Consider the following 57671-nt stretch of genomic DNA (forward strand, 5'->3'; position numbering starts at 1 on the left):
TGTCCCGGCTGTGCCGGGGCACGCGCGCATCCGCGCCGGCGCCGACGCCACGCCTCCCTCGCCGTCCGGGTGGACGAGGGCCGCTGGTACCTCGTGAACGCCACCCCCGACATCGGCGACCAGATCGAGGACACCCCCGCGCTCTGGCCCGGCCCCGCCCCGCGCCGGACCCCCGTCGCCGGGGTGATCCTCACCGACGCCGAACTCGACCACACCCTCGGTATCGCCCGGCTGCGCGAAGCCGACGGCTTCGAGGTGCTCGCCACCCGGCCGGTGCGCGACGCCCTGCTGCACCGGCTGCGGCTCGGTGAGACCCTCGCCCCCTACACCCGGATCGACTGGCGGGAGACCGGCCCCGACCCCGTACCGCTGGACGAGGACGGCACGATCGAGATGGCCGCGCTACCGGTTTCGGCCAAACGGCCCCGATACGCCGTGGGCGAGCCCGACGGGAGGACCACCGGAGCGGTACGGGCGCCCGAGGACGACCCCTGGGTCACCGCCCTGTGGCTGCGCTCGACCCTCAGCGGGCGCTCCCTCCTCTACGCGCCCGCCCTCGCCCGCTGGAGCGACACCTTCCAGCGCGCCGCCGAAGAGGCCGACTGCGTCCTCGTCGACGGCACGTTCTGGGATGACGACGAACCCGTACGGGCGGGCTTCTCCACCAGGACCGCCACCGCGATGGGGCATCTGCCGATCGCCGGGCCCGACGGCACCGCCTACCGGCTCGCCGCACTCGGCGCGCGCTGTCTCTACACCCATCTCAACAACACCAACCCTCTCGGGGACCCCGACGCGCCCGAGCACCGGCTGCTCGCGGACCGGGGCCTCGAAGTCGCCACCGACCGAATGGTGATCGAGCTGTGAGCACCCTCGTCCCGCCCCGGGCGGACACCGCGAGTACCGCGGACCCGGCAGGCACCACGAGTACCGCGGACACCGTCAGCGCCGCTGACACCGCGAGTACCGCCGCGCCGCTGAGCCCGGAGGAGTTCACCACCGCGCTGCGCGCCGTGCCCGCCGAGCGCTACCACGACCGGCACCCCTTCAACCAGCGGATGCACGACGGCGGCCTCACCCCCGCCGAACTGCGCCGATGGATCGTCAACCGGTTCCACTACCAGCGCCATATCCCCGTCAAGGACGCGCTGATCCTCGCCAAGTTCGACGACAGCGAGTCGCGGCGGTCCTGGCTGCGGCGGATCCGCGACCACGACGGTGACGCGCCGGGCGAGGGCGGCATCGAACGCTGGCTCCGGCTCGGCGAGGCCGCCGGGGTGGAGCGCGCCCGGCTGCTCGCCGGGGCCGAGGTGCTGCCGGGAGTGCGGCTCGCGGTCGACGGCTATGTCAACTTCTGCCGGCTGCGCCCGGCGCTGGAGGCCGTCGCTGCCTCGCTGACCGAACTGGCGGCCCCCACCCTCATGCGGACCCGGATCGCGGCGTTCGAACGGCACTACCCGTGGATCGAGGCCGATGGGCTGACCTACTTCCGCGACCGGGTGGGCCAGGGCTCGCGCGACAGTCAGGAGGCGCTGGCGCTCGTGCTGCGCCGGGCCGTCACGCGGCGGGAGCAGGAGGCCGCGGTCGCCGCGCTCCGCTTCAAGTGCGAGGTGCTCTGGTCGCTGCTGGACGCGGTCGACGCGGCGGGGGAGGGGCGGTGAGCGCCGGGGACGCGCCCAAGGGCGCCGGGAGCGGTCGGCCGATGGGCGCCGGGGGGCCGGTGCCCGCCGGTGGCGGTGGGGTGCGGCCCGGTGGTGCCGCGGCCGCGCGCTCCGGCGGTGGCGCGGCACGCCCGGGAGGCGGAGGCGTACGGTCCGGGGGGAGCCGGGCGCGGTCCGGCGGCGGGGCGCGCCCGACTCCTGCCACCGATCCGGTCGGCGGCGATGGCGCCCCGACCCGGCCCGGATCCGCCACCGGGCTCTCCTGGCGGCCCGCGCTCGCCCGGGCGGTGGTCTTCCGCCGGGACCGGGTCCGCGGGCTCGACCTGCTGGTGCTGCCCGAGCGCGTGGTGGTGCTCCGCGGTGACGCGGGCTCGATCCTGCGGCTTGTCGACGGGGAGCGCGATGTCCGGGCCATCGTCGACGAGCTGAGCGGGAGCCACCCCGGCGCGCCCGTCGCCGACGAGGTGCCCGCCTTCCTCGGGAAGCTGCGCGAGGAGGGCTGGCTGTCATGACCTCCCCGGCGCCCGCCCACTCCTCCGCGCCTGCTCCCTCCTCCGCGCCTGCCCGTTCGCCCGCGCCTGCCCGTTCGCCCGCGCCTGCCCGTTCCTCCGCGCCTGCTGCCTCGCCCGCTCCCTCCCCCGCGCCGCCCTGGGCGCTGCTGGCCGAGCTGAGCCATGGCTGTCCGCTCCGCTGCGCCTACTGCTCCAACCCCGTCGAACTGACCAGTCGGTCAGACGAGCTCTGTACGGAACAGTGGGCGGACGTCTTTCGTCAGGCCGCTGACCTGGGCGTCATCCAGAGCCATCTCTCCGGGGGCGAACCCCTGCTCCGGCGCGATCTGACGGAGATCGTCGCCGCCGCCGACGGCGTGGGCATCCACACCCAACTCGTCACCAGTGGGGTCGGACTGGGCGAACGCCGGCTCGACACCCTCGTGGACGCCGGGCTGCGCAGCGTCCAGCTCTCCGTCCAGCACGCCGACCCCAGCGCCTCCGAACTCATCGCCGGGGCCCGTTCCTTCGCCGCGAAGGAGCGCGCCGCCGCGCTGGTGCGGCGGGCCGGGCTGCCGCTCGGGCTCAATGTCGTCCTGCACCGCGCCAACCTCGACGCGCTCGACGCGCTGATCGAACTGGGTCTGGCCTGGGGCGCCGACCGTATCGAACTGGCCAACACCCAGTTCTACGGCTGGGCCCTGCGCAACCGTGACGCGCTGCTGCCCGGCCGCGCCCAGATCGCCGCCGCGCGCGAGCGCGTCGAGCAGTGGCGGCCCCGGCTCACGGGGCGGATGGAACTGGTGTGGGTGGTTCCCGACTATGTCGACGGCGTCGCCAAACCCTGTATGGGCGGCTGGGGCGCGGTGTCGCTGACCGTCGCCCCCGATGGGACGGTCTACCCCTGCCCGGCCGCCGCCGCGCTGCCCGGACTCCACGCGCCCCGGATCACCGACCATCCGCTGGAGTGGATCTGGTACTCCTCGCCCGCCTTCGCCCGCTACCGGGGCGAGAGCTGGATGAGTGACACCTGCCGGAGCTGTGAGCTGCGGACCGTGGACTTCGGCGGCTGCCGCTGCCAGGCGTACGCCCTGACCGGGGACGCCGCCCGCACCGACCCCGTCTGCTCCCGTTCGCCCGACCACGCGCTCGTACGGGCGCTGGTGGACCGTACGCCCACCGCCGCACCCGCCGCCGACGCGTACACCTACCGTACGGAGGGATCATGAGGCGCCCGGCCGTCTTGCTGCTCGCCGCCGTGCTCACGGGCGGTGTGCTCACCGCGCCACCCGTCGCCGCTCCCGCCTTCGCCGCTCCCGCCTTCGCCGCTCCCGCCTCCGCCGCCCCCGCCTCCGTACGGTACGAGGCGGAGGACGCCACCATCAGCCAGGGGGCGGTGGAGCGCAACCACGCCGGGTTCACCGGCCGGGGGTTCGTCAACTACGACAACGTGCCCGGCGGCCATGTCGAGTTCCAGGTCACCGCCGAGAACGCCGGGCCGGTCCCGCTCACGCTGCGCTACGCCAACGGGACCGCCGCCGCACGCCCGCTGGACATCACCGTGAACGGCGTGACCGTCGCCGACGACCTGGCCTTCGGCCCCACCCGCGGCTGGACCGACTGGCGCACCCAGGGCGTCACCGCGACCCTGGCGGCGGGCGTCAACACGGTCCGGGCCACCTCGGCCGGGGCGCTCGGCGGGCCCAATCTGGACTCCCTCACCGTCGGCGCGCCGAGCGGCACCACCGACTGGTCGCTGGCGGTGGTCGAGTCCACCATGGCCCGCCACACCCCGTCCGCCATCGGCGGCTGGTCCTATCCGGTGGGGCTCTACCTCTACGGTCAGTACCTGGTGTACCAGCGGACCGGGGACGTCCGGCTCCTCGCGTACCTCCGCGCCTACGCCGACCGCTTCGTACGCCCCGACGGCACCATGGCGCAGGACTTCGGCAACCTCGACAGCATGCAGGCCGGGCGGCTGCTGACCATCCTGCACCGGGAGACCGGGCAGGCCCGGTACCAGAAGGCCGCCCGGAAGATCCGCGACCGGCTGACCAGCTACCCCCGCACCCGTGAGGGCGGCTTCTGGCACTCCACCTCCACCAGCCGTCACCACCAGCTCTGGGCCGACGGGGTCTATATGGTCAACCCCTTCCTGGTCGAGTACGGACGGCAGTTCGGCGACATGGCGTACGCGGCCGACGAGGCCACCCGGCAGCTCGCGGTCTACGGCGGACGGCTCCAGACCGCGAACGGGCTGCTGCGGCACGCCTGGGACGAGTCCGGCGCGTCCGCGTGGGCCGCCCCGGGCACCGGGCTCGCGCCCGAGCACTGGTGCCGGGCGATCGGCTGGTACGCGATGGCGCTCGTCAACGTCCTGGACGCGGTGCCCGCCACCCACCCCCGGCGGGAGGCGCTGCTGACCATCCTGCGCGGCCTCGCGACGGGCATCGAGCGCTACCAGGACCCGGCCACGGGACGCTGGTTCCAGGTGGTGGACAAGGCGTCCCAGAGCGGCAACTGGACCGAGACTTCCTGCTCCAGCATGTTCACCTACGCCCTGGACCGCTCGGTCCGCCAGGGATATGTGGACCCCCGCTTCCAGCGCGTCGCCGACCGTGGCCACCAAGGCGTCCTCGCGAAGATCTCCCTCGGCGGGGACGGCCGCACCCAGCTCGCCGACATCTCGGTCGGCACCAATGTGGGCTCCTACGCCTACTACATCCAGCGCGCCCGCGAGACCAACGACTTCCACGGTCTCGGCGCCTTCCTGATCATGAACGAGCAACTCACCCGGAGGTAAGAACCCATGAGCACCTCACGCCGCGCCGTCCTCGGAGCCGCCATCGGCGGGGCCGTCGCCGCGGGGATCCCGGGGCTCGCCACCGCCGCGAACGCCCAGGGCACGCCCGGGAGCGCCGCCGCCTGGCAGCTGCGCTGGTCGCCCTCGGCCAGCGTGGACAAGCTGCGGGCCTTCGAGACACTGGAGGACGACCGCGCCGACTCCCACCCCGCCGCCGCGCCCCACATCCTCGCCGAGGGCGACACCTTCCGCTTCACCATGCACACCGTCGACCGCGACACCAGCACCGACCGCCAGCGCCATGAGGTCACCGGCTGCCGCGACGGCAACTCCTTCCTCCAGTGGAAGAAGGGGGAGACCTGGCGGATCACCTACTCCATGTTCATCCCCAGCTCGCTGAAGGCGACCACGACCTTCACCCACATCATGCAGATGAAGCAGCCGGGCCAGGGGACCGGGCCCATCGTGGTGCAGTCGCTGCGGCGCTCCGGCGGGCGGCAGACCATCGAGCTGAAGCTGTTCGAGCAGAACATCACCGTCGGCAGCACCGATCTGGAGCCGCTGCACAACAAGTGGACCGATGTGGACTTCCAGATGAAGATCGCCGACGGCTCGGCGGGCTCGGTGCGGTGGATCCTCTCCAGCGGTGGCACGACGATCATCGACAGGAGCCGCAGCGGCGTCGACACCTTCCTCGCCGACCGGGTGCGCCCCAAGTGGGGCATCTACCGCTCGCTCGGCGACAGCTCCGGCTCGCTCCAGAACTGTCACCTGCTCCTCTCCCAAATGCGCGCCTACCAGCTCGTCTGACCGCCTGATCGTCTGAGGAGGACGACGATGAAGAGCGCCCGTACAAGCGCCGCGACCGCGTTACTGGGGCTGGCCGTGGCCCTCGGCCTCGCCCAGCTCCCCGCCACCGCCGCCGCGTCGGCACCGGTGACCGGGGCCGCCTCCGCCGCCCCGGCCCCCGCCGTGAGCACGGTCGTCCCGCTCCGCGGCGGTGACCATGTCACCGTGCCGCCGCCGCGCGCCGCCGAGTTCAACGTCCGTGACTACGGTGCCGTCGGCAACGGCTCCACCAACGACACCGGCGCCATCAACCGGGCCATCACGGCGGCCAACGGCGCCGGGGGCGGGATCGTGCGCTTCACCCCCGGCACCTACGAGTCCAAGAACACGATCCATCTCAAGAGCCATGTGACGCTCCACCTGGACGCGGGCGCCACCCTCAGCGGCAACGCCGCCGACACCTACGACCCACCCGAGACCAACCCGTGGGACGACTACCAGGACTACGGGCACAGCCACTTCCACAACGCGATGATCTACGGTGACCGGCTCACCGACATCGGCTTCACCGGCGCCGGGGTCATCGACGGCGACGGCGCCCTGATCACCGGCAACCCGAAGCCGGGCGAGGCCGACAAGATCATCTCGCTGACCCGCTGCACCAATCTGACCCTGTCGGGGATCACCCTGCGCGAGGGCGGCCACTTCGCCGCCCTCATCAACGACTGCGACAACGTCGTCTCCGACCGGCTGGTCATCGACACCGCCATGGACCGCGACGGCTGGAACGTCATCAACACCACCAACGTCCGGATCACCAACGCCCGCTTCGAGGCCAACGACGACGCCCTCGCCTTCAAGAGCGACTACGCCCTCGGCGCCAAGCTCACCAACGGCAACGTCACCGTCAGCGACTCCTATCTCTCCGCGGGCTGCTGCAACGCGCTGATGTTCGGCTCCGAGACCTGCGGTGACTTCACCAACTACCGCTTCGAACGCATCACCATCAAGGGCTCGGACAAGTCCGGCCTCGGCATGGTCTCCATGGACGGTTCCCGGATCTCCGACGTCCACTACAAGGACATCACCATGACCGAGGTCCGCTCCCCGATCATGCTGAAGGTCGGCAGCCGCAAGCGCTGCGGCAACAACCCCGGCGTGGGCTCCATCAGCGGCATCACCTACACCAACATCAAGGGCACCGGGAAGAACGCCTCCTACTCGCCCACCATCTGGGGCGAGTCCGGCACCAGCCGGGTCAGGGACATCACCTTCACCAATGTCGACCTCACCGTCCCCGGCGGCAGCGGCACCCTGTCCACCAGCCCGCCCAGCAACCAGCCCACCAACTACAACCCCAACTCCATCGGCACCCGGCCCGCCTTCGGCTGGTACATCCGGGGCGCCGACAACCTCCGCTTCACCGACAGCGAGGTCCGCTTCGCCGCCAACGACGGACGGCCCGCGATCATCGCCAACAACAGCACCGGCATCCGCCTCGACCGCTTCACCGCCCAGCGCGGCTCCAGCAGCCCCTCCGACCTCCTCTTCCAGAGCGTCACCGGCTACTGCGCCAGCAACAGCGCCAACACCGGCGGCGGCGCCCTGCGGATCAGCCAGACCGGCTCCACCCAGAACTGCGAACCCACCGGACCCCTGCCCCAGCGGTACGAGGCGGAGGGCGCCCGCTACACCGCCGGGTCCACCATCGACTCCAACCACACCGGCTACAGCGGCACCGGCTTCGTCAACACCCCCAACGCCGCCGGGTCCTATGTGGAGTGGACCGTGAACGCCACCACGGCGGGCAGCGCCACCCTGGCCGTCGGCTACGCCAACGGCACCACCACCGACCGCCCCCTGGACATCTCCGTCAACGGGACCACCGTCGCCACCGCCGTCCCCTTCCCCGCCACCGGGGCCTGGACCAGCTGGCGCACCGTCGCCGTCCCCGCCGCGCTGCTGGCCGGGGCCAACACGGTCCGCGCCACCGCCACCGGCGCCGAGGGCGCGCCCAACCTCGACTATCTGGACGGACCCGCATGAGACGTCGCCCCTGGGCGCGTCTGATCACGGTGGGCGCGCTGCTCCTCGGCGCGCTCACCCTTCCGGGCCCCGCCCACGCCGAAGTCGAACACCCACGCCAGACCCCGCTGCGCGAGTCCGTCGCCGGACTCTTCCTCCACTGGGGCCAGCGCACCGCACCCGCCCACACCAGCTGCACCGCCTGGGAGAACGCCGTCACCAGCGGTGGCTGGAACGCCGACTACTGGGTGCGTGAGGCCCAGAAGCTCCACGCCCAGTACCTCGTCCTCGCCACCTTCCACTCCCGGCTGGGATACGCCCGCCCCTGGCCGTCGAAGATCCCGGGGAGCTGCGCCACCCGGCGGGACTTCACCGGTGAGCTGATCGCGGCGGCCAAGGCCAAGGGGCTGCGCACGATCCTCTATATGACCGACGACCCCCAGTGGCACGCGGAGGGCGGCCATGAGTGGCTCGACTCCGCCGCCTACTCCGCCCACAAGGGCCGCCGGGTCGACCTCCACACCCGGGACGGCTTCGGCGAGTACTCCTATGACCTCTTCTTCGAGGTCATGGACCGCTACCCGGAGCTGGCGGGCTTCTGGATCGACAACGACAACGCGTACTGGGAGCGGAACGACCTCTACGCCAAGATCTACCAGCGCCGCCCCCACTACACGATCAGCAACAACAACGAAGACACCCCGATCATGGACATGATCAGCAATGAGCAGAAGACCGGGATGTCGCCCGCCTACGACTACCCCCAGGCCGTCTACACCGCCGCCCCCCGGCTGATCGAGGCCGACTTCAAACTCCCCTCCACCGGCGCCTGGTGGTACGACGGCTCCGACCCCGCCGTCGACCGCAAGCTCACCCTCGGCCGGCTGATCACCAACGCCGGGTCCTCGGTCAAGGCCCTCATGGCCGAGACCGCCCAGGTCAACGGGGTCTTCCCCAGTAACCAAGCCTCCTTCAACACCTTCGCCGAGGGCTATCTCCGCCCGATCTGGGAGTCCCTCGACGGCACCGAGGGCGGTGGCTATATGTATGGCGGCCTCACCCCCGGGTTCTGGAACGACGGCGCCCACGGGGTCACCACCATCAGCCGCGCCGACCCCGACCGGCACTACATCCATGTGATCACCCCGCCGTCCACCTCCACGCTGCGGCTGCGCGACAACGGCTACCGGGTCACGGCCGTGACCAACCTCCGTACCGGCGCCCCCGTCGCCCACAGCCAGCGCGATGGCACCCTCACCCTCACCGGCCTGGGCGACTGGGACCCCTACGACACCGTCCTCAAGGTCGTCACCGGCGGCCGCGAGGGCATCCTGCCGCCCTCCGCCTACACCATGAGCGCCTCCGCGTCCACCAGCGGCCATGGCCCGACGGCCGCCGCCGACGGCGACTACCGGACCTACTGGGACAGCGACAAGACCACCCCTGTCTCCCTCCGCTTCGATCTGGGCTCCACCCGGCCCGTGCGCTATCTCGGCCTCAACCAGCGCGAGGACTCCGTCAGCTACGCCCGCTCCGCCACCGAACAGTCCGCGCGGATCAAGGACTACCGCGTCTACGTCAGCGCCGACGGCAGCTCCTGGGGCAGCCCGGTGAAGACCGGCACCCTGCCCAGCCGACGCGGGGTCGCGACCATTGACCTCGCTGCCCTCTCCACCCGCCATCTCCGGCTGGAGGTCCTCTCCACCCATGCCGCCACCAGCGACTCCACCCGCGCCAAGCGGCTGAGGATCGACGAGTCCTGGATCGGCACCGCCTACGCGGGCGGCGGCACCGGCCCAGGACCCGCACCCGAGCGGTACGAGGCGGAGGGCGCGCGGTACACGGCCGGGTCCACGGTCGACTCCAACCACGGTGGTTTCAGTGGGACGGGCTTCGTCAACACGCCCAACGCCACGGGGGCGTATGTGGAGTGGAGTGTGGCGTCGCCCGCGGCGCGGACGGCGACGCTGACCTTCCGTTATGCCAACGGGACCACGGTGGACCGGCCGATGGATGTGTCCGTCAACGGGAGTGTGGTGGCGGCGGGCCGGTCGTTCGGGCCCACCGGGGCGTGGACCGGCTGGACCGATGCCACCCTGACCGTCCCGCTCACCGCGGGCACCAACACCATCCGCACCACCGCCACCAGCGCGAACGGAGCCCCCAACCTCGACCGGCTCGATGTGGAGACCTCGCCATGAGACCGCTCAGAACCATGGGCCACACCGCCCTCGCCACCCTGCTCGCCCTGCCTCTGATCCTGGCCGCCCAGGTCGGCTCCCCCCAGCCCGCCGCCGCCTCGGACAACGGACTCGCCCTCCGGCCCGCCATGGGCTGGTCGAGCTGGAGCTTCGTCCGCCGCTGGCCCACCGAGGCCAAGATCAAGGCACAGGCCGACGCCCTGGTCAGCAGTGGTCTCAAGGACCACGGCTATGTCTATGTCAACCTCGACGACTTCTACCAGAAGTGCGACGCCAACGGCTTCGTGGTCGACCAGTACGGCCGCTGGGCGGTCGACCAGGCCACGTTCCCCTCCGGGATCAAGGCCCTGGCCGACTACATCCACGCCAAGGGGCTGAAGTTCGGCTTCTACGTCACCCCCGGCATCGCCAAGAACGCGGTCACCCAGAACACGCCCGTCGAAGGCACCCCCTACCGGGCCCGTGACATCGCGGACACCACCCGGCAGGAGAAGAACTACAACTGCAAGAACATGTACTACCTCGACTACAGCAAGCCCGGCGCGCAGGAGTTCGTGAACTCCTGGGCCCGGCAGTTCGCCGACTGGGGCGTCGACTACCTCAAGATCGACGGGGTCGGCAGCCATGACATCCCCGACGTACGCGCCTGGGACAAGGCCCTGCGCGCCTCGGGCCGCCCCATCACCTACGCCCTCTCCAACAACCTCAACATCGCCGACGCCCCCACCTGGCGCCAGCTCGCCAACAGCTGGCGCACCCAGGGCGATGTCGAGTGCTACTGCGGCCCCGGCTCCAACGGCAGCGGCTTCCCCCTGACCAGCTGGGCCAAGATCACCTCCCGGTTCGGCTCCGCCTCCGCCTGGCAGCCCTACGCGGGCCCCGGCGGCTGGAACGACCTGGACTCCCTCCAGATCGGCAACGGCGACCAGGTCGGCCTCACCGCCGACCAGCGCCGCTCCCACCTCACCCTGTGGGCGATGGCCGCCTCCCCGCTGCTGATCGGCACCGATCTGACCGCGCTCACCGCCACCGACACGGCGATGCTCGCCAACGACCGGCTCATCGCCGTCAACCAGGACGGTGTCGCCGCCCGCAGGATCGTCGACGCCACCCCCCGCCAGGTCTGGGCCAAACGCCAGCCCGGCGGTGACCACATCGTCGCCCTCTTCAACACCGGCACCTCCGGCAACCAGACCGTGAGCGTCACCTGGTCCCAGATCGGTCTCACCGGCCCCGCCACCCTCACCGACCTCTGGTCGGGCCAGAGCGCGGGCCAGTCCGCCACCGGCTTCAGCGCCACCCTCCGCCCGGGCGAGACCCGGCTGATCCGGGTCACCCCCGGCTCGGGTGGATCCGTACGGTATGAGGCGGAGGGCGCGCGGTACACCGCCGGGTCCACGGTCGACTCCAACCACGGTGGTTTCAGTGGGACGGGTTTTGTGAACACGCCCAATGCGGCTGGGGCGTATGTGGAGTGGAGTGTGGCGTCGCCTGTGGCCCGGACGGCGACGCTGACCTTCCGTTATGCCAACGGGACCACGGCGGACCGGCCGATGGATGTGTCCGTCAACGGGAGTGTGGTGGCGGCGGGCCGGTCGTTCGGGCCCACCGGGGCGTGGACCGGCTGGACCGATGTCACCCTGACCGTTCCGCTCACCGCGGGCACCAACACCATCCGGACGACGGCGACCACAGGGAACGGCGCACCCAATCTCGACCATCTAGAGGTGGGATAGCACGATCACCTTCCCACAGAGGAACACCTATGCATCACGGCACCACACGCACGGTCACGGTCGTGGCGGCGAGCGCGGCGGCGCTGGCCGCCACGCTCGTCCCACCCGCCTCCGCCGCCACGGCTGACAGCGGCGGAGCCTTCGGGACACCGACCCGCATCACCTCGATCTCCAGCGGATGGACGGTGCCCTGGGGCATCGACTGGCTCCCCGGCGGCCAGGCGGCCCTCGTGACCGAACGCGACTCCGCCACGGTCTACCAGGTCACCCGCGCCGGCTCCCGGAGCCCGCTCGGCACCGTGCCCCACACGGTCGGCGACGGCGGCGAAGGCGGCCTCATGGGCGTCGCCGTCGACCCCGGCCACGCCACCAACAAGCACATCTACGTGATGCACAGCTCCACCGACGGCAACCGGATCGCCCGCATGACCCTCAAAGGCACCACCCTGACCGGGTACAAGACCCTCGTACGCGGCATCAAGAAGGCCGTCGTCCACAACGGCGGACGGCTCGCCTTCGGCCCCGACGGCCACCTCTACGCCTCCACCGGCGACGCCGCCGAACCCGCCCTCGCCCAGGACCGCCGCTCCCTCAACGGCAAGATCCTGCGGATGACCACCGCCGGAAAGCCCGCTCCCGGCAACCCCTTCCGGACCCTCGTCTACAGCGTCGGACACCGCAACCCCCAGGGCCTCGCCTTCGACGCCAGAGGCCGCCTGTGGTCCGCCGAACTCGGCCAGGACCGCCGCGACGAGCTCAACCTCATCAAACCCGGCCGCAACTACGGCTGGCCCGTTTGCGAAGGCAGCTGCGCCACACCCGGGATGACCAACCCGAAGAAGACCTGGAAGACCGCGGTCGCCTCACCCAGCGGGATCGCCATCGCCGGCGACGCGGTGTACATGGCGTCCCTGCGCGGGGAACGGCTGTGGCAGATACCGCTGGCGCCGAAAGGGGAGGGAGTGGGAGTGGCGAAGTCCTACTACAAAGGCGTGTACGGGCGCTTCCGGACGGTGACGAAGGTGCCGGGCCGCGACCAGCTGTGGCTCACCACGAGCAACGCGGGCGTCCTCCAGCCCGCCCGCTCCGACCGCCTCCTCCGCGTCACCCTCTCCTGACAGCCCCTACGCCCCCTGCGGGCCCACTTACCCGCGCGGTGCTCCACCCCGCTTGCGGGCACGGGTTCCGCCCGGGGCGATGGGGCTCACCCCCGGCCGGGGGCTTGGTGAGGGTGGGCACAAGCCCACCTCCCGGGCACCGGGCCGTGTCGCCCCGGCCCCTGCCGGACGGGCCCACACCCGGGAGCGATCCCACAGGGTACGTACACGACGTACAGCCCCAGCGGGGTCCCGTACGCCGGGGCGCGGGTTACGTCGCAGGGTGGGACCGGGTACGGGGCTGGGCGGGTGGGAACGCCTGCCCGGCAGGGGAGGGGAGGCCCGGGGCGCCGGGGTGGGCGCGGCCCGGTGGGGTCAGGAGGCGGTGGGGCGGGTACGGAGGCGGGGGAGGAGGTCGCGGGTGTCCTCGGGCGGCAACTGCGCGCACAGCTCCAGCGCGGTGGTCCAGCAGGCCCGCGCCCGCCCCCGCCGTCCCCCCGCCTCCAGCGCGTCCCCCAGCAGCCCCAGCGCCCGCGCCCGCCCCGCCCCGTCCCCGCCGTCCCGCAGCGCGGCCAGCGCCCGCTCGGCCTCGACGGCCGCCGCCCCGGCCTCGCCCGCCGCGAGCCGCAGCTCCGCCAGCCGCAAGCGGGCCAGCCCCTCCCGTACCGGCTGACGGCCATCGGCGGGCGTCGTCAGCGACAAGGTGAGACAGCGTGACGCCTCGTCGGGGCGCCCGGCGGCCGCCAGCGCCGTGCCGAGGGCGTAGCGGCACTCGGCCAGCGTCAGCGTCGGCGTGTCGTCGCCGAGCGCGTCGATGGCGCGCTCGGCGAGGGCGACCGCCGCGTCCGGGCGGCCGAGGGCGGTCTGCACCTGGGCGAGCGCGCTGAGGGTCCTCGCGGTGCCGTAGCCGTTGCCGTCGGCGCGGAAGCGGGTGAGCGCCTCCCGCAGCAGCGGCTGCGCTTCCCGCGGCCGTCCCTGCTGGATGGCGACCATCCCCAGGTCATAGGGCGTCCAGGCGGTCAACAGGGGGTCGTTCGCCGCGCGGGCGCGCTGCTGGGCGCGCGCCGCCTGGTCACCGGCGAGGGTGAGCGCCCCACTGACCATGTACGCCTTGGCGAGCACGGCCCGGGCCCGGCCCTCGGCCCGGAGATCACCGGCGGTGCTCGCCGCTTCGAGGGCCCGCCGCGCGGCGGCCTCGCAGCCGCGGGCGCTGGCCGTGCTGGCGAGGGCGTACAGCTCCCGCACACACCACAGGAGGTCGACACAGGGCCGTAGCCGGGGCCCGTTGACGAGCTGCTGCACCAGGGCGAAGACGCTGGACGCCTCGTGGGCCAGCCAGGCGCGGGCCTGCCCGGGCGAGGTGAACGCGACACCAGGGTGGTGCGCGGCCTCCAAGTGGCGCAGGCCACGGTCACCGGGCCTCAGTACCGCGTAGGCGTCGCGCGCGGCGGCCAGATGGAAGTCGAGCAGCTGGGCGAGGACCGCCTCGCGCTCGGCGCGCGCCGTGCGCGCCCGCGCGTGGGCGCGCACGAGGTCACGACAGCGGTAGCGGCCTGCGGAGACGGGTTCCAGCAGACAGACCGCGACCAGGGAGGCGATCAGCCGCTCCGTCTCGGCGCGCTCACGACCGAGCACGGCCATCGCTGCCGGGACCGAGAGATCGGGCCCGTGGACGAGACCGAGGAGCCGGTAGGCACGCGCCTCCGCCTCGTCCAGGAGCGCGTACGCGGGCTCCAGGGCGGCGGCGGGCGCGGGCGCGTTCCGCAAGGTGCCCGTCCGCTCCAGGACCGTGGCCAGGGGGGTGTGCGCGCGCTCCGACAGCAGCCGGCCCGTCGCCCGGATCGCGAACGGCAGGAACCCGCAGGCCGCGACCAGCCGGGCGGCGGCTTCCGGCTCCGCCGCCACCCGCTCCCGCCCCGCGCACCGGGCCAGCAGCTCCAGCGCCTCACCGGAGTCCAGGACCCCCAGCCGCAGCGGGGCGACGCCCCGGGGTCCGGCGAACGCCGCACGCCGGGTGACGAGATGGGCGCAGCCCGGGAAGTCGGTGAGCAGCCGTGGTATCGGCAGATCGCCGCCCGCGTCGTCCAGGACGACCAGGACGCGCCGTCCCTCCAGCAGGGAGCGGTAGAGCCGCGCCTGGCGGTCGAGCCCCTCGGGGATCTCCAGCGCGGCGACGCCCAGGGAGGTGAGCAGCGCGCGCAGCACCGTCTCCGCGTCCAGCGGTTCGGCGCCCGAGCCCCGGCAGTCCAGATAGAGCAGCCCGTCGGGGAACCGGTCGCGGACCCCGTGCGCCACCTGGAGGGCGAGCGCAGTCTTCCCGGCACCGGCGACCGAGACGACCGTCACCCCTCCGGCCCCCGCCGTCAGCCGCTCGCACAGCTCGTCCAGGAGCGCGGCGCGCCCGGTGAAGTCGGCCACCGGGGGCGGCAGCAGGGCGGGCACGGCACCGGGAGGCGCGTGCTGACCCGCCGGGTCGGCCAGGGACCGCTCCCGGTCCGCCACGCTCGCCGCGAGCGCGGCCACCCCGGCCACCGGAGGACGTCCCGCGCGGACCGCGGACCGGGCGAAGTCCTCCGCGACACCGAGGGCCTCGTCGGCCCGCCCGGTCCGGTACAGGGCCACCATCAGCTGCCGGTGCAGCCGTTCCCGCGCGGGGTGGGCGTCGGTGAGGGCCGTCAGCTCGGGCACCACCTCGGCGTACGCGCCCGCGCGCAGGTCGAGTTCGATCCGGCGTTCCCGCAGCTCCAGCCACCACAGGCGCCAGGTGCGCCGGGCGGAGCGCAGATAGGGATCGGGCACGTCCGCCAGCGGTTCGCCCTCGGCGAGCGCCAGCGCGCGCGCCGTCAGTTCACGCGCCCGGGTCAGATCCCCGTCCGCCAGCGCGCGACCCGCGCGGTCGGACAGTTCACGCGCCCGGTCCAGGTCGAGCACCGCGCCGGGGCCGGGGCGCAGCGCGTAACCGTCCGGCGCGGCGGTGGTGAGCAGGTCCGGGGGCAGCAGCCGCCGCAGCGCCGCCGCGTGGGCGTGGATCTCCCGGGCGGCGCCCGGCGGCGGCTCGCCGTCCCAGAGGGCATCCGCCAACTCGGCCGTCGACTGGACCCGGCCCGCCAGCATCAGCGCGGCCAGCAACGCCCGCTGACCCCCCGTCGCCGGCGCCCACACCGTGGCGCCGCGCCGGACCAGCACCGATCCCAGGAGCTGCTGCCAGCGTTCGGCCCGTCGCGCGTCCGAAACGGGGGAGACCGGGCGCGCGACCGGCTCGGGCAGCCGTAGCCGGGGCCCTCCACGCGCCTCCCTGCGGCCGGACGCCGCGACCAGGGCACGCGCCCCCTCCAGCCGCTCCGGCGGACCGGCGGCGAGCGCCGTCTCGTACTCCATCGCCGCCAGGGTCCGCAGCGCCGCCAGGGAGAGCGGGTGGCGCGTGCCGAGGAGCGCGGAGATCCGCTGGGCGGCGATGGCCACACTGTCGCCCGCGTGCTCCATGAGGGCCGGGTCGCCGCTGGCCCGCGCGGAGTCGAAGACGGCCGACGCGAGCGTCACCAGGGCGGTCAGCGCCCGGGGGAGGTCCCCACCGGCGGGGGAACCCGGAGACGGGACGTCCCGGTCGGCGCACCCGGCCGGTTCCGCCCCGGCCACGGCCTCCGGCTCCGGGCCGCCCTCCAGACACAGCTCCGCCGTCAGCCGCTCCACCCCGAACTCCTCGAACCGCCCCAGCGCCTCCCGCGCGCTGATCGCGTAGAACGGCTCCCCACCGGGCGGTACTTCTCCCGGGGGTGCTTCTCCCGGCGCACCGGGCTCCGGCAGCAGCCCCACGACGGTCGGCTCCCGGTCCCGGGCGAACCCCGCCACCGGTCCACCGGGCACACGCGCCCCCGCGGGCAGCCCCTCGCCCGTCAGCCGCAGCGCCTCCACGGTGACGCCGCCGTCGGCCCGGTACGGCGGCCGACGGCGTACGGAGACGGCCGCGATCCGTCCGGCCGTGGTGACCCCGGGGTGCTCCAGGCCGCACAGCGGCCGCCAGTGCTGGCCCTCATGGGCGGGCGCCGCGGTGGGAACCGGCTGGGCGAGCGTGTCCGGAGGCACGAACTCCACCAGCGCCATGCCCGTGTCCCGGTCGTGCCGGCGCAGCGACCCCGCCGCCCGGGTGCCGTCGGCGAACACCACCGTCAGAGGTGTGGTGCGGTCGGTGCGGTCTGCGTGGTCGGTGTGTTCCGCGTGGTCGGTGTGTTCCACGCGGTCGGTGCGGTCGGTGCGGTCTGCGGGGTCGGTGCGGTCTGGGCGGTCGGTGTGTTCCGCGTGTTCTTTGGCGTGCTCGGGACCCAGCGCCGCCAGCACATGCCGACGCGTCACCAGGAACCCCCCGCCGAGCCGCAGCCGGGACCGGAACAGATCGACCCGGTGGCCGCCGTCCTTGGCCCCCGTGCTCATGGGGTGCCCGGGTCCCGCTCCACGCGAAGCCGTACCGCGAACGACTCCCCGGCGCCGACCGGGTGCGCGAGGGTGAGCCCGAAGCTGACGTCCATCCCGGAGATCCGCCAGCCGTCCTCGTCCGGGACCCCCGCGAGCGAACACCGTGCCAGCTCGTGGGCGTGCGCGATAGCCGCCTCCACGGCGGGATGGTGCTGCTGCGCCGCCCCGTCGGCGCGGCCGTCCCCGTCCCCCTCACACGCGACGCGTACCTCCGGCACGGCGGATTCGTGCCGCGTGGCGGCGGCGGGCGCGGCGGTCTCGACCCGTACCTCGGTCATGGTGTGTTGCTTCCCCCGTGGTGATGGACCTCACGTCGGTGGCCAGCCTAGTGCGCCGCGCGCCCCCCACAGGGGGCTTCCCCGCTTCCCGGCCGGAGCACGGCGCCTTGGTGGCGCGTTGACCATCCCACGACCGACGTCGTGGCCAGGGGGCGGCGCGTGGCAGACACGACACCAGTGGCCTTGGTACGAGAGACCAGGGAGCGCGTCCGAGGCGACGACCATGGAACGCGGAGTGTGGCGGAGATGAGCCCGGGCGGAACAGCGAGTGGGGGCCCACAGATCAGGACATGCCCGGGACGGGACCAAGAGGTGTGCGCGACACGAGGCCACAGGAGCCCCGCCCCCACGTCATCGGTACAAGGCGTCGATCTCCACCGCGTACGCCCGGGTGATCGCGTCCCTGCGCGGCTTGAGCGACGGCGTCAGCAACCCCTCCTCCTCCCGGAACGGACGGTCCAGGACACGGAACGTCCGGATCGACTCCGCCTGGGAGACCTGCGTGTTGGCCGCGGTCACCGCACGGCGGACCTCCGCCGTCAGCTCAGGGTCGCGCGCCGCCTCCGCCGGCGGCAGCGGGGCGCGCTCACGCATTCTCAGCCAGTGCTCCACCGCCTCCTGGTCGAGCGTCAGCAGCGCCGCCACGAACGGGCGCCCGTCGCCGACCACCAGACACTGCGCCACCAGCGGGTGCGAACGTACCCGCTCCTCCAGCGCGTTCGGCGCGACACTCTTGCCGCCGGAGGTCACCAGCACATCCTTCTTGCGACCGGTGATCGTCAGATAGCCGTCCTCGTCGAGAAAACCGAGATCCCCGGTGACCAGCCAGCCGTCCCGGAGCACGGCGGCCGTATGGGCCGGGTCACCGAGATACCCGGAGAAGACATGCGGGCCGCGCAGCCAGACCTCGCCGTCGTCCGCGACCCTGACCGCGGTGCCGGGGATCGGCGGGCCGACCGTGCCCTGCTTCGTGCGCTCGGGCGGATTGCCCGTGGCGGCCGCCGCCGACTCCGTCAGCCCGTACCCCTCATAGACGCTGATCCCGGCCCCCTCGTAGAAGAGCCCCAGCGTCCGGTCCATGCCGGAGCCACCGGACATCGCGTACCGCAGCCTGCCTCCCATAGCGGCGCGCAAGCGGGCGTACACGGCGCGCTCGAAGAACTGATGCCGCACCCGCAGCGTCGGCGAAGGGCCCGCGCCCCGACCGAGCGAACGGCGCTCCCGGGCCTCGGCGTGGCGCACGGCGACATCGACGGCCTTCTCGAACGAGGCCACCCTGCCCTCCGTCTCCGCCGTACGCCGGGCGGAATCGAAGAGCTTCTCGAAGACATACGGAACAGCCAGCACGAAACTCGGCCGGAACGCGGCCAGATCCGGCAGCAGCGACCCCGCCCGCAACAGCGGATGATGACCCAGCTTGACCCCGGCGCGAATCGCCGCGACCTCCACCATGCGGCCGAAGACATGCGCCAGCGGCAGAAAGAGCAGCGTCGACGGCTCCTCACCCGCAGGAGCGCGGAAGACCGAACCCCAGCGCGCGGCCACGGTGTCGGTCTGGAACATCAGCTGGCCATGGGTGAGCACACACCCCCGGGGATGGCCCAGCGACCCCGAGGTGTAGATCACGGTCGCTGTCGAATCCGGCGTGACCGCCCGCCGCTGACGGTGGACCACCTCATCCGCCACCCTCGCGCCGGAAACCACGAGGCGCTCCACCGCGCCCGAATCGAGCTGCCAGAGCCGCTTGAGGAGAGGCAACTGGTCCAGCACCGAACCGACCGTCATGGCATGGTCCTCGTGCTCCACCAGAACGGCCGTGACCTGCGCCTCCTGGAGCATCCAGCGGACCTGCTCCGGCGCCGACGTCGGATAGAGCGGTACGGACTGCGCGCCCAGCGTCCACAGCGCGAAGTCGAACAGTGTCCACTCGTACCGGGTACGGCACAACAGCGCCACCCGGTCGCCGAACCGGACCCCGTCCGCCAACAACCCCTTGGCCAGGGCCAGCACCTCGTCCCGGAACCGCGCCGCGCTGACGTCCCGCCAGACACCCCCGTCGTCCTTGCGCGCCAGCGTGATCCGGTCCGGTTCCGTCTCCGCACGCGCGAACACCGCGTCGGCGAGACCGCCGACAGGGGGCGCGACGGGCAGCGGCGGTGCCGTGAACTCGCGCACGACGTACCCTCCCTGTATTTTTTGCGGTTCCTCGCCTCCGGGGCGCTCTAGTCGAGATTCTCGCGTCCGACGTGCTCGATCGCTCGTTCCTCACGATCTCCGCGCGACGGCCACGAGAACTCGACGCGCCCCTTTGGCTCAGAACCGACCTCGGGTAGGTCGAGCCCTTACACGGAGCTATTCACCGGCAGAGCACCTTGAGCGAATCCGGTGGCCAAACTCCCACGGGAAATCCGGGGGCGGGCGGCCATCGAAGAATCGACGACGAGTCACGGTCGTACGGACAGGTACCGAGGCAGCCGGGCTCCGGGGGAAGGTTCGGGGGGTGCAGGGTCGCCCCCGCAGGGAGGGGCGGGGCAACCCGGCCTCACGGCACGAGTGACGTCTCGTCCGCCGCTCACGAGGAGGTGAGCCCGGAGGCCACCGAACCCCGCAGACAGAACACAACGGAACCACGGGCCCACCGGGCTGCAGCCGGGCGACGGCGCAGGGGCACTGGGCAGACGGGCTGCCAGGCCCCATCGCGGCCACCGGGGCCGGGCGGCCACCCCGCCTCACGGGAGGACGACGCGGGACTCGCCCGCGTACACATTCATGTCTTGGCCGCGCAGAAAGCCGATCAGGGTCAGTCCCGCCTCGGATGCCAGATCCACCGCGAGGGAGGAGGGTGCCGAGACGGCCGCCAGTACGGGGATGCCCGCCATCACGGCCTTCTGGGCGAGTTCGAAGGAGGCCCGGCCCGAGACGAGGAGGATGGAGCGGGAGAGGGGGAGGCCCCCGTTCTGGAGGGCGCGGCCGATGACCTTGTCGACGGCGTTGTGCCGCCCCACGTCCTCGCGCGCGTCGAGCAGCTCACCCGTTTCCGAGAAGAGGGCGGCGGCGTGCAGCCCCCCGGTGCGTTCGAAGACCCGCTGGGCCGCGCGGAGCCGGTCCGGCAGCCCGCTCAGCAGCTCGGGGGTGAGCCGCAGTGGGGGAGTGTCGGCGAGGGGGAAGCGGGTGGTGGTGCGGACCGCGTCCAGGCTGGCCTTGCCGCACAGCCCGCAGGAGGAGGTGGTGTAGACGTGGCGTTCCAGCGAGATATCCGGGACCGGGACCCCGGGCGCGAGCCGCACGTTCACCACGTTGTAGGTGTTGACGCCGTCGTCGGTGGCCCCCTCACAGAAGGTGATCGCCCGCAGCTCGTCGGCCGTCGCGATCACCCCCTCGCTGACCAGGAACCCGGCCGCGAGCGCGAAGTCGTCCCCCGGGGTGCGCATGGTGATCGCGAGCGGCTTTCCGTTCAGCCGGATCTCCAGGGGTTCCTCGGCGACGAGGGTGTCGGGGCGTGTGGAGACCGCACCGCCCCGGATCCGTAGGGTGCGGCGGCGTTCGGTGACCCGTCCCATGGTGTGCTGCCTGGCCTTTCCATCTCGTCGTCCGGTGTGGTCGTCCGCCCGTCCTGGGGTGGGCCGGGGGCTTGTCAGGATCTCCCGGCGTGCCCGTGACGTCCGCGAGGTCGCGCGGAGTGAGGGGGTGGACGCACTCGGTCACGCCTCCGGAACCGTGGTGGGGGCCGGGAACGTGCCGTAGTCGGGCCATTCTCCCGTCCAGGGCCCTTGACAGGCCACGATGGTCGTGGATCGGGGGCGGCACTCTTCGGGAAGCTCCAAAAACCTGTGGTCCTTCCTGTCGGATCACCTGCCCCCTTACCGGGTGGTAGCAGCCAAGACTTGGTCCTTCCATCGCCCGCAGGAGGGGTATTCGCAGATGATCGGTTCACGTATCGCCGCTCTGGGGCACTACCAGCCCGCCGCCACGATCACCAACGAGGATCTGGCGGCGATCGTCGACACCACCGACGAGTGGATCCGCACCCGGGTCGGCATCCGTACCCGACATACGGCGGGGGACGAGGAGCCGGTGGACGAGCTGGCCGCGCACGCCGCCGCCAAGGCGCTGGCGAACGCCGGGCTCGCGCCTCGCGACATCGATCTCGTGCTGGTCGCGACCTCCACGGCGATCGACCGCTCCCCGAACACGGCCGCCCGGGTCGCCCGCCGTCTGGGCATGGAGTCCCCGGCCGTGATGGACATCAACGTGGTCTGTGCCGGTTTCACGCATGCGCTCGCCACCGCCGACCACGCGGTGCGGGCCGGTTCGGCCCGCCGGGCCGTCGTGATCGGCGCCGACAAGATGACCGCCGTGACGGACTGGACCGACCGCACCACCTGTGTGCTGACCGGGGACGGCGCGGGCGCCGCCGTCGTCGAGGCCGCCGAGCCGGGGACGGAGCCGGGCATCGGTCCCGTGCTGTGGGGCTCGGTCCCGGCCATGGGTGACGCGGTACGGATCGAGGGGACCCCGCCGGTCTTCGCCCAGGAGGGCCAGACCGTCTACCGCTGGGCCACCACCCAGCTGCCGCCCATCGCCCGCAAGGTGTGCGAGCGCGGCGGGGTGCTGCCGGAGGACCTCGCGGCGGTGGTGCTCCACCAGGCGAACCTGCGGATCATCGAGCCCATCGCGCAGAAGATCGGCGCGGTGAACGCGGTCATCGCCCGTGACGTCGTCGAGTCCGGCAACACCTCGGCCGCCTCCATCCCGCTGGCGCTGGCGAAGCTGGTCGAGCGCGGCGAGATCGGTTCGGGCGAGCCGGTGCTGCTCTTCGGGTTCGGCGGGAACCTCTCGTACGCGGGACAGATCGTCCGCTCGCCGTGAACCGACCCGCCACCGGACGCGGTACGGGTCGGGAGGGCGTGGCGGGATCGGTGTGAACGGGATCGGCGTGAACGAGGTGGGGACGGACGAGATGGGGGCGGGCGGAGGCGGGAAGCGGCGCGGGAGGGAAGACTGAGCATCATGACGACGGTGAGATCCGCGGGACTGTTGTTGTTCCGGAGGCGGCAAGCTGGCTCTGAGGCCCTTGAGGTTCTGATCGGGCATATGGGCGGACCGTTCTGGGAGGGGCACGACGAGCAGGCGTGGTCCGTGCCGAAGGGGCAGTACACCTCCGAGGAGGAGCCGGTGGCGGCGGCCCGGCGGGAGTTCGAGGAGGAGCTGGGGCTCCAGCCGCCCGAGGGGCAGTGGCTGCCGCTGGGAGAGGCGCGTCAGCCGAACGGGAAGATCGTGACCCTGTGGGCGGTGGAGGCGGATCTGGACACCGCGCTGGTGGTGCCCGGGACGTTCACGATGGAGTGGCCGCCGAGGTCGGGCGTGGTGCGCGAGTTCCCGGAGCTGGACCGGGTGGAGTGGTTCCCGCTCGCGGAGGCGCGGGGGCGGCTCGTCGCGGGCCAGCGGGTCTTCCTCGACCGGCTGATGGCGCTGGTGTCGGCGCCGGAGTGATCGACCGGGGCCGCTGAGGCCACTGAGGCCCGTGAGGCAACCAAGGCCGTTGAATCCCCTGAGTGCTCCGCCTGCTCAGGGGAGTGCCCTGAGGCCCGGTCCGGTCCGTTCCTGCGCGTCGTACGGATCGGGCCGCCCCGAAGATCCGGCCCGGGGCCCCTGTGCGCGGTGCGGGTTCCCGGCGGGCCGGGCGGCGGAGGGCGGCGGAGGGCCGCTGGAGAGCGATCACACGTCGACCGAGTGCCGACCGAGTGCCGTTCGGGCGTCGACAGGGCTTTGTCTTGAGTGTGGAAGAAGTCGGTAGTGAAGTCCGCGCAAGTTCTTCCCCCTCGGTGAAAGCGCTGCTACGTTCCCTTCAAAGCCCGGGGCAGCGCACATCCGCCGGGGGTTCCCCACGCCACAGGCCAGGGGAGGGGAGGGGCAGTTGAGACGTATGACGGCACGACCCGCGAACGCGCATCAGGCGAAGTTGTTGCGGCTGCTGCGTGATGGTGGCCCCAACTCCCGGGCCCAGCTGGGTGATCTGGTCGACCTCTCCCGTTCCAAGCTCGCCGTGGAGGTCGAACGGCTGCTGGAGACCGGACTGGTCGTCGCCGACGGGCTCGCCGCCTCGCGCGGCGGACGGCGTTCGCACAACATACGGCTCGCGCCCGGACTGCGGTTCCTCGGCATCGACATCGGCGCCACCTCCATCGATGTCGCCGTCACCAACGCCGAACTGGAGGTCCTCGGCCATCTCAACCAGCCGATGGACGTCCGGGAGGGACCGGTCGCCGTCTTCGAGCAGGCGCTCTCCATGGCGGCCAAGCTCAAGACCACCGGTCTGGCGGAGGGCTTCGACGGCGCGGGCATCGGGGTCCCGGGACCGGTCCGCTTCCCCGAGGGTGTCCCGGTCGCCCCGCCGATCATGCCGGGCTGGGACGGCTTCCCGGTCCGCGAGGCCCTCAGCCAGGAGCTCGGCTGTCCCGTCATGGTCGACAACGATGTGAATCTGATGGCCCTGGGCGAGCAGCACGCCGGTGTCGCACGCTCCGTCGGGGACTTCCTCTGCGTCAAGATCGGCACCGGTATCGGCTGTGGCATCGTCGTCGGCGGTCAGGTCTACCGGGGCACCACGGGCAGTGCCGGGGACATAGGCCATATCCAGGTCGATCCCTATGGCCGCCCCTGCCCATGCGGCAACAGGGGCTGTCTGGAGGCCCACTTCAGCGGGGCCGCGCTCGCGCGCGACGCCGAGGAGGCCGCGCGCGGGGGCCGTTCCTCCGAACTCGCCGAGCGTCTCGTGACGTCCGGCAGGCTCACCGCCGTCGATGTCGCGCGCGCGGCGGCGGCCGGTGACACCGTCTCACTGGATCTCATACGGGAGGGGGGCAACCGGGTCGGCCAGGTCATCGCCGGGCTCGTCAGCTTCTTCAACCCCGGGCTCGTCGTGATCGGCGGCGGGGTGACCGGTCTCGGTCACACCCTCCTGGCGAGCGTCAGGACACAGGTCTACCGTCAGTCGCTGCCGCTGGCGACCGGCAATCTGCCCATCGTGCTGGGGGAGCTGGGGGCGGTGGCCGGAGCGATCGGCGCCGCCCGGCTCATCAGCGACCACCTGTTCTCCCCGGCCTGACCTCCGTTCCGGCGCCGCGGGTCCGGCGCCCCGAGCGCGTCCGCCCGGCAGCACACGCGACCGGCGCACCCTCAGCGGACCGCTCCCGAAGCACGGCTGAAGCACGACTGAAGTACTCCTGGAGCACTCCTGAAGGGGGGACCCGTGCCGGGAGGCGGCCCGGGGCGGGTGCGGTGCCCGGCCCATCCGCACCGGAGCCCCTGGCGCGATCCCAGGGGTCCCGCGTCCGCCGTCCCACCCGCCGACTCCGTACCGCCGCACCACATCCGTACCGGCCCCTACCGCTCGTACACCCTTTACCGCTCGTACGTCCCCTACCTCGCGTGCTGAGTCCCGTACGGGGTCCCGTACCGCGTCCCGTGCCCGCTGTACCCGCTTGTGCCGCCGTGTACCGATCGCGTCGCCGCCCCTACGTCGGCGCGCCGCCCGTCGTATGTCCCCGTACCGCTCCGTACGACCCCGTACCCGATCCGTCGCCCGCTGTCCGGGCGCGGCACGTCAGCGCCGTGCCCGGGGGTATCGCGTCCCTCGCGGACGCCGCTCACCGGCCGTAACCGCCGAGGGGATTCGTCATGGCACCAGATCCGCCCCTGCTCACCATGTCCGGCATCACCAAGTCCTTCCCGGGTGTCCGCGCGCTCGACGGCGTCGATCTGGAGGTGGCGGCCGGTGAGGTCCACTGTCTGCTGGGACAGAACGGCGCGGGCAAGTCCACCCTGATCAAGGTGCTCGCCGGGGCCCACCAGCCCGACGGCGGGACCATCGGATGGCGCGGCGAGCGGGTGGTGCTCGGCTCGCCGCTGGCCGCCATGCGGCTGGGGATCGCCACGATCTACCAGGAACTGGACCTGGTCGACGCGGTGTCCGTCGCGGAGAACGTCTATCTCGGACATGAGCCCACCCGGGCCGGGTTCGTGGTCCGCCGCACGGACGAGCGGGCCGCGACCGCGCGGCTGCTCGCACGGCTCGGGCACCCGGAGATCGACCCCGCCCGCCCGGTCGGCGACCTGTCCAGCGCACAGCGGCAGATCGTCTCCATGGCGCGGGCGCTCTCCCACGACGTACGGCTGATCGTGATGGACGAGCCGTCCGCCGCGCTCGACCCCGACGAGGTCGACAACCTGTTCAGGATCGTCGGCGAGCTGACCGCCGACGGCGTCGCCGTCATCTACATCTCGCACCGGCTGGAGGAGATCCGCCGCATCGGCAACCGGGTCACCGTCCTCAAGGACGGGCGTGCCGTCGCCGTGGGACTGCCCGCCGCCACGACACCCACCCGGGAGATCGTGGCGCTGATGACCGGGCGGAACGTCGAGTACGTCTTCCCCGGCCGCCCGCCGGGAGCGGTATCCGGCGAGGGTGCCCGAAGGCCTCCCGTCCTCACCGTCGAAGGGCTCGGCCGCGACGGCGAGTTCGAGGGCGTCGACCTTGCCATCCGCCCCGGTGAGATCGTCGGACTCGCCGGACTGGTGGGTTCCGGACGGTCCGAGATCCTGGAGACCATCTACGGCGCGCGCCGTCCGACCGGCGGCCGGGTCCTGGTCGACGGCGTACCGCTGCGCCCCGGCTCCGTCGGCGCCGCCGTACGGGCCGGGATCGGGCTCGCACCCGAGGAACGCAAGGCCCAGGGCCTGCTGCTGACCGAGTCCGTCACCCGCAATGTCTCCCTCGCCACCCTCTCCCGCTTCGCCCGCGCGGGCTGGCTCGACCGGCGCGCCGAGCGGGCGGCGGCCCGCCGCGCCACCCAGGAGCTGTCCCTGCGGCCGGACCATCCGGACGCCCCCGTACGCACCCTCTCCGGCGGCAACCAGCAGAAGGCCGTCCTCGCGCGCTGGCTGCTGCGCGGCTGCCGGGTGCTGCTCCTCGACGAACCCACCCGGGGCGTCGACGTCGGAGCCCGCGCCGACCTCTACGCCGTCATACGGCGGCTGGCCGACGAGGGCCTCGCCGTGCTCCTCGTCTCCAGCGAGATCCCGGAGGTGCTGGGGCTCGCCGACCGGGTGCTGGTGCTGCGGGAGGGCCGGGTGGTCCATCGCGCCGACGCCCGTGACCTCGATGAACACCGTGTCCTCGACCTCGTGATGGAAGGGAGCACGCCGGTATGACCCAGCCGACCCCTCGGGCCGGGAAGGACGCGCCGGTCACCCCGGGTGCCTCGAACACCCCGGGTGCCTCGAACTCTCCGGATACCTCGAACTGCCCGAGTGCCTCGAATGCGCCGAACACGCAGAGTGCCCCGAACATGCCGAGCGCTCCGAACGCGCCACGCGAGGCGGCATGGCGAAGCCCCGGTTTCCGGCTCGATCCGCGCAACCTCTCCCTGCTCGGGGTGCTCGCGGCGCTGGTCGTCGTCGGTGGTATCACCAAGCCGGACGAGTTCCTCGCCACCAGCAATCTCCAGCTCGTCCTCACCCAGGCGTCCATCATCGGCGTCGTCACCGTCGGAATGGCCTTCGTCATCACCAGCGGCGGTATCGATCTCTCCGTCGGCGCGATCGTGGCGCTGGCGTCGGTCTGGGCGACCACGGTCGCCACCCAGGAGTACGGGTTCGGCGGCATCCTCTTCACCGCCGTCGCGGTCGGCGTCGGCTGCGGCCTGGTCAACGGAGTGCTCATCGCCTACGGCGGGCTGGTGCCCTTCATCGCCACGATCGCGATGCTGGCCTCCGCCCGGGGTCTCGCCCTCCAGATCACCGACGGCAAGACCCAGATCGTCACCGTGGACTCGGTGCTCGACCTCGGGGTCAAAGACGCCTACGTCCTCGGGATCCCGCCGCTGGTCCTGGTCTTCGCCGCCGTCGTCGTCCTCGGCTGGCTGCTGCTGAACCGGACCACCTTCGGGCGGCGTGTCTTCGCCGTCGGCGGCAACGCGGAGGCGGCGCGGCTGGCCGGGATCGACATCCGCCGCCAGCGGCTCCTCCTCTATCTGCTCTCCGGTCTGTGCTGCGGTATCGCCGCCTTCATGCTGGTCGTGCTCTCCGGGTCGGGCCAGAACACCAACGGCAACCTGTACGAACTCGACGCCATCGCCGCGGTGATCATCGGCGGCACCCTGCTCAGCGGAGGCCGGGGCACCATCGTCGGTTCGGTCATCGGGGTGCTGATCTTCACCACGATCACCAATATCTTCGCCCTGAACAACCTGGAGAGCGCCGTCCAGCAGATCGCCAAGGGCGTGATCATCGTCGCGGCCGTGCTGGTGCAGCACCGGACCCTGCGCGGCGGTGGCCAGCCATGAGCGGGGCGGCCGACCGGTCAGCCGGTTCGCCAGCCGGTTCGCCGACCGGCGTATCGACGGCCTCGCCGACCGGTTCGCCGACCGGCCTGTCGACGGCCTCGCCGACCGGTTCGCCGGCCGGTTCGCCGACCGGCTCATCGGCCGGTGGTCTGCCCCATCGTTCGACCTGCCCATGCCCCCGCCCGCCGACGCGCCCGTGCCTCCGCCCGCCGACGCGCCCGTGCCTCCGCCCGCCGGCCTGCCGGCCGACCCGTTCGTCACCGCATCAGCGGATCCAACGGAAGGACTGATTCCGATATGCCGGACCCCGTCGTCCCCAGCCGCAGAAGGCTGCTCTACGGCACGGCCGCCGTCTCGGCGGGCGCGCTGCTCACCGCGTGTACCAGCAACGAGCCCCAGGAGTCCAAGCCCGCCGCCGACAGCGCCCCCGTCGCCGCCGACACCCCGGGAAAGCCGGTGACCATCGGCTTCGCCGGACCACAGGCCGACCACGGCTGGCTCAACGCCATCAACGACAACGCCCGCTCCCGGGCCGAGAAGTACCAGGACGTCACCCTGGAGATCACCGAGGGCTCCAACGACACCGCCGCCCAGATCGGCCAGATCCAGACACTGATCAACAAGAAGGTCGACGTCCTGGTCATCCTGCCCGCCGACGGCAAGGCGCTGACCCAGGTCGGGCTCCAGGCGATGAAGGCGGGCATCCCCGTGGTCAACCTGGACCGGATCTTCGCCTCGCCCCAGGCGTACCGCTGCTGGATCGGCGGCGACAACTACGGCATGGGACTCAACGCCGGACGGTTCATCGGCGAACGGCTCAAGGACAGACCCAACGCCACGGTGGTGGAACTGGCCGGGGTCGACAGCCTCGAACTCACCCGCCAGCGCACCCAGGGTTTCGACGACGCCCTGAAGAACTACCCCACCATCCGCAAGGTCGCCCGCCAGGCCGCCGACTTCACCGTCGAGTCCGGACAGGCCAAGATGGCCCAGCTGCTCCAGGCCCAGAGCCGCTTCGACGCGCTCTGGAACCACGATGACGACCAGGGGGTCGGCGCGCTGCGCGCCATCGCGCAGGCGGGCCGTGAGGACTTCTTCATGGTCGGCGGCGCCGGGGCCAAGTCCGCGATGGACGCCATCAAGTCCGATGACAGCGTGCTCAAGGCCACCGTGCTCTATCCACCGACGATGGCCGCCTCCGCGATCGACCTCGCCCGTGCCGTCGCCCAGGGCGCCGGGGTGGGCGGGATGGCCGAGATGGAGATCCCGGCCTCCCTCACCCTGTACTCCGCCGTCGTCACCAAGGACAACGTCGACCAGTACCTGCCCACCGGCTTCGTCTGACCGGCGCGCGCCCGCCCCCACCGCAGACCGACGAGGAGGAATCCGTATGGAACAGAGGGACAGCGACGCCGCTACGGCGCCCGGTGGCGCCCCGGCACCCGGCGCGGTCCCGTCCCCCCGCGCCGTTCCGGCGCTGGGCGTGGGCATGGTCGGCTACGCGTTCATGGGCGCCGCCCACTCCCAGGGGTGGCGGACCGTCGGCCGCGTCTTCGACCTGCCGCTACGGCCGGTGCTCGCGGCCATCGCGGGCCGGGACGCCGACGCCGTCCGCGCGGCCGCCGGGCGGCACGGCTGGGCGGCGGCCGAGACCGACTGGCGTGACCTCATCGCCCGCGACGACGTCCACCTCGTCGACATCTGCACCCCCGGGGACCTCCACGCGGAGATCGCCATCGCGGCCCTGGAGGCGGGCAAACACGTTCTCTGTGAGAAACCGCTGGCCAACAGCGTCGCCGAGGCCGAGGCGATGCGGGCCGTCGCCGATCTGGCCCGCCAGCGCGGCCAGGTCGCCATGGTCGGCTTCTACTCCCGGCGGGTGCCCGCCGTCGCCCACGCCCGCCGGCTGATCGCCGACGGCCGCCTGGGCGCGCTGCGCCATCTGCGGTTCACCTATCTCCAGGACTGGCTGGTCGACCCCGCCTTCCCGCTGACCTGGCGGCTGCGCCGCGAGCACGCGGGCTCGGGCGCGCTCGGCGATCTCGGGGCCCATATCGTCGACCTCGCCCAGTATCTGGCGGGGGAGCGACTGACGGGCGTCTCGGCGCTGACCGAGACCTTCGTACGGGAGCGTCCGCTCGCGGTGGTACCAGGAGCGGCGGCGATGCCAGGGGCGGCGGGGGCCGGAGCGGCGACGGGGCCAGAGGCGGCGGGGGCCGGTCCGGGCACGGGCCGGGTCACCGTGGACGACGCGGCCCTGTTCACCGGACGGCTGCCCTCCGGCGCGCTCGCCTCCTTCGAGGCCACCCGGATGGCGGCCGGGCGGAAGAACAGCCTGCGGTTCGAGATCAACGGCGAGCGCGGCTCCCTCGCCTTCGACCTGGAACGGCTCAACGAGCTTTCTTTCCATGACCACACCGAGCCCGCCGCCTCCTCCGGCTTCCGGCGTGTCCTCGTCACCGAGCGGGATCACCCCTATCTGGCGGCGTGGTGGCCGCCGGGGCACGCGCTCGGCTACGAGCACACCTTCACCCACCAGGCGCGCGACCTCCTGCACGCCATCGCCTCCGGCAGCCAGCCGGAACCGTCCTTCGAGGACGGGCTCCAGGTGCAGCGGGTGCTGGCGGCGGTGGAGGAGAGCGCGGGGCGCGGCGCCGCCTATGTCGCGGTGCCCGCGCCATGAGGCGGCGGCGACCGGTCGATAAGCGGCACACCCGTACCCGCCCGGCCCTCTGCTCCACACCCATCACCCCCGTACCACGGCCCGCGACCGACACCGCCGCCACGCCAGGGAGGCGTCATGACCCGTCCCTTCACCCTCTTCACCGGCCAGTGGGCCGATCTCCCGCTGGAGGAGGTGTGCCGGTACGCCCGTGACTTCGGCTATGACGGCCTGGAGCTGGCCTGCTGGGGAGACCACTTCCAGGTGGACCGGGCGCTCGTGGAACCCGGCTATCTCGACGGGCGCCGCGCCCTGCTGGAGAAGTACGGACTGCGGTGCTGGGCCATCTCCAACCATCTCGTCGGCCAGGCCGTCTGCGACCATCCCATCGACGAGCGCCACCAGGCCATCGTGCCCGCCAGGGTCTGGGGCGACGGCGAGCCGGAGGGTGTGCGGCGCAGGGCGGCGGCCGAGCTCCAGGACACCGCGCGGGCCGCCGCCGCCTTCGGGGTGCGGACCGTGGTCGGGTTCACCGGATCCTCGATCTGGCATCTGGTCGCCATGTTTCCCCCCGTACCGGAACGGATGGTCGAGCGGGGGTACGAGGACTTCGCCGAGCGCTGGAACCCCATCCTCGATGTCTTCGACGCGGAGGGGGTGCGCTTCGCGCACGAGGTCCACCCCGGTGAGATCGCCTACGACTACTGGACCACCCAGCGGGCGCTCGCGGCCGTGGACCACCGGCCCGCGTTCGGGCTGAACTTCGACCCGAGCCACTTCGTCTGGCAGGACCTCGATCCGGTCGGGTTCCTCTACGACTTCCGGGAGCGGATCTACCACGTCGACTGCAAGGAGTCGCGCACCCGGCTGGACGGGCGCAACGGGCGGCTCGGCTCGCATCTTCCCTGGGGCGATCCCCGGCGGGGCTGGGACTACGTCTCGGCGGGCCATGGGGGAGTGCCCTGGGAGGACATCTTCCGGATGCTGCGCTCGATCGGGTACGAGGGACCCGTCTCCGTCGAGTGGGAGGACGCCGGGATGGACCGTCTGGCGGGGGCGCCGGAGGCGCTCGCCCACCTCAAGCGGTTTGACTTCGAGCCACCGGCGGCGGCCTTCGACGCGGCGTTCGGGGGCCGGGAGGAGTAGCGCGGGGCGAGGTCCCGGGGCCCGGTCCGCGTCGTCGCGGTGTGGACCGGGTGGCGGGCCTGCCCCGAACCCGCTTTGTCCTGCCCGGGGCGGAAGTTCGGACCGCTGACCGCGCAAGGGCTTTCCGTGCCGGACGAACCCGTCTACCGTCCCTGAGGTGTACCGAACCCCGGGTCTCTCCGGGATCAGGCAGGACCAGGAACCACGACAAGCGGGAGCGCGGCGTCGCGGGTCCGGCGGGGCACCTCGCCCGCCGGACGGGCGGGGGTGAACGCCCTCGCGGGCCGCCGGAGTGGTGCGGGAACCCCGACCGCGCCGCCGGGCGGGCGCCGAGGTCTCCTCCGTACCGCGGGACACGGGTGGGCGGACCCGCGTCCCCTCCTCTGTTCCCGTTCCCTCTTCCGTTTCGCTTCCGCGTCCGCCAGAACCCCGGACCGGCCCTCGGTGGCCCCGGTGTGGCGGCGCACCCCGGATCCACGGCACCCCGTCCGTTCGACCGGTCCATCCGGAGGGATGTCGGCCGGTTCATCCCGGAGGAATGACGTGCACCTGAAGAGACGCAGAGTCAGGGCCGGCACCGGCCCCACCCCGATACGACGGCCCCGATTCCGGGGGAGCGACGCGCTCGCCCTGGTCACCGCCGGGCTGCTCGCCCTCACCCCGCTCACCCTGTCCCCGCCGCGGGCCGCCGCCGACACCGCGCGGCCGGCGGTGCCGGTGGCGCTGTCGGCCAGCGAGTCCGCGGCGTCCGCGTCGGCTGATCGTCCGGTACGGGTGAGGGCGGCCAGCGACTCCGTACCGTCCGCGTCGGCTGATCGTCCGGTACGGGTGGGGACGGTCGGCGACTCCGTACCGTCCGCGTCCGCTGATCGTCCGGTACGGGTCGGACCGTCCGCCGAACCGTCCGCGCCCGCCGAGCGGTTCGACCAGATCACCCTCGCCAAGGGCGCCGACGAGACGGGCGAGCCCATGTCGCTCGCGGTCCTGCCCGACCGCAGCGTGCTGCACACCTCCCGCGACGGCGAGCTGAGGATGACCGACAGCCGGGGCACCACCCGGCGGGTTGGGACCATCCCCGTCTACAGCCATGACGAGGAGGGCCTCCAGGGCATCGGCATCGACCCCAGGTTCGCGCAAAATCGTTTCATCTATCTCTACTACGCCCCGCCGCTCACCACCCCGCAGGGCGACGCCCCCACCGAGGGCACTCCGGCCGACTTCGCCCCGTACGAAGGGGTGAACAGGCTCTCGCGGTTCGTCCTCAGGCCCGACGGCACCCTCGACAACGCCAGCGAGAAGAAGATCCTCGACATCCCCGCCACCCGGGGCATCTGCTGCCATGTCGGTGGGGACATCGACTTCGACGCCGAGGGCAACCTCTACCTCTCCACCGGGGACGACACCAACCCGTTCGCCTCCGACGGCTACACCCCCATCGACGACCGGCCCGGCCGCAACCCGGCCTATGACGCCCGGCGCACCGCCGCCAACACCAACGACCTGCGCGGTAAGATCCTGCGGATCACGGTCGCCGCCGACGGCTCGTACACCGTCCCCGCGGGCAACCTCTTCGCCCCCGGCACCCCGAAGACCCGCCCCGAGATCTACGCGATGGGGCTGCGCAACCCCTTCCGCCTCAACATCGACCGGCCCACCGGACATCTCTACGTCGGTGAGTACGGGCCGGACGCCGCCACCGCCGACCCCGCCCGCGGACCGAGCGGGAAGGTCGGGTTCCTCAGGATCACCGAGCCCGCCAACTACGGCTGGCCCTTCTGCGGCATCGGCGGAGAGCCGTACACCGACTACGACTTCGCCACCAAGACCTCCGGGCGTACCTTCGACTGCGCCGCCCCGGTCAACGACTCCCCGCACAACACCGGGCTCACCGCGCTCCCACCGGCCCGCGGCGCCTGGCTGCCCTACGACGGCGGATCCGTGCCCGAACTCGGCGGCGGCTCCGAGTCCCCCATGGGCGCGCCCGTCTACCGCTACGACCCGGCCAACCCCTCACCGGTGAAGTTCCCCGAGTCCTTCGACGGCGACGCCTTCGCCGGAGAGTTCGGCCGCCGCTGGATCAAGCGGATCGAACACGGCCCCGACGGCTCGGTGGCCAGGATCAACCCCTTCCCCTGGACCGGCACCCAGGTCATGGACATGGCCTTCGGCCCGGACGGGGCGCTGTACGTCCTCGACTACGGCACGGCCTGGTTCGGCGGCAACGAGCACTCCGCCCTCTACCGCATCGAGAACGCCACCGCGGGACGCGCGCCCAGCGCCGAGGCCCGCGCCTCGAAGACCTCCGGCACCGCCCCGCTGCGGGTCGCCTTCTCCTCCGAGGGCAGCGGCGACCCCGACGGTGACGCCCTGGGCCATGAGTGGACCTTCGGCGACGGCGCCACCTCCACCGCCGCCCACCCCACCCACACCTACCGCGCCAACGGCACCTACACCGCGACCCTCACCGTCGAGGACCCCACCGGACGGACCGGATCCGCCAGTGTCCGCGTCGTCGTCGGCAACACCGCCCCCAAGGTGACCCTCGAACTCCCCACCGACGGAGCCCTCTTCACCTTCGGGGACACCATCCCCTTCCGGGTGCGGGTCAGCGACCGCGAGGACGGTCCCATCGACTGCGCCAAGGTCAAGGTCAGCTACATCCTCGGCCACGACAGCCACGGCCATCCCATCAGCACCGCCGAGGGGTGCTCCGGCACCCTCACCACCTCCTCCGACGGAGGCCACGACCCCAACGCCAACATCTTCGGTGTCCTCGCCGCCGAGTACACCGACGGCGGAGGCGGCGGCCAAGGCGCCCTCACCGGCCGCGACCAGGCCACCCTCCAGCCCCGCCACCGGCAGGCCGAGCACCACTCCAGCGCCTCCGGAGTCCGTACGTACAACAAGCCCACCGCCCACGGCGGCAAGACCGTCGGCGAGATCGACGACGGCGACTGGATCTCCTTCCGGCCCTACGCGCTCGGCGGGGCCACCCGGCTCACCGCGCGGATCTCCTCCGGAGGCGAGGGCGGCTTCCTGGAGGTGCGCACCGGATCGCCGGACGGCAGGATCCTCGGCTCCGGGCCCATCCCCGTCACCGGGGGCTGGGAGACCTTCCAGGACGTCGACATCCCGCTGCGGGCCGTCCCCCGCGCCTCCACCTCCCTCTACCTGGTCTTCAAGGGCGGCGCCGGGGCCCTGTACGACCTCGACGACTTCACCATCTCCAGCACCCCGCCCGACCGCACCGCCAAACGCGTCCTCGTGTACTCCCGTACGGCCGGATACCGGCACGACTCCATCCCCGCCGGGATCGCCGCACTGAAGGAACTGGGCCGGACCAGCGGCATCACCGTCGACGCCACCGAGACCGCCGCCCAGTTCACCACCGCCAACCTCGCCCGCTACGACGCCGTCGTCTTCCTCTCCACCACCGGTGACGTCCTCAACGCCGAGCAGCAGCGGGCCTTCGAGAACTACATCGCCACCGGGGGCGGCTACGCCGGAATCCACGCAGCCGCCGACACCGAGTACGACTGGCCCTTCTACGGGGGGCTCGTCGGCGCCTACTTCGACTCCCACCCGAGGATCCAGAACGCCACCGTCCGCGTCGAGGACACCACCCACCCCGCCACCCGGCACCTGGGCGCGGAATGGGTCCGCGACGACGAGTGGTACAACTACCGCGCCAACCCGCGCGGAACGGCCCGGATCCTCGCCACCCTCGACGAGACCAGCTACGAGGGCGGCACCATGAAGGGCGACCACCCCATCGCCTGGTGCCAGAACTACCAGGGCGGACGCTCCTTCTACACCGGCGGCGGCCACACCCGTGAGTCCTACGCCGACCCCGCCTTCCGCCAGCACCTCCTGGGCGGGCTGCGGTACGCCACCGGCCAGGTCGCGGCCGACTGCGCGCCCCGGACCGGAGCGCGGCCGATCTTCAACGGCAAGACCCTCGACGGCTGGAAGCAGGCGGGACCGGGACGCTTCACCATCAGCGGCGGGGAACTGCGCTCCGAAGGAGGCATGGGGCTGCTGTGGTACCAGGCCCGGGAACTGGGCTCCTACTCCCTGACTCTCGACTGGAAGGCCGAGGGCGACGACAACTCCGGGATCTTCATCGGCTTCCCCGCCTCCGACGACCCCTGGTCCGCCGTCCACCGGGGTTATGAGATCCAGATCGACGCGACGGACGCCCCCGACCGCACCACCGGAGCCATTTACGGCTTCAAGTCGGCCGATCTGAGGGCGCGCGATCGTGTTCTGCGGCCACCGGGGCAGTGGAATACCTATGAGATCAGAGTGCAGGGAGAGCGCGTCCGGGTCTATCTCAACGGGGCGAAGATCAACGACTTCACCAACACCGATCCCGCCCGCAGCCTGAAGGACGGCTACCTCGGCCTCCAGAACCACGACACCGACGACCAGGTCTCCTTCCGCTCCATCCGGCTGAAGGAACTGCCGGGGTAAGGAGGGAGGACTGTACGGGTTCCGGATGGTGCGATTTCCGGATGGTGCGGGACCGGATGGTACGGGGGCGGGCCGGCGCGGCGGCCCGCGTGGGCGGCCGGGGCTCGGGCGAGGTCTGCGGGGTTCGCGAGGTGGTGCGGGGCTTGTGGGGTGAGCCGGGCCCGCGGGGTTCGCCAGGGGTATCTCCGGGCCCTTCGGGCGGGGACGGGCTCCGCGGGCGGTTGGCCCGGACCGGCCGCCCGCGGCCCGGGTTCAAGCTGCTTCGTTCCTGTCCCGGAGAGCCCGGTGGGTCCGGTAGGTCCGGTGGGTCCAGTGAGTCTGGGGAGGTTGCTGGTGGGTTCTGACAACTCCGGGGAGTCCCTGGGGCTCCCCGGGTAGCCCGCCCGAGCCCGCAGCGTCCAGGAAGCCCCCCAGTCTCAGGCGGACGGAAATCGCCAGGGGAACGGCGGGCGACTCTCCTGGCGGCGGCGGGACAACAGGAGGAACGAGGCGTTCACCAGTCCCACCAAAGCGGAAGGAACCCGACGATACGGCCCGGCGTCCCACCAGCTGACGGTGGGCGGGCTGGGGCCGTACCCCCGCCCACCGTCGTCCCACGCCCCGATCGAACCTCGCCGCCAGCGAACTGAGGAGACTCCGAGATGACACAGGAGAACCCGCACGACCTTCACCCCACGGACGGCTCCGCGCGGCCCGCCCCGGACACGGCCCAGCGGCCCCGCACGCCCGACCCCGCACACCACGACGAACACGCTCCAGGCCCCGGAACCCGCGCGCCCGACGAACCACCGGGATACCCCGCACCACCGGATACCGCGACCCAACGCGACATCTCCGACACGTTCCTGGCACGGAACACGCCCGGCGACGGTCCCGACAACCGTCCTGACGACAGCCCCGACCACGGTCCCGGCGAACCGCCCCTCCCCGGTCTCCCTCCCCGGCGCACCGGCGTCTGGCTCGTCGGCGCCCGCGGGTCCGTCGCCACCACCGTGATCGCCGGATGCGCCGCCGTCAGCGCCGGACTCCACCCGCCGACCGGGATGGTCAGCGAGACGGCTCCCTTCACCACCGTACGGCTGCCCTCCCTGGCCTCCCTGGTCTTCGGCGGCCATGACACCGCCACCGCGCCCCTCCTCAAACGAGCCGAGGAACTCGCCGCCCAAGGCGTCCTCCCGGCCCGGCTGCCCGCCGCCGTCGCCACCGAACTCACCCGCGCCGACCAGGAGATACGGCCCGGGGGGCCACAACACGGCGACACCCGTACCGACGAGGAACTCATCGCCCGCTTCACCCGCGACCTCATCGACTTCCGGCAACGACACGGCCTCGCCCGGGTCGTCGTCATCAACGTCGCCTCCACCGAGCCCCGGCCGCTGCCCGGCGCCCCCCGGCTCGCCCCCAGCTCCCTGTACGCGGCCGCTGCGCTCCGCGCCCGCTGCCCCTATGTCAACTTCACCCCCTCCACCGGGCTGCACACCCCCGCCCTCACCGAGGCCGCCGAAGCCAGTGGGCTTCCCCACGCGGGACGCGACGGCAAGACCGGTCAGACCCTGCTCCGATCCGTCCTCGCGCCGATGTTCGCCCAGCGGGCCCTCGCCGTCCGTGCCTGGTCCGGGACCAACCTCCTCGGTGGCGGCGACGGAGCTGCGCTCGCCGACCCCGCGGCCGCCGCCGCGAAGAACGCGGGCAAGGAACGCGTCCTCGCCGACACCCTCGGCCACACGCCCGAAGGCCAGGTCCATATCGACGACGTCCCCGCCCTCGGTGACTGGAAGACCGCGTGGGACCACATCGCCTTCGACGGCTTCCTCGGTTCCCGCATGATCCTCCAGACCATCTGGCAGGGCTGTGACTCCGCCCTCGCCGCCCCCCTCGTCCTCGATCTGGCCCGGCTCGTCGCCCGCGCCCACGAGGCGGGATTCCGCGGGCCCCTGCCCCAGCTCGGCTTCTACTTCAAGGACCCCGACGGCGGGCCCGCGTCCCTCGCCGACCAGTACACCGCGCTGCTCCATCTCGCCGACCGGCTCCGGGAGGCACCGTGACCCTGCTGCACCGGCTCACCCGGCACCCCCGGGCCACCACCGCCGACGCTCGCGCACCGCTGTCCTCCCGGGTACGGGCCTGGGCCGAACTGCTCAGGGTCTCCGCCCTCGTCTCCGTCCCCGGCGACGCACTCGCCGGAGCCGCCGCCCTCCGGCTGCCGCCCAACCGGGGCACCCTCCTGGCCCTCGGCACGTCCCTCTGTCTGTACGAGGCGGGTATGGCCCTCAACGACTGGGCCGACCGTGACGAAGACGCCCGCGAACGCCCCCACCGGCCCATCCCATCGGGGCGGATCACCCCGGCGGCCGCGCTCACCGCCGCCACCACCCTCACCGCCACCGGTCTCCTGCTCGCCGCACGCGCCGGACGGCCCGCGCTCACCGTCGCCACCGCCCTCGCCACCACCGTCTGGGCCTACGACCTCCATCTCAAACACACCCGCTGGGGCCCCGGGGCCATGGGCACGGCCAGAACCCTCGACGTGCTGCTCGGCGCGACCGCGACCGCGAGGCCGACGAGAACCGGCGCCTCCGCCACCGGACCCGCCACCCCAGCACCCACCCTCACCACCACCACAACCGCCTCCGCCGTGCGGGCCGCGGTGCCCGCCGCCCTCACCCTCGGCACCCACACCTACGCGCTCACCGCCGTCTCCCGCCATGAGACCCAGGGCGGATCCACCCTCACCCCGCTCGCCGCTCTCGCCACCACCCTCGCCCTCGCCGCCCACAGCGCCCGACCGCCCCGGCGCCACCCCACCCGCCCCGGCCCCGGCGACCTGCTGCCCGCCCACACCGCCGCCGCCTATCTCCGCACCGCCGTCGCCCCCTATCTGCACGCCACGCTCAACCCCTCACCCCAGCTCACCCAACAGGCCGTCGGTGGCGGGATCCGCGCCCTGATCCCACTCCAGGCCACCCTCGCCGGCCGGGCCGGACACCCGGCTGGCCACGCCACCGCCGCCGCCCTCATCGGGCTCGCCCCGCTCGCCCGCGCCCTCACCCGGAAGGTGAGCCCCACATGAGCACCATCCCCGGCAGCCCCGCCCGGACCGGCCCGGCCCATGACCGCACCGCCCGCCTCCGCCTCGGCTACGGCACCAACGGACTCACCGACCTGCGCCTCGGCGACGCCCTCGCCCTCCTCGCCGACCTCGGCTACGACGGCGTCGGACTCACCCTCGACCATATGCACCTCGACCCCCTCGCCCCCGACCTGGCCCGCCGGGTCCACCACACCGCCACCCGGCTCGACCAGCTCGGACTCGACGTCACCATCGAGACGGGCGCCCGCTACATCCTCGACCCCCGCCACAAACACGGTCCCTCCCTGCTCGACTCCGACCCCGCCGCCCGCGCCACCCGCACCGCCCTGCTCACCACCGCCATGACGATCGCCGCCGACCTCGGTGCCCACGCCGTGCACTGCTTCAGCGGCACCACCCCACCCGGCACCGACCCCGACACGGCGTGGAAACGCCTCGCCACCTCGCTCACCCCCGTCCTCCACGCCGCACAGGACACCGGGATCCCCCTCGCCATCGAACCCGAGCCCGGACACCTCCTCGCCACCCTCGACGACTTCCACCGGCTACGCGCCCTCCTCGGCGACCCCGGCCAGCTCGGCCTCACCCTCGACATCGGCCACTGCCAGTGCCTCGAAGAACGGACCCCCGCCGACTGCGTCCGCGACGCCGCGCCCTGGCTGCGGCACGTCCAGATCGAGGACATGCGCCGGGGCGTCCATGAACACCTCCCCTTCGGTGCGGGCGAGATCGACTTCCCGCCCGTCCTGCACGCCCTCGCCACCAGCGGCTACCAAGGGCTCACCGTCGTCGAACTCCCACGCCACTCCCACGCGGGGCCCGAACTCGCCCGCGCCTCGATCGAGTTCCTCACCCGCCAGGGAGCGCGCCCATGCTGACCCGCCGCGACGACCTCGCCCCCCGGCTCGACGAGACCACCCGCACCTGGCTCGACCAGACACTGACCGACGCCGCCGACCACCCGTCCACCGACAGCTGGGAACGGGGCTTCGCCCGCGCGGGCCGCCACTGCGGAGCGGAACTCGCCGACCCCGTACGCGTCCTGATCCTCCACACCGCGCGCCCCGGCATCACCACACTCACCCGCCTCTACGAGCACGGGAGTGCCGCCGAACGCCGGGCCGTCCTCCTCGCCCTCGCCCACCTCGACAGCATCAGCCCCCCGGACGCGGGCCTCCCGCTGATCCATGACGCGCTGCGCACCCACGACATCCGACTGGTCGCCGCCGCCGTCGGCGACTACGGCGGCCGCCATCTGGACGCCCACGCCTGGCGGCACGCCGTCCTCAAATGCCTCTTCACCGATGTCCCCCTCACCACCGTCGCCCAGCTGGAAGAGCGCGCCCACGGCGACCGGGAACTCGCCCGCATGCTCCTGGACTACGCCGACGAACGCACCGCCGCCGGACGGGCCGTCCCCCCAGACCTGCCGCGCCTGCTGACCCTGACCGGCGAACCCCCCGAGGAGTCCTGATGCGCATCTTCGACCCCCATATCCATATGACCTCCCGCACCACCGACGACTACCAGGCCATGCGGGACGCCGGAGTCCGCGCCCTGGTCGAGCCCTCCTTCTGGCTCGGCCAGCCTCGTACCTCGCCCGCCTCCTTCCTGGACTACTTCGATGCCCTGCTGGGCTGGGAACCCTTCCGCGCGGCCCAGTACGGCATCGCCCACCACTGCACCATCGCCCTCAACCCCAAGGAGGCCAACGACCCCCGGTGCGTCCCCGTCCTGGACGAACTACCGCGCTATCTCGTCAAGGACTCCGTCGTCGCCGTCGGCGAGATCGGCTATGACTCCATGACCCCCGCCGAGGACACCGCCCTGGCCGCCCAGCTCCAGCTCGCCGCCGACCACGAGCTGCCCGCCCTCGTCCACACCCCCCACCGCGACAAGCTCGCCGGACTGCGCCGCACCCTCGACGTCATCCATGAATCAGCCCTCCCCCCGGACCGGGTCCTGCTGGACCACCTCAATGAAACGACCGTAAAGGACGCCACTGACAGTGGCTGCTGGCTCGGCTTCTCCATCTACCCCGACACCAAGATGGACCCCGCCCGTATGGTCACCCTCCTCCGGACGTACGGAACGGAGAAAGTGCTGGTCAACTCCGCCGCGGACTGGGGCAAGAGCGACCCCCTGAGCACCCGCAGGGTCGGCGAGGCCATGCTCGCCGCCGGGTTCGGTGACGACGACGTCGACCAGGTCCTGTGGCGCAACCCCGTCGCCTTCTACGGCCTCAGCGGACGGCTCAGCCTCGACGCCTCCGCCCCGGCCGACGCCCTCCACGAGGGCAACTCCATCCTCCGGGGCGGAGCCACCACCACCGACGCGGCCGCGGCCATGGCGACCGGAGCGACACCGGCCGGGGGAGCGCCACAGACGACCCCGCCCCGTACGGAGCCCCCCAGCCGCCCCCTCGACCGTGACCTTCCCCACCGGGCCCGCGCCGACCGGGCCCGCGCCGACCGGGCCCGCGCCGAGCGTGACCTTCCTGGCCGGGGCCGCACCGGCCAGGACACCCCCGGCCAGGACATCCCCCGCCAGGACACCCCCGGCCACAACCGTCCCGGCGGAAACTAGGAGAGGCGGCCGACCATGCGCTTCCGCCACCCCGACGGCACCACCGTCCACCTCGCCTACTGCACCAACGTCCATCCCGCCGAGACCCTCGACGGCGTCCTCGCCCAACTCCGCGACCACTGCGAACCCGTCCGCCGCCGCCTCGGCCGTGACCGGCTCGGCATCGGACTCTGGCTCGCCCGCGACGCCGCCCGCGCCCTCACCGCCGACTCCGGCGCGCTCCGGGGACTGCGCGGTGAACTCGACCGGCGTGGCCTGGAAGTCGTCACCCTCAACGGCTTCCCCTACCGGGGCTTCGGCTCCCAGACGGTCAAACACCGGGTCTACCGGCCCGACTGGACCGACCCCGAACGCCTCGCCCACACCACCGACCTCGCCCGGCTCCTCACCGTGTTACTCCCCGACGACCTCACCGAAGGCACCATCTCCACCCTGCCCCTCGGCTGGCGCACCACCTTCGACGACCGGGCCGCGCACACCGCCCACACCGCGCTCACCACCCTCGCCGAACGGCTGGACGCGCTCGCGGACCTCACCGGAACGTCCATCCGCGTCGCCCTCGAACCCGAACCCGGCTGCGCCGTCGAGACCACCGCCGACGCCATCGAACCCCTCACCGCCATCGGCTCCGCACGGATCGGAGTCTGTGTCGACACCTGCCACCTCGCCACCTCCTTCGAAGACCCGCGGACCGCGCTCACCGCACTGACCGACGCCGGGGTCACCATCCCCAAGGCCCAGCTCTCCGCCGCCCTCCACGCCGAGGAACCCCATCTGCCCGAGGTGCGCGCCGCCCTCGCCTCCTTCGCCGAACCCCGCTTCCTCCACCAGACCCGCACCCGCACCTCGGCGGGGCTGCGCGGCACCGACGACCTCGACGAGGCACTGACCGGGCGGGTACTGCCCGACGGCACCCCCTGGCGCTCCCACTTCCACGTCCCGCTGCACATGCCGCCGCAGCCGCCACTGACCCACACCCTGCCCGTCCTCCAGGAGGCGCTCGCCCACCTCGTCGGGCAGTCCACCCCGCTCACCCGCCACCTGGAGGTCGAGACCTACACCTGGCAGACCCTGCCCGCCGCCCAGCGGCCCCACAGCCGCGCCCAGCTCGCGGACGGGATCGCGGCGGAACTGAGGCTGGCCCGGGATCTGCTGGTCGACCTCGGGCTGAAGGAGCTGCCGTGACCGCCTCCGGGGCCCCCTCCCCCCCTCCCCCCACCCACCCCGTCCCTCCCGCTCCTCCCACCCCCCTTCTCGTCCTGGATGTCGTCGGCCTCACCCCCCGCCTCCTCGCCCATATGCCCCGGCTGCGCGCCCTCGCCGAGTCCGGCTCCCGGGCGCCCCTGGACACGGTGCTGCCCGCCGTGACCTGTAGCGCCCAGTCGACGTTCCTCACCGGGACGCTCCCCGCCGAGCACGGCATCGTCGGCAACGGCTGGTACTTCCGTGAACTCGGCGACGTCCTGCTGTGGCGTCAGCACAACGGCCTTGTCACGGGCGACCGGCTCTGGGACGCGGCCCGCCGCGCGCACCCCGGCTACACGGTGGCGAACATCTGCTGGTGGTACGCGATGGGTGCTGATACCGACATCACCGTCACACCCCGGCCCGTCTACTACGCGGACGGCCGCAAGGAGCCCGACTGCTACACCCGCCCCCCGGCCCTCCATGACGAGCTGACCGAGCGGTTCGGCACCTTCCCGCTCTTCCGCTTCTGGGGACCGGGCGCGGACATCGTCTCCTCCCGGTGGATCGTGGACGCGACCCGTCATGTGCTGCGTACCCGGAGTCCCGATCTGGCCCTGTGCTACCTCCCTCATCTCGACTACGACCTCCAGCGCTTCGGCCCCGACGACCCGCGCGCCCACCGCGCCGCCGCTGACCTGGACGCCGCGATGGCGCCCTTGCTCGGCGACGCCCGCCAGGAGGGCCGTACCGTCGTCGCGCTGTCGGAGTACGGCATCACCCGGGTCAGCCGTACCGTCGACATCAACCGTGCCCTGCGCCAGGCGGGGCTGTTGGAGGTCCACACCCAGGACGGTATGGAGTACCTGGACGCGATGGCCTCACGCGCCTTCGCCGTGGCCGACCACCAGATCGCCCATGTCTATGTGCGCCGCGACGAGGACCTGCCCGCCACTCGCGCGGCCCTCACCGGTCTGCCCGGCCTCGAACGCCTCCTGGACGAGGAGGGAAAGAAGGCCGAGGGACTGGACCACCCCCGCTCCGGTGAACTGGTGGCCATCGCGGAGCCCGACGCCTGGTTCACCTACTACTACTGGCTGGACGACGGCCGTGCGCCGGACTTCGCCCCGCTGGTGGAGATCCACCGCAAGCCCGGCTACGACCCCGTCGAGCTCTTCATGGATCCACGGGACCCCTATGTGAGGCTGCGTGCCGCCACGGCACTCGTCCGCAAGAAGCTGGGGATGCGCTACCGCATGGCGGTGGTGCCGCTCGATCCCTCACCTATTCGCGGCAGCCATGGCCGCCGTCCTCCGAGCGACGACGAAGGTCCGCTCATCCTGTGCTCCACCCCCCGTGCCGTGGGTGGCCGTGTCGCGGCCACCGATGTGAAGGCCCTGCTGCTGAGCCTCGCCGGTCTGTCCTGAGCGTCCGTCCCGAGCTCCCCCCTCAGTCTCCGGTCCTTGGCCCGGTCCCTGGCCCGGCCCGAGCGTTCGGGCGCGAACGGTCCGTCCTCCGCGGCCGCGACGGCCTTGTACCGCTCGACCGATCCGCCGGACCGATCTCCACGGACGGGTCCGTACCGCCCGACCGATCTCCACTGAACCACACCCCACTGACAGCGAGGAGTTATCCACAATGAACCGCTTGTTCAGACAGAGTGACCCGGAGCTCGTCCACCGGCTCAGCAGACGGGGTGTGCTCGGGGTGGCGGCCGGTGCCACCGCCGCCGCGCTGCTCGGCGCGGCCGCCGTCCCGGCCGCCGCCCACCCCGTCGGCACCGGCCCCGCCGGTGCGGCCCCCGGTGACCGGTCCCAGGGCCGGGGCCGGAGCCGCCCGGTCCTGCCCCGGGGCCGCCTCGGGATCCAGCTCTACTCCCTCCGCGACAAGGTCACCACGCTCGGCTTCGCGCCCGTCTTCGCCGAGCTGTCCCGACTGGGCTACGACGAGGTGGAGTTCGCCGGGTACGGACAGGGCTCGGCCGGTCCCCTGACCCTGGCCCAGCTCCGTCGGCTCACCCGCGACCACGGCCTGAGGCCCATCGGCAGCCATGTCGGCTACTACTCCAGCGACCCGAAGGCGTACACCTTCGCGCAGAACCTGGAGAAGGTCCTCGACGACGCGCAGGCCCTCGGACTGCGGTACGTCGGCACCCCGGCCGGACCGTTCCGCTATGGCTCCACGGTCGACGCGTGGAAGCGCGCCGCCGAGGACTTCAACACCTATGGCGAGGCGGCCCGCCGCCGGGGGATGCGGTTCTACCAGCACAACCACGCCGAGGAGTTCTCCTTCGCCGAGGACCGGCCGGATGTGCGCCTGTACGACGTGCTGCTCGCGGAGACCGACCCCGACCTCGTCTTCCTGGAGATGGACGTCTTCTGGGCCTATGTGGCGCAGCACCGTTTCAGCAGGCGCCCCGACGGCACCCCGGCCCCTTTCGATCCGCTCCGGTACGTCCTGCGCCAGCCCGACCGCTACCCCCTCTTCCATGTGAAGGACGGCACCCGGGCGCCCGACACCCGCGACGGCTACCGGATGACCGACATCGGCGACGGCGACATCGACTACCGGCGCTTCCTCACCTCCGTGAACCGCACTCCCGGCGGCCGCCGGGACCACCACTGGCAGGCCGAGCACGACAACCCGGCCGACTCGTTCCTCTTCGCCCGCAAGTCGAGCGCGCACCTCCACTCCCTGCGCGAGGACTGCTGAACCACCCACGGCACCGACGATGACGGGAACCACTCACCAGGCCCGCGCCGCCGCCCGGCGCGGGCCCGGCCCGTGAAGCCCCTCTGACGGCCGACGACCCCACCGAACAGAGCCCAGGGCGGAATCCCCGGCGAATCCCCGGCGAACCCGCGACGCGTCCCCGCCACACATCCACCGGGCCACCGCGACGCGTCCCCACCGGGAAACATCCAGGGGATCACCACTCCCTCCCAAGAGCGCCCCCGTAGCATCGCTGCCGTACGAGACCGCACCAGACCGCACGAGACCGTACGAGAGCGAATGAGACCGTCCGCGCCGCGCGGACGCCCGCGTCCCGTCCGCATCCGGCCCCATCAGGACGCGGACAGCCGCCGTCGCGGCGCCCCGATGCCACGACACTCGGCCGACCACCCGCCCGCAGCACCCGTCCACCGCCCCGCCACGCGGTCACCGACGCCGGGTGAGTGTCACCGGCCACGGCCCGTCCGGCCCTCCCGCCCCCTCCCGAGCGGAGACACCACATGGCAACCATCGCGTCCCCCGTCACCTCCGCCGCCGCCCGGCTGCTGAAACCGGGTACGGCCTGGTCCGACGCCTGGGAACGCTGCCTCGCCGTCGCGCCCGAGGCCTTCCAGGACGACCGGGTACGCAATCTGTGGGCCGCCGACTGGCATAGCGACGGCACCCCCGCCCCCGCCACCACCCCCGTCGACGGCAGCGCCATCACCGGCCCGCCCAAACTGGACTCCACCACCGCCCAGAGCGCCGTACGAGCCGCCCTCGACCAGCACCGCGCCTGGCGCGCCACCCCCCTCGCCGAACGCCGCGCCCGCGTCATCGCCACCCTCGACGCCCTCACCGAACACCGTGAGCTGCTCTCCCTCCTGCTCGTCTGGGAGATCGGCAAGCCGTGGCGGCTGGCCCAGGCGGATGTCGACCGCGCCATCGACGGGGTGCGGTGGTATGTGGACGGTGTCGAACCCATGCTGGCCGGCCGCACCCCGCTGAACGGGCCCGTCTCCAATATCGCCAGCTGGAACTACCCCATGTCCGTGCTGGTCCACGCCATGCTCGTACAGGCCCTCGCCGGGAACGCGGTGATCGCGAAGACTCCCACCGACGGCGGGCTCTCCTGTCTCACCCTCGCCAGCGCGCTCGCCCACCGCGAAGGCATCCCGATCACCCTCGTCAGCGGTGGCGGCGGCCAGCTCTCCGAGGCGCTGGTCCGCTCCCCGGAGATCGGCTGTGTCTCCTTCGTCGGCGGCCGGGACACCGGCGCACGCATCGCGACCGCTGTCGCCGACCTCGGCAAGCGGCACATCCTGGAGCAGGAGGGCCTGAACACCTGGGGCATCTGGGAGTACTCCGACTGGGACTCCCTCACCGCCGTGATCCCCAAGCTCTTCGACTACGGCAAGCAGCGCTGCACCGCCTATCCGCGCTTCGTGGTCCAGCGGGAGCTGTTCGCGGACTTCCTGGACGCCTATCTCCCCGCCGTACGGTCGGTACGCACCGGTCACCCGCTGGCCGTGGCCGACCCCGCCGACCCCCTGCCCACCCTGGACTACGGCCCGGTGATCAACGCGGCCAAAGCCGCTGAGCTGGCCGGATACGTCGCGCAGGCCATCGACCGGGGTGCCGTCCCGCTCTACCGGGGCACCCTGCCGCAGGACGCCTTCCTGCCCGGCCAGGACACGGCGGCCTATCTCGCCCCCGTCACCCTGCTCGCTCCGCCGCCGTCCTCGCCGCTGCACCACGCCGAGCCCTTCGGCCCGGTCGACTCGATCGTCCTCGTCGACACCGAGGCCGAGCTGCTGGCCGCGATGAACGCCTCCAACGGCGCCCTGGTCGCCACCCTCTCCACCGACGACCGCGCCACCTTCGACCGCCTCGCCCCGCAGATCCGCGCCTTCAAGACGGGCCATGGCAAACCCCGCTCCCGTGGTGACCGCGAGGAGCTCTTCGGCGGCTTCGGCGCCTCCTGGCGCGGTGCCTTCGTCGGAGGTGAGCTGCTGATCCACTCGGTGACCGAGGGCCCGGCCGGGGAACGACTGCCGGGGAACTTCCCGGACTACCACCTGATGCCCTGACCTCCACCGAAACACCCGCCGTCACCCACCGCGCCCACCCGGCCACATTCCGCCCTTCCGCCCCCGCCCCACCCCACTGACCATGGCTTATGCCGGTTCGGAGCACCCGAAAGCCCTGGTATTGTTGTCCATGTCGCCCCGGGGAGAACCCCGGGGAAGACACACCCGGTCCGGGTGGCGGAATGGCAGACGCGCTAGCTTGAGGTGCTAGTGCCCTTTATCGGGCGTGGGGGTTCAAGTCCCCCCTCGGACACCAGCAGAGACCCCAGTTCATCTGGGGTTTTTTGCATTATGGGGTAGTTGCGTGACCCGCAGCGTGACCCGCGCACCAGCGAGTTTTAGACCAGCCCACCCTAGGTTGATCCGGCTCGCGCTGGAGGCCGCGAGCTTCTTCGCCCCTTCGGCACGGCGTCGGCCGTACCGAGTCATCGTGTAGCCCGGCGAGTGGTGCCGGGCGTTCGCGGAGACCTCGACATCGATCCCCCTCAGCGTTTCGATCGCCTTGTCCGTGAGCTGTACGCCCGCCTTACCCTCGACCTTGGTCAGGAAGCCACTCACGCCGCGCTGTCGAGTACCGCTCGTACATCAGGCACGTGCGCATACTCGGCAAGCCGGGCCAGCACGACCCGTCCCCGTTCCGCTGTCCGCTCGCTGGCCACGTCCGCCGACAGGCTGATGACCCGCTCTGCGGTCGCCGCCGCCTCCTCTGGTTCGTTGGCGTCGGCGTAGGCCACGGCGAGCCACGACAGGTAGAGCGCGAGTTCCCGGGTGTGGGTTGCGTCGTACCGGCTGAGCACATCCCGCAGGAGGGGCACGGCCCGGAGTGGTCGGTGCAGCTCGGTGTAGACCCGGGATTCCATGACCTTGAGTTCACCGGCGTCCACCCAGTACAGCCAGGTCGGGGACTCGGTTCCCTCGCTGTCCTCGGCCAGTGCTTCCCCGGCTTCTCCGAGGGCCCGCATGGCGTGCTGGGCGTTCTCAGGTCCCCCGGCCTTCGTGTGTGCCCAGGCGACGCGGTCGAGGTATAGCGCGCGGGCTTTCGGGGGCGCGTCCGGCCCGGCCTCGGCCAGGGCCGTGCGAGCGAGGACCAGCCCTTCCGCTTCGCGGCCGGTGTTGCTGAGCTGGTAGGCCAGTGAACCGGCGAGGTTCCCGGCCAAGGTGTGGTCCTCGGCCTGTTGGGCCGCGCTGAGTCCCAGCCGGTAGATGCGCTCCGCGTCGGTGTGCTGCCCGGCATCGCTGGCGATCCATCCGGCGATCTGAGCGAACTCTCCGATCAGACTCAAGAGGTGGCGGCCGGTCTCCTCGGTGTGCCGGGCTTCCTGGTAGAGGGTGATGGCGGCGCGCAGGTCCCGCATCGCCCGCCCGATGAGATCCAGTCCGTAGACGACATCGTCGGCAAGGCGCAGCCCGTGAACTCTCTGGTGCAGGTCGAGTACGACTCCCTCGCCGATGCGACGCCCGCTCTTGGCACTGAGAGGGGCCAGCGGGTCCCCGTCGGGCAGGTAGGCGGCGAGCGCCGGCATCGCCGGTTCCGGGGGCACTGGAGGGCCTGTGAGCATGTCCACGGAAACCCCCAGTACGGCAGCGAGAAACGGAAGCCAGTCGCGCGGAGTGCGCCGACCGGCTTCCCACCTGCTGATCTCCTGCGCACTGACCGGCTCACCCTGGACCCCCGCCGCACGGCACAGCTCCCACGCTAAGCGCGCCTGAGTCCATCCGCGCTGTCTCCGCAGACGCCTGATGTTGGCCCCGATCACGGTCGCATCGACCCAGTCTGGCCTACAACTTGGCCCATGTGGGGGCCCATGCCGGGCCAATGGATGCCGACCCTCCGCAGGCCGACGCTGAACGGTATGAAGCCCAGCACTGAGGCCCGACGATTCCTGTCCCGTCTCTCCGGAGCGCGCGGAGTGGCCGGGGTGCTCCTGATGCAGAAAGCCGACCCCGGCCCGGAGGGAGCAGACCTTGTTCCGGGGGATGCCCTGCGGTGGCCGAAGTGCCGGTGTGGATCGGAGCGGTGCCCGGACTACGTGCCGCAGGCGGAGCGGACCGCGAACGGCCTGCTGAGCAGGCTCGTGGAGGTCAACCAGAGAAGTCGCAGGGGCAAGCCGTGATCCGGCCACCGGTCGCCGAGCAGCAACACGCAGCCGCACGGAGTTCCGCCCGGGGGGGGCGTGGGCGGTCGTCAAGCGGTTCCTCGGACGCGCCGCGTGGCCGACGTTCGCGTTCGGCGTGGTCGTCCTGTGCTTCGCCACCGTGGCGCTCGCCCTGACGGACAACCTCTGACACTCGCTCCCCGCTCAGCGGAAACCACCATCCCCCCGTCGTAAGGAGTCTCACCATGAGCACTGCCCAGAACCTGCTGAAGTTCGCGTGGTTAGAGGTGACGGGACTCTGCAACGAGTTCTGTGACCACTGCTACGCCGATTCGTCCCCCAAGGGGACGCACGGCACGATGACCGTGCCGGACTGGAAGAACACCATCGATCAGCTCTCGGCCATCGGAGCACGGGACGTTCAGTTCATCGGCGGGGAACCGACGCTGTACCCGCATCTCCGTGAGCTGATCGAGCACGCGCACGGGGCGGGGCTGGGGATCGAGGTGTTCTCGAACCTGACCCACATCCGGGAGGAGCTGTGGGAGACCTTCACGGCGTGCGGCGTCAAGCTGGCAACGTCGTACTACTCCGACAGCGCGGAGGACCACGACACGGTGACCCGGCTCAAGGGGTCTCACAGGCGTACCCGTGCGAACGTCGCCAAGGCGCTTGAGCGGGGCATCCTGCTGAGGGGCGGAGTCGTCGCAGTGAACCCGGGCCAGCGCGTCCAAGAGGCTGCGCGGGATCTGGCGGCACTCGGAGTCGAAGAGATCGGCGGCGACCGGACCCGCGCGTTCGGACGGGCCAGCCGAGGAGCCGCACCGACCATCGCCGACCTGTGCGGACACTGTGCCCACGAGAAGTGCGCCATCGGCCCGACCGGTGACGTCTGGCCCTGTGTCCTGGGACGGTTCCTCACCATCGGCAACGTGCGGGATACGCCGCTCGCCGACATCTGGGGCGGCTCGCAGATGGCCCGGGTGACCGCCGACATCACGGCCGTGCACGGGGAGGGGGCGCAGTCCTGCACGCCCCCGCAGTTCCTTCCGATGTGCGGACCGTGCCAGCCCTGCGTTCCCTCGGTCGGGCACTGCGACCCGAGGGAGGCGGACGCGGGAGCCGAAGCCGCTACGATCGGCGCACCCGCTTGACCCTCCGAGAACCCTGGGGTGCGCAGATGGACGACCACGGAGACGACTTCGGCAGGTGGGGGACGGAAGCCTCCCCCGACGCCGTCCAGCGGAGCGACGAGGAGTGGGCGGTCATCGCCGGGTACATCCGGCACGCCGCGAACAAGGTCGGTCCCACGCTTCCGCTGTGTCTCCCGGGAGAGCCGCAGGAGTGCGGGCGCACCGCGCAACAGCACGTGCTCGCGTGGTCGGCACACCTCAAGGCCGTGGCCCATCACCTGATCGAGCAGTCCGCCCCCAGCGAGGCACGCGCCGCCCATGTGGCCGGGCCGCTGTACCAACGGCGACTGACCGAGCTGCGTTCCCTGAACGCGCCCCAGCACGTCTAGCGAGACCCGCGACGCCCCGTCCGCGCCCCCTGGTGGGCCGCGCAGGTGGGGCGTCCGGCTCGACGGACCGGAATGGTCCCGGCCCGTCCGAGGAAGAGCCCGATCGGCGGGTCGGGTCGGCTTGGCCACGCATGACCAGCAGAGGCCCGAAAGTGCAGGAAACAGCAGTGAAGAAGGGGAGAAGCGCCCGGCTAAATCCGGCTTGCCGGAGGGTGTTTCCCCAGGTCAGAGCCATTGGGGGCTGGTGCCCGAGAGGAGAGTCTAAGTCCCCCCTCGGACGCCATGGGTAGTTCACATAATTGCCCGCTTGTGTTTTACATAACTCCCGGCACGGCTTCGGCCGGGCTGAGAGTTCTTGTGTGTCTGGGCGTCGGGGTCGGTGTGACGGCGTGGGCACGGCCCGTCCCGGTGGTAGGCCGGGATCGGTAGCTCGGGCTCCTCGCCCTTGTCGGCCTCGGGGGTGACAACGGCGGTGTGGACCGATGGGCGGCCCAGCGGGTGGGCGGCACGCTGACGGGGTCCGTGGGTGATGATGCAAGGGGCCTCATGCCCGGCGGGTGCGTCGACCGGCCTTGGACCGGCCCGCGTGTTCGTCGGCCGGGGGCACGCACGGGGGCACAGGGTCACCGGTGCGGGAGGACCGCGCGCCGCGCCGATGTGCGCGCGGGCCCGGTTCTCCCGGGAGTGGACCGGCTCGGTCAGAAGTTGTTGAACGCGATCCCGTTGGTCAGCGAGGTCGCACCCAACTGCGTGCCGTCGATCTTCACTGTCTGTCCCGACACATGCTTCACGTAGATGCGCATCATGAAGGTACGGGTGCCGCAGGTGGCGTCGATGGGCAGGTTGGGCCGCGCGTAGGAGGCCGCGTAGTGGTGGGCGTCGTCGAGGATGGTGTGGCGAGATGCCCAGGGGTGGATGCGGCAGGCGTGGCCGGTGGGGTCGAGCTGGATGAACTCGAAGCGGGTGTCCACGACCGCGTTCGTGTCACGGGGGAACGCGAATCTGTCCGGGTGGCAGGAACTGGTTCCCTGGTAGCACGTCGTCAGTGAGAGGTTCGCCTGGGCGGACACCGTCACGGCGTTCGGGTGTGCCTCCCACTTCTGTCGCACGGTCCCGTCGTCATAGAACACCCAGGCGTCCTTGGGGGCGTTGGTCGCTCCGATGTAGGTGCAGGCTCCGCCCGGGACGGTCTGGTCCCTGCTCTCGCAGGCGGTGTTCTGCCACCAGTTCGCACCGACCTGGTCCGTGTCGGTGACCTCCAGCCAGGTGTTGTTCGCGATCGCCGTCAGGTGGTAGACGACCTCCGGCCGGTTCTTCAGCCCGGTCGAGCCGTACAGGCGGCAGGTGTAGACCCCCGCCGTCTGTGCGGTGAGGAGCAGGTCGGCATAGAGGTGCAGATGCCCCGGTGGGGCGTAGCTGGTGGTGTCGTAGCCCTCGTGGTTGCGCGCCGTCGCCCCGATGAGGGGCGCCGGTGTCCCGGCGGGGGCCGTGCACTTGATGCGGTTGACCTGGCTGACCTCGATGGTCGTCGAGCTGGTGGCCTCGGCTCAAGCAGGCCAGGTTCGTCGCCCTCAACAGCACCCAACTGGACGGGCCGAATGGTGAACGGGCCTGCTCGGGTGATTCCGGCGGGCCCGTTCTCGACGGCAACGGCATCGTCTTCGGCGTCCTCTCCCGTGGGGCCGCTCTGGCCAACTGCTATGTCAATTCCGCGTACCAGCCCGTCTACGTCAGCCTGAGCCGCACCAACATGCCGCCCATGGGCTGACGGAGCCGTCCTCGCACCCGTGACCGGTGATCCGCAGCGGGTCCCCGGGGAGCGACGGCGGGGGCTTCGCGCCTCCCCCGCGCGCCGCCGCGTCGCCACCCGTACTCAGCCGGTACGCAGGATCCGGAAACGGTCGAGGGCCGCCGGATCCCGGTCGGCGATCTGGACCGGTGCCCACGACCACTGCCACACGCTGATACCCGGCGCCCGGGAGAACCCGATCCGCCCCCGGGTGCCCTCGACCGTGACGCCCGGCCAGGGCACGTCGCCGCGCGCCCCGTCGGTGCCCCGGGCGCGGAGCAGCGCGGCGAGGACCGTGATCGTGTCATAGCCCTCGAAGGCGACGAAGGAGGGCGGCTCGGCCAGCCGCTCGCGCAGGGCCGTCGCGACGCGGGCGCCGAGGGGGCCCAGACGCTCGGGCAGATAGCGCAGAAACGGGATCGCGGCGCCGTCGGCGCCCAGCGCTTCCGCCCAGCCGGCGAACTCCGGCTGCCCGGCGGGAGCGCCGATCATGACGTCGGTCAGGCGCGGGTCACGGCGGACGGACCGGACGAGCGGCACGGCGGGCTCCGGGTGGCCGACCAGGAGCAGCAGGGCCGTCGCGCGCTGCTCGGCCAGCGCGTCACACACGGCCGCCGGGGTGAGGGCGCGCGTGTCGAGTTCGGTCACGGTGCCGCCGTGAGGCGCGAGGCGCTCCCGCAGCAGCCGGGTGCCCGACGCCCAGTAGAGGCTCGGCTCGGTCGCCACGGCGATCCGTTCGTGGCCCGCGCCGAGCAGGAAGTCCGCGTAGATCCGCCAGCCGTGGGACTGCGCGGGGGCCAGCCGCGCGACCTGACGCGTCGGTACGTCGGTGAGCGCGTCGAGCACCGCCGACGAGCAGAGGAACGGCAGGCCGAGGGCGTCGGCCCGGCTGGCGGCGGCGCGGGCGACGACGCTGTGGTACTCGCCCGCCAGGGCGGCCACACCCAGGTGGGCCAGTTCGTCGACGGCGGCCGCCGCCCGGTGCGGATCGGCCGCGGTGTCCCGTACCACCAGTTCCAGGGGCCGTCCGGTGATCCCGCCGCCCTCGTTGACCTCGCGTACGGCCAGGTCGAGGCCCGCGAGCAGATGGCGGCCCGCCTCGACCCAGCCGGGCCGGGTGAGCGGGGCGAGGGCACCGATCAGGACGGGGGGTCCGGCGGTCCGCGCCGCCTCGGCGGGCGATGGTGTCGCGTTCATCCGGTGCGCTCCCGGGTGGTGCGGCGGGCGCGGAGGGTGCTGTGGCGAGGGCCGCGTCGTGCGCTCGTCCCGCCGTGAAGCCGACGTTTGGTGATCATGGCGCGTATTGCACCCGTGATCATCGCCTTCGGGCAACCGACTTCTCCTCGGACCCGGAGGTCTCCGGCGGGCCGGGCGGTCCTTCACCCCACATGCACCCGGGGCCGCCGTCCCGGATCCGGCTCCGCCCGCCGCAGCACCTCCCGGGTCACCGGGGCCACCTCGCCGACGCCGAAGACGAGGAAGCTCAGCAACTGCGTCACCGGGCTCCCCTCCGTCCAGGTGAAGTACGCGTGCGGCACCCGTCCGGTACGGTCGCGCACGGCCAGCAGCACCGCCGCGATGGTGTTCGGCACGGTCGTGCCCTCCACCCGCAGCCGCCGCACCCCGTACTTCTCGTCCCCGCGCACCAGCAGATCGGCGGTGAACTCCGAGGAGTCACGGATGAAGACCTCCAGGAAGAGCACCGGGCGGCCGCCGGGGATATGGGTCTCCTGCCGCTGGCTGTACTCCTTGAGCCGGTACTCGGCCGTGCTGTGCTCCTGCGGTTCGTTGGCGATCAGCCGGAGCGGGCCCTTCGCCGCCGCGTGGTCGACGAACCCGGCGGCCGTCTCGTCGAAGACCACCTCGGCCGCGCGCAGCTCGAAGGCGCGATGGACCCGGGAGGCGAAGGAGGTGGCGAGGATGGCCAGGATGAACAGGCTCGCGATCTTCAGACCGTCCGGGCGCTCGATCACGTTCGCCACCAGGGTGTAGGCGAAGACCGCCGTGATCGTGCCGAACCCCAGCGCGGAGCGCCGGTGGCCCGCCCGGTGGGCCGCGACGGTGGAGGCGAAGGCCGCCGACAGCATCAGGACCAGCACTCCGGTGGCGTAGGCGCCGCTCTGCTTGTCCACGTTCGCGTCGAAGTACCAGGTCACCGTCACCGCGATGGCCACGAAGACCAGCACCAGCGGACGCACCGCCCGGGTCCACTCCGGTGCCATCCCGTACCGCGGCAGAAACCGGGGGACCAGATTGAGCAGCCCGGCCAGCGCCGAGGCCCCGGCGAACCAGAGGATGCAGATGGTGGACACGTCGTAGACCGTGCCGAAGACCTCTCCCAGATAGCGGTGGGCGAGATAGGCCAGCGCCCGTCCGTTCGCCGGGCCACCGGGCTGGAAGGCCGCCTGCGGGATCAGCAGCGTCGTCGCCAGGCTGGAGAGCAACAGGAACACGCTCATGATCAGCGCCGCCGTGGTCAGCAGCTTGCGGGTGTCACGGATCCGCCCGGTGGGATGGGCGTGGGTGTCGCCCTGGTCGCCCCGGATCTGGGGCATCACCGCCACCCCGGTCTCGAAGCCCGACATCCCCAGCGCCAGCTTGGGGAAGACCAGCAGCGCCACCCCGATCATCGCCCAGGCCGAGGAGTGGCTCGCCGTCAGCGCCCGCCACCAGTCGTCCACGACGACCGGCGCGGTCATGACCTCGTACGCGGCCGCCGCCAGCACCACCACGTTCAGCGCCAGATAGACCGCCACCAGCGCCACCGCGACCCCGATCGCCTCCCGGAACCCCTTGAGGAACACCGCCCCGAGCAGCCCCAGCAGAACCAGGGTGATCCAGAGGTTGGTGCCGTGGATCCACGCCGGGGCGTACGGGTTCTCCACCACATGCGCGGAGGCGTCGGCGGCGGACAGGGTGATCGTGATGATGAAGTCCGTCGCCGCGAACCCGAGGAGTACGAGGACGAAGAGCTTCCCCGACCACCAGGGCAGCAGCCGCTCCAGCATCGCGATCGACCCCTCGCCGTGCGGGGACTCCCGGGCCACCCTGCGGTAGACGGGCAGCGCGCCCCCGAGCGTGAGCGCGAGCAGCCCCAGCGTGGCGAGCGGGGAGAGCAGACCAGCCGCCAGGGCGGCGATACCGGGCTGGTAGCCCAGGGTGGAGAAGTAGTCCACCCCCGTCAGACACATCACCCGCCACCAGCGGTGGCCACGGTGCTCGGCGGGTGGGGTGCCGTGGGGGCCGGGGTGGCGGGCGCTCTGATCACTCAGGCCCTGGAGGAGCCAGGCACGGCAGCGGGCGGAGACCGCTTCGCTCGCGGGTGGGTCTGCGCTCATGGGGGCGCTCCGCTCCCTGGGGCGGGGTGGTGTCCGCCGTGCCGCCTCCATCCTCGCCGGGCCCGCGCCGCCGCGCCCCCGCGCCTGCCCCATCCGTGTGGGCCCGCGCCGCTCCACCTCCGTGTGGGCTCGCGCCGTCCACCTCCGGGTGGGCCCGCGTCGCCGCGCCCCCGCGCCGCTCCACCTCCGGGTGGGCCCGGCCAGCGCCCGCGTCCCGCGGCGGCCCCCGCGCCGCCTCCGTCCCCACCAGCACGGCCGTCCTGGCATCACCTCCGTCCCCACCAGCACGGCGGCCCCACCGCCGGGTGGGCCGGAACCCGCCGGTGGGGCCGGGCCCACGCGTACGGGAACTCGTACAGGAAGCGTCAAGAGGGGGCGCGGGGCCGTATGGGACGTGTCAACGAGAGAGGAGGGATGTCTGAAAAGAGGTTTCCTCGGAACGTCCCAAACCACCAGGTCCGCACAGGGCCGAATCCTCAGGAGTTCACGATGGCCGATGTGGCCTTCGTCGCCACCATCCTCGCGGTCTTCGCGCTGGTGGCCCTCGTCGCCAAGGGGGTGACGAAGCTGTGACCGCCGAGAACGTCATCGGCCTCATCGTCGCCGTCGCCCTGCTGGGCTATCTCGTCCTCGCCCTCGTGTACCCGGAGAGGTTCTAGCCCGGATATGAGTCCCGTACTTGCCGGTGTGCTCCAGCTGCTGGCGCTGATGGTGGCGCTCGCCCTGGTCTACCGCCCCCTGGGTGACTACATGGCCCGGGTCTACTCCTCCGACCGCCATCTGCGGGTCGAGAAGTGGATCTACAAGGCCATCGGCGCGGACCCGAACACACAGATGCGCTGGAGCGCCTATCTCCGTGGGGTCCTCGCCTTCTCCGCCGTCAGCGTCCTCTTCCTCTATCTGCTCCAGCGGGTGCAGGGGTCGCTGCCGGGTTCGCTCGGATTCGCCTCCATCGACCCGGACCAGGCCTTCAACACCGCCGCCTCCTTCGTGGCGAACACGAACTGGCAGTCGTACTACGGCGAGCAGGCCATGGGCCATGTGGTGCAGACCGGTGGGCTGGCCGTACAGAACTTCGTCTCGG

At 72.2% G+C, this 57671-nt stretch carries 43 protein-coding genes, 1 tRNA gene and 1 pseudogene (1 of these 45 running past the window's edge); 36 read left to right on the forward strand and 9 right to left on the reverse strand.

What is annotated here, in order from left to right:
* The 10 genes from pqqB to ACFVIM_RS02910 all read left to right on the forward strand — a co-directional run.
* The coding region (gene pqqB / locus ACFVIM_RS02865; RefSeq protein WP_384297597.1) for a pyrroloquinoline quinone biosynthesis protein PqqB at positions 1-867 on the forward strand (867 nt) is incomplete at its 5' end.
* A gap of 110 nt (positions 868-977) precedes the next feature.
* Positions 978-1661, forward strand: a complete 684-nt coding sequence (pqqC, locus tag ACFVIM_RS02870; RefSeq protein WP_384297652.1) for a pyrroloquinoline-quinone synthase PqqC — start codon at positions 978-980, stop codon at positions 1659-1661.
* Entirely contained in the window at positions 1658-2173 is a 516-nt protein-coding gene (pqqD, locus tag ACFVIM_RS02875) for a pyrroloquinoline quinone biosynthesis peptide chaperone PqqD (protein ID WP_384297599.1), read from the forward strand. Before pqqC ends, pqqD begins: the two co-directional genes overlap by 4 nt.
* A complete protein-coding gene (pqqE, locus tag ACFVIM_RS02880; RefSeq protein WP_384297600.1) occupies positions 2170-3381 on the forward strand; it encodes a pyrroloquinoline quinone biosynthesis protein PqqE in 1212 nt (403 codons plus the stop codon). The genes pqqD and pqqE overlap by 4 nt, the downstream gene beginning before the upstream one ends.
* Entirely contained in the window at positions 3378-4955 is a 1578-nt protein-coding gene (locus tag ACFVIM_RS02885) for a glycoside hydrolase family 88 protein (protein ID WP_384297601.1), read from the forward strand. Before pqqE ends, ACFVIM_RS02885 begins: the two co-directional genes overlap by 4 nt.
* Positions 4956-4961: 6 nt before the next feature.
* A complete protein-coding gene (locus tag ACFVIM_RS02890; protein WP_384297603.1) occupies positions 4962-5765 on the forward strand; it encodes a Tat pathway signal sequence domain protein in 804 nt (267 codons plus the stop codon).
* Positions 5766-5792: 27 nt separating this feature from the next.
* Entirely contained in the window at positions 5793-7790 is a 1998-nt protein-coding gene (locus ACFVIM_RS02895) for a glycosyl hydrolase family 28 protein (protein WP_384297604.1), read from the forward strand.
* Positions 7787-9970 (forward strand): discoidin domain-containing protein, encoded by a 2184-nt coding sequence (locus ACFVIM_RS02900; protein ID WP_384297605.1) that lies wholly within the window; start codon positions 7787-7789, stop codon positions 9968-9970. The genes ACFVIM_RS02895 and ACFVIM_RS02900 overlap by 4 nt, the downstream gene beginning before the upstream one ends.
* Positions 9967-11706, forward strand: coding sequence for a carbohydrate-binding protein (locus ACFVIM_RS02905; RefSeq protein WP_384297607.1), 1740 nt, complete (start codon positions 9967-9969; stop codon positions 11704-11706). Before ACFVIM_RS02900 ends, ACFVIM_RS02905 begins: the two co-directional genes overlap by 4 nt.
* A gap of 29 nt (positions 11707-11735) precedes the next feature.
* Positions 11736-12824, forward strand: coding sequence for a PQQ-dependent sugar dehydrogenase (locus ACFVIM_RS02910; RefSeq protein WP_384297608.1), 1089 nt, complete (start codon positions 11736-11738; stop codon positions 12822-12824).
* Between the two features lie 354 nt (positions 12825-13178).
* Here ACFVIM_RS02910 and ACFVIM_RS02915 read toward each other — a convergent pair whose 3' ends face one another.
* From ACFVIM_RS02915 to fdhD, 4 genes are all read right to left on the reverse strand, one after another.
* Positions 13179-17231 carry a BTAD domain-containing putative transcriptional regulator gene (locus ACFVIM_RS02915; protein WP_384297609.1) on the reverse strand — a complete coding sequence of 1351 codons (4053 nt, stop codon included), beginning with the start codon at positions 17229-17231 and terminating at the stop codon, positions 13179-13181.
* Positions 17228-17551 (reverse strand): hypothetical protein, encoded by a 324-nt coding sequence (locus ACFVIM_RS02920; protein WP_384297610.1) that lies wholly within the window; start codon positions 17549-17551, stop codon positions 17228-17230. The genes ACFVIM_RS02915 and ACFVIM_RS02920 overlap by 4 nt, the downstream gene beginning before the upstream one ends.
* Positions 17552-17902: 351 nt before the next feature.
* Positions 17903-19726, reverse strand: coding sequence for an AMP-dependent synthetase/ligase (locus tag ACFVIM_RS02925; protein ID WP_384297612.1), 1824 nt, complete (start codon positions 19724-19726; stop codon positions 17903-17905).
* 554 nt (positions 19727-20280) lie between these two features.
* Positions 20281-21111, reverse strand: a complete 831-nt coding sequence (gene fdhD / locus ACFVIM_RS02930; RefSeq protein WP_384297613.1) for a formate dehydrogenase accessory sulfurtransferase FdhD — start codon at positions 21109-21111, stop codon at positions 20281-20283.
* Positions 21112-21472: 361 nt separating this feature from the next.
* Between fdhD and ACFVIM_RS02935 the strand changes: the two genes are divergently transcribed.
* The 19 genes and pseudogenes from ACFVIM_RS02935 (at position 21473) to ACFVIM_RS03025 (ending at position 48098) form a co-directional block, all read left to right on the forward strand.
* Complete coding sequence (locus ACFVIM_RS02935) at positions 21473-22420, forward strand: beta-ketoacyl-ACP synthase III (protein ID WP_384297614.1); 948 nt, start codon at positions 21473-21475, stop codon at positions 22418-22420.
* A 141-nt stretch (positions 22421-22561) separates the two neighbouring features.
* Positions 22562-23044 carry an NUDIX domain-containing protein gene (locus ACFVIM_RS02940; RefSeq protein WP_384297616.1) on the forward strand — a complete coding sequence of 161 codons (483 nt, stop codon included), beginning with the start codon at positions 22562-22564 and terminating at the stop codon, positions 23042-23044.
* A 433-nt stretch (positions 23045-23477) separates the two neighbouring features.
* Entirely contained in the window at positions 23478-24659 is a 1182-nt protein-coding gene (locus ACFVIM_RS02945) for an ROK family protein (protein WP_384297617.1), read from the forward strand.
* Between the two features lie 572 nt (positions 24660-25231).
* Entirely contained in the window at positions 25232-26764 is a 1533-nt protein-coding gene (locus ACFVIM_RS02950; protein WP_384297618.1) for a sugar ABC transporter ATP-binding protein, read from the forward strand.
* Positions 26765-26901: 137 nt separating this feature from the next.
* Entirely contained in the window at positions 26902-27897 is a 996-nt protein-coding gene (locus tag ACFVIM_RS02955; RefSeq protein ID WP_384297620.1) for an ABC transporter permease, read from the forward strand.
* A gap of 297 nt (positions 27898-28194) precedes the next feature.
* Positions 28195-29241 carry a substrate-binding domain-containing protein gene (locus ACFVIM_RS02960; protein WP_384297621.1) on the forward strand — a complete coding sequence of 349 codons (1047 nt, stop codon included), beginning with the start codon at positions 28195-28197 and terminating at the stop codon, positions 29239-29241.
* A gap of 46 nt (positions 29242-29287) precedes the next feature.
* Positions 29288-30580, forward strand: coding sequence for a Gfo/Idh/MocA family protein (locus tag ACFVIM_RS02965; protein WP_384297622.1), 1293 nt, complete (start codon positions 29288-29290; stop codon positions 30578-30580).
* Between the two features lie 117 nt (positions 30581-30697).
* On the forward strand, positions 30698-31705 hold the full coding sequence (locus tag ACFVIM_RS02970) for a sugar phosphate isomerase/epimerase family protein (protein ID WP_384297624.1): 1008 nt from the start codon (positions 30698-30700) through the stop codon (positions 31703-31705).
* Positions 31706-32479: 774 nt separating this feature from the next.
* Positions 32480-36178, forward strand: a complete 3699-nt coding sequence (locus ACFVIM_RS02975; RefSeq protein ID WP_384297654.1) for a ThuA domain-containing protein — start codon at positions 32480-32482, stop codon at positions 36176-36178.
* Positions 36179-37023: 845 nt separating this feature from the next.
* Positions 37024-38223: an inositol-3-phosphate synthase gene (locus ACFVIM_RS02980; RefSeq protein ID WP_384297656.1), complete on the forward strand. Its 1200-nt coding sequence runs from the start codon at positions 37024-37026 to the stop codon at positions 38221-38223.
* A 5-nt stretch (positions 38224-38228) separates the two neighbouring features.
* On the forward strand, positions 38229-39248 hold the full coding sequence (locus ACFVIM_RS02985; protein WP_384297658.1) for an SCO3242 family prenyltransferase: 1020 nt from the start codon (positions 38229-38231) through the stop codon (positions 39246-39248).
* A complete protein-coding gene (locus tag ACFVIM_RS02990; RefSeq protein WP_384297625.1) occupies positions 39245-40147 on the forward strand; it encodes a sugar phosphate isomerase/epimerase family protein in 903 nt (300 codons plus the stop codon). The genes ACFVIM_RS02985 and ACFVIM_RS02990 overlap by 4 nt, the downstream gene beginning before the upstream one ends.
* The gene (locus ACFVIM_RS02995) at positions 40141-40743 is read left to right on the forward strand and encodes an EboA domain-containing protein (RefSeq protein WP_384297626.1); all 603 of its coding nucleotides are present in this window, start codon (positions 40141-40143) and stop codon (positions 40741-40743) included. The genes ACFVIM_RS02990 and ACFVIM_RS02995 overlap by 7 nt, the downstream gene beginning before the upstream one ends.
* Positions 40743-41588, forward strand: a pseudogene (locus ACFVIM_RS03000) (TatD family hydrolase); the annotation flags it as partial. The gene ACFVIM_RS02995 and the pseudogene ACFVIM_RS03000, both read left to right, overlap by 1 nt.
* Before the next feature lie 282 nt (positions 41589-41870).
* Entirely contained in the window at positions 41871-43040 is a 1170-nt protein-coding gene (eboE, locus tag ACFVIM_RS03005) for a metabolite traffic protein EboE (RefSeq protein WP_384297628.1), read from the forward strand.
* Positions 43037-44467, forward strand: coding sequence for an alkaline phosphatase family protein (locus ACFVIM_RS03010; protein WP_384297629.1), 1431 nt, complete (start codon positions 43037-43039; stop codon positions 44465-44467). The genes eboE and ACFVIM_RS03010 overlap by 4 nt, the downstream gene beginning before the upstream one ends.
* Before the next feature lie 211 nt (positions 44468-44678).
* Positions 44679-45752 (forward strand): sugar phosphate isomerase/epimerase family protein, encoded by a 1074-nt coding sequence (locus ACFVIM_RS03015; RefSeq protein ID WP_384297630.1) that lies wholly within the window; start codon positions 44679-44681, stop codon positions 45750-45752.
* 521 nt (positions 45753-46273) lie between these two features.
* The gene (locus ACFVIM_RS03020) at positions 46274-47842 is read left to right on the forward strand and encodes an aldehyde dehydrogenase family protein (protein WP_384297632.1); all 1569 of its coding nucleotides are present in this window, start codon (positions 46274-46276) and stop codon (positions 47840-47842) included.
* 168 nt (positions 47843-48010) lie between these two features.
* A tRNA-Leu gene (locus ACFVIM_RS03025) sits at positions 48011-48098 on the forward strand.
* Between the two features lie 14 nt (positions 48099-48112).
* On the opposite strand, the gene ACFVIM_RS03030 is transcribed toward ACFVIM_RS03025, so the two are convergent.
* Together ACFVIM_RS03030 and ACFVIM_RS03035 are read right to left on the reverse strand one after the other, a co-directional pair.
* A complete protein-coding gene (locus ACFVIM_RS03030; RefSeq protein ID WP_384297633.1) occupies positions 48113-48400 on the reverse strand; it encodes a hypothetical protein in 288 nt (95 codons plus the stop codon).
* Positions 48397-49599: a helix-turn-helix transcriptional regulator gene (locus ACFVIM_RS03035; protein WP_384297635.1), complete on the reverse strand. Its 1203-nt coding sequence runs from the start codon at positions 49597-49599 to the stop codon at positions 48397-48399. Before ACFVIM_RS03035 ends, ACFVIM_RS03030 begins: the two co-directional genes overlap by 4 nt.
* A 96-nt stretch (positions 49600-49695) precedes the next feature.
* Between ACFVIM_RS03035 and ACFVIM_RS03040 the strand changes: the two genes are divergently transcribed.
* The 3 genes from ACFVIM_RS03040 to ACFVIM_RS03050 all read left to right on the forward strand — a co-directional run bounded on the left by ACFVIM_RS03040 (position 49696) and on the right by ACFVIM_RS03050 (position 51460).
* The gene (locus tag ACFVIM_RS03040; protein ID WP_384297637.1) at positions 49696-49956 is read left to right on the forward strand and encodes a hypothetical protein; all 261 of its coding nucleotides are present in this window, start codon (positions 49696-49698) and stop codon (positions 49954-49956) included.
* Positions 49957-50183: 227 nt separating this feature from the next.
* Positions 50184-51092: a radical SAM protein gene (locus tag ACFVIM_RS03045; protein ID WP_384297639.1), complete on the forward strand. Its 909-nt coding sequence runs from the start codon at positions 50184-50186 to the stop codon at positions 51090-51092.
* Between the two features lie 26 nt (positions 51093-51118).
* Positions 51119-51460: a hypothetical protein gene (locus tag ACFVIM_RS03050; protein ID WP_344476076.1), complete on the forward strand. Its 342-nt coding sequence runs from the start codon at positions 51119-51121 to the stop codon at positions 51458-51460.
* 698 nt (positions 51461-52158) lie between these two features.
* Here ACFVIM_RS03050 and ACFVIM_RS03055 read toward each other — a convergent pair.
* Positions 52159-52590, reverse strand: a complete 432-nt coding sequence (locus ACFVIM_RS03055) for a hypothetical protein (RefSeq protein WP_384297641.1) — start codon at positions 52588-52590, stop codon at positions 52159-52161.
* A 455-nt stretch (positions 52591-53045) separates the two neighbouring features.
* On the opposite strand from ACFVIM_RS03055, the gene ACFVIM_RS03060 reads away from it, so the two are divergent.
* The gene (locus tag ACFVIM_RS03060) at positions 53046-53228 is read left to right on the forward strand and encodes a trypsin-like serine protease (protein WP_384297660.1); all 183 of its coding nucleotides are present in this window, start codon (positions 53046-53048) and stop codon (positions 53226-53228) included.
* 105 nt (positions 53229-53333) lie between these two features.
* On the opposite strand, the gene ACFVIM_RS03065 is transcribed toward ACFVIM_RS03060, so the two are convergent.
* Together ACFVIM_RS03065 and ACFVIM_RS03070 are read right to left on the reverse strand one after the other, a co-directional pair.
* Positions 53334-54446, reverse strand: a complete 1113-nt coding sequence (locus tag ACFVIM_RS03065) for an ABC transporter substrate-binding protein (protein ID WP_384297642.1) — start codon at positions 54444-54446, stop codon at positions 53334-53336.
* Positions 54447-54628: 182 nt separating this feature from the next.
* Entirely contained in the window at positions 54629-56587 is a 1959-nt protein-coding gene (locus tag ACFVIM_RS03070) for an amino acid transporter (RefSeq protein WP_384297644.1), read from the reverse strand.
* Between the two features lie 414 nt (positions 56588-57001).
* Between ACFVIM_RS03070 and ACFVIM_RS03075 the strand changes: the two genes are divergently transcribed.
* The 3 genes in view from ACFVIM_RS03075 to kdpA are tightly spaced (at most 7 nt apart) and all read left to right on the forward strand, a layout consistent with a single transcriptional unit that may run on beyond the window.
* Positions 57002-57160, forward strand: a complete 159-nt coding sequence (locus tag ACFVIM_RS03075; RefSeq protein ID WP_384297645.1) for a hypothetical protein — start codon at positions 57002-57004, stop codon at positions 57158-57160.
* Entirely contained in the window at positions 57157-57246 is a 90-nt protein-coding gene (gene kdpF, locus ACFVIM_RS03080) for a K(+)-transporting ATPase subunit F (RefSeq protein ID WP_384297646.1), read from the forward strand. The genes ACFVIM_RS03075 and kdpF overlap by 4 nt, the downstream gene beginning before the upstream one ends.
* Positions 57247-57253: 7 nt before the next feature.
* Positions 57254-57671: the beginning of a potassium-transporting ATPase subunit KdpA gene (gene kdpA, locus ACFVIM_RS03085; protein WP_384297648.1), read on the forward strand. Its footprint extends 1247 nt past the window's final position; the window shows 418 of its 1665 coding nt (coding positions 1-418); it begins with the start codon at positions 57254-57256; its stop codon lies off the right edge, out of view.

This window comes from Streptomyces sp. NPDC057638 (assembly GCF_042800315.1).
GTDB lineage: Bacteria > Actinomycetota > Actinomycetes > Streptomycetales > Streptomycetaceae > Streptomyces.

What these genes read in the sequence shown, in the direction of transcription:
- pqqE (WP_384297600.1), top strand. Translation starts at nt 2,170, where the DNA reads ATGACCTCCCCGGCGCCCGCCCACTCCTCCGCGCCTGCTCCCTCCTCC.
- ACFVIM_RS02885 (WP_384297601.1), top strand. Translation starts at nt 3,378, where the DNA reads ATGAGGCGCCCGGCCGTCTTGCTGCTCGCCGCCGTGCTCACGGGCGGT.
- ACFVIM_RS02890 (WP_384297603.1), top strand. Translation starts at nt 4,962, where the DNA reads ATGAGCACCTCACGCCGCGCCGTCCTCGGAGCCGCCATCGGCGGGGCC.
- ACFVIM_RS02895 (WP_384297604.1), top strand. Translation starts at nt 5,793, where the DNA reads ATGAAGAGCGCCCGTACAAGCGCCGCGACCGCGTTACTGGGGCTGGCC.
- ACFVIM_RS02900 (WP_384297605.1), top strand. Translation starts at nt 7,787, where the DNA reads ATGAGACGTCGCCCCTGGGCGCGTCTGATCACGGTGGGCGCGCTGCTC.
- ACFVIM_RS02905 (WP_384297607.1), top strand. Translation starts at nt 9,967, where the DNA reads ATGAGACCGCTCAGAACCATGGGCCACACCGCCCTCGCCACCCTGCTC.
- ACFVIM_RS02910 (WP_384297608.1), top strand. Translation starts at nt 11,736, where the DNA reads ATGCATCACGGCACCACACGCACGGTCACGGTCGTGGCGGCGAGCGCG.
- ACFVIM_RS02915 (WP_384297609.1), bottom strand. Translation starts at nt 17,231, where the DNA reads ATGAGCACGGGGGCCAAGGACGGCGGCCACCGGGTCGATCTGTTCCGG.
- ACFVIM_RS02920 (WP_384297610.1), bottom strand. Translation starts at nt 17,551, where the DNA reads ATGACCGAGGTACGGGTCGAGACCGCCGCGCCCGCCGCCGCCACGCGG.
- fdhD (WP_384297613.1), bottom strand. Translation starts at nt 21,111, where the DNA reads ATGGGACGGGTCACCGAACGCCGCCGCACCCTACGGATCCGGGGCGGT.
- ACFVIM_RS02935 (WP_384297614.1), top strand. Translation starts at nt 21,473, where the DNA reads ATGATCGGTTCACGTATCGCCGCTCTGGGGCACTACCAGCCCGCCGCC.
- ACFVIM_RS02940 (WP_384297616.1), top strand. Translation starts at nt 22,562, where the DNA reads ATGACGACGGTGAGATCCGCGGGACTGTTGTTGTTCCGGAGGCGGCAA.
- ACFVIM_RS02945 (WP_384297617.1), top strand. Translation starts at nt 23,478, where the DNA reads ATGACGGCACGACCCGCGAACGCGCATCAGGCGAAGTTGTTGCGGCTG.
- ACFVIM_RS02950 (WP_384297618.1), top strand. Translation starts at nt 25,232, where the DNA reads ATGGCACCAGATCCGCCCCTGCTCACCATGTCCGGCATCACCAAGTCC.
- ACFVIM_RS02955 (WP_384297620.1), top strand. Translation starts at nt 26,902, where the DNA reads ATGCCGAGCGCTCCGAACGCGCCACGCGAGGCGGCATGGCGAAGCCCC.
- ACFVIM_RS02960 (WP_384297621.1), top strand. Translation starts at nt 28,195, where the DNA reads ATGCCGGACCCCGTCGTCCCCAGCCGCAGAAGGCTGCTCTACGGCACG.
- ACFVIM_RS02965 (WP_384297622.1), top strand. Translation starts at nt 29,288, where the DNA reads ATGGAACAGAGGGACAGCGACGCCGCTACGGCGCCCGGTGGCGCCCCG.
- ACFVIM_RS02970 (WP_384297624.1), top strand. Translation starts at nt 30,698, where the DNA reads ATGACCCGTCCCTTCACCCTCTTCACCGGCCAGTGGGCCGATCTCCCG.
- ACFVIM_RS02990 (WP_384297625.1), top strand. Translation starts at nt 39,245, where the DNA reads ATGAGCACCATCCCCGGCAGCCCCGCCCGGACCGGCCCGGCCCATGAC.
- ACFVIM_RS02995 (WP_384297626.1), top strand. Translation starts at nt 40,141, where the DNA reads ATGCTGACCCGCCGCGACGACCTCGCCCCCCGGCTCGACGAGACCACC.
- eboE (WP_384297628.1), top strand. Translation starts at nt 41,871, where the DNA reads ATGCGCTTCCGCCACCCCGACGGCACCACCGTCCACCTCGCCTACTGC.
- ACFVIM_RS03015 (WP_384297630.1), top strand. Translation starts at nt 44,679, where the DNA reads ATGAACCGCTTGTTCAGACAGAGTGACCCGGAGCTCGTCCACCGGCTC.
- ACFVIM_RS03020 (WP_384297632.1), top strand. Translation starts at nt 46,274, where the DNA reads ATGGCAACCATCGCGTCCCCCGTCACCTCCGCCGCCGCCCGGCTGCTG.
- ACFVIM_RS03040 (WP_384297637.1), top strand. Translation starts at nt 49,696, where the DNA reads ATGAAGCCCAGCACTGAGGCCCGACGATTCCTGTCCCGTCTCTCCGGA.
- ACFVIM_RS03045 (WP_384297639.1), top strand. Translation starts at nt 50,184, where the DNA reads ATGAGCACTGCCCAGAACCTGCTGAAGTTCGCGTGGTTAGAGGTGACG.
- ACFVIM_RS03050 (WP_344476076.1), top strand. Translation starts at nt 51,119, where the DNA reads ATGGACGACCACGGAGACGACTTCGGCAGGTGGGGGACGGAAGCCTCC.
- ACFVIM_RS03065 (WP_384297642.1), bottom strand. Translation starts at nt 54,446, where the DNA reads ATGAACGCGACACCATCGCCCGCCGAGGCGGCGCGGACCGCCGGACCC.
- ACFVIM_RS03070 (WP_384297644.1), bottom strand. Translation starts at nt 56,587, where the DNA reads ATGAGCGCAGACCCACCCGCGAGCGAAGCGGTCTCCGCCCGCTGCCGT.
- ACFVIM_RS03075 (WP_384297645.1), top strand. Translation starts at nt 57,002, where the DNA reads ATGTCTGAAAAGAGGTTTCCTCGGAACGTCCCAAACCACCAGGTCCGC.